Origin of the sequence: Streptomyces sp. NPDC020681 (genome assembly GCF_044334895.1) — a bacterium.
In the GTDB taxonomy this organism is placed as follows: domain Bacteria; phylum Actinomycetota; class Actinomycetes; order Streptomycetales; family Streptomycetaceae; genus Streptomyces.
Window position 1 is genome coordinate 285,759 of sequence record NZ_JBIRTX010000003.1, and the last position, 56,711, is coordinate 342,469.

Here is a 56,711-nt window from a genome sequence, read left to right on the forward strand (position 1 = left end):
CTCGTCGCGCCGGCGGGCCCGGCGTACGACCGTGACGCCGCCGAGGAGGAGAAGGGCCGAGACCGCGCCGATCATCGCCACGTCGGCGCCGGTGGCCGCGAGCGAGCCCTTGCCGCCGCCACCGCTCGAACCGCCGCTCACCTCGGTCGAGATGCCCTGCGAACCGCCGGCCGCGGCCGCGCCGTCCGTCGGCGACGCCGTGTCGGTCGGCGAGACGGAGTCCGTCGGCGACGCGGTGTCCGTGGGGATGGCGGTGTCCGTCGGGGACGCCGTGTCGGTCGGCGATGCGCTGTCCGTCGGCGACGCCGTGTCCGTGGGAGACGGGGTCGCGGAGGTGGAAGGGGTCGGGGAGCTCGGCGGGGTGCTGGGGCCCGCGGGGTCGGTGTTCCGGTACGTGGTGTTCGAGGTGAACCAGATGGGCGCGGTGAAGTCGCCGAGGCTGGTGCCGTTGAAGGCGGTACGGCAGGTCAGCGTGAAGTCGTAGCGGCCCTGGAGCGTGGTGAAGCCCGCCGTGCTCGCGTAGTTCCGCATCGTCTCGGAGAGCGGGACCACGATGCCGCCTTCCGGCGTCGAACCGTACGTGCCGATCGGCGAGTTGCCGACCACGTTCTGGCCGTCGGCCGGGAAGCCCGAGCCCTTCACCGAGACGATGACATTGGTGGCCGCCTCCGGGCACGCCTTCGACGTGGTCAGCGACATCCCGGTGGTGTCCGCGCCGGTGGCCGGGGTCACCTCCATCGTGCCGACGACCTCGGCGTGCGCGGCGGTCGCGGCGAGCAGGCCCACCGCGCCGGACGCCGCGAGCAGCGATCCGACGAGGACGGCGGCCGGGCGGGATATCAGGGTGCGGGGCTTGCGGTTGTTGGACACGGTTCTCTCCCTGGAGTGATGGAACAGGCTGATGGATCAGGAGGATTGGGCGGCGGCGCGGGCCCGGCGGCCGCGCACCCAGTGCGCGATGCCCGCGAGGAGTGCGAGCAGGCCGACGGCGAAACCGGCCACCGACCAGGCGACGAGCGAGGTGTTGGAGTCCTGGGCGGCAGCGGCGGGGGCGGGCGGCTGTGCGGCTGCCGCTCCCTGAGTGGGCGCGTTGGATGCCGCCCCTCCCCCGCTCGCGGCCGCCTCGTCGGGACCTGCGCCCGTACCGCCCCCCGACACGGTCGGCGGTACGGGCTGCTCTGCTGACCCCGGCGCCTGCGCGCCCGGGGCCGGTGCCGGTGCCTTCACGGTGGCGACCTGCGTACCGTCCCGGTACGCGTCGTTCGCGGTGAACCGCAGGGACCCGGTGAAGTCCCGCAGGCTCGTCAGGTCGAACGCGCCCTTGAGGCAGCTGACCGTGAAGGTGTAGGTGCCGCGGAGTGTGGTGAAGCCCGCCGTGCTCGCGTAGTCCCGCATCGTGTACGTCAGCGGGATGGTCAGGCCGCCGCCCGGGGCCTTCGGGTATGTGGTCAGCGGCGCGTTGCCGACGACGATCTGGCCGTCGCGCGGGAAGCCCGCTCCCTTGACGCGGGCGATGACGTTCGTCGTCTTCGCCGGGCAGGCCGCGGAAGCGGTGAGGGTGATGGGCTGCGTGGCGCTTCCCTTGCCGGGCAGGACACCGAGTCCCCCGGCCTCCGCGGCCTCCGCTTCGCCCGGCGTACCCACCACCGCGGCACCCGCCGCCAGCAGCATCGCCGCCAGGCCGACAGCCTGCTTCGACACCGCCGCGGCGCCCACGCGCATCTGCGCGTCGGCTCGTGGCGCCCGCCGCCGACGCCTGCGCACGATCCGCCATGTCAGGGCCGCGCAGGCGAGAAGCACCACAGCGAGCAGCACCCACGGCACCGCCCAGAAGTCCTGGACCAGGGTGACCCGTGGCAGCACCCGGTGCTTGATGTCGCCGCGTACCGGCTTCGGGTCGACCAGGACCGTCGTGGTGTCGCGCATCGCGGGCAGCACGCCCGTGGCCGTGGCCGTCACCTTCACGGCGTCGCCGGGCAGCAGTTCCGTGAGGTCGCGGACTCCGGAGACCTTCGCGCCACCGCCGAACAGGTCGCGCACGCGCACCACTTGGTGAGCGGCCAGCCGCACATTGCCCGTGTTGCGCACGGTGTACGTGATCGTCGCGGAGCCGGTGCCGAAGGGGTTGGCGGTGCCGTGGTAGCTGGTGTTCAGGTCCTCGACGGCGAGCCGGGCCTTGAGGTCACCGGCCACCCGCAGATAGATCCGGGCTCCCACGCGCTGGTCGACGGCGACCTTGCTGCCCTTCTTGTCGGTGCGTACGGCCGACAGCGAGGCGACGATGCCGCCGGTGTGATCACCGGGCGTCGCGCCCGCGGGGACGCTCAGAGTGAAGGGCACGATGACATGCGAACGGCCGGGCACGCTCAGCACGTTCTTGCCGAGCTTCACCCAGGAGCCCACGTCGGTGGACTTGTGCTTCGCCGCGAACAGGTCGAAGCCGCCGTCGGCGGTGGTGAACGCGTCGCCCGCGTACACCCGCAGCGTCAGCGGCTCCTTGGCGTAGTTGAAGACGGCGATGTGGTCCTTGACGACGGCCCCCGGGGTCGCTCCGTACGAGAAGTGCGGCCGCGCGTCGGCCTTCTTCGCGGAGGAGGGCTGGACGCCGAAGGTGGTACGTCCCTGTCCGCCGTCGGCCGGCCGGCCGGCCGGGGCCGGGGTGGCGGCCGACGCGGCTCCGGCCGTGGCCGGGAGTACGGCGAGGAGGCACGCGGCCAGGACGGCTGCGATGCGGCGGGCTGAGGTCGTGATCATGTCGGGTCGTCCTTCGGGCGCGGGACGGGCTGAGACACCCCGGAAAGGCTTGGGGCATGGGCCGGGACGGGCATCGCTGCCCGTCCCGGCCCTGGGGCGGATCTACCTGAGGGTGGGGCCGCCCCGTTGACCATCCGACCGGGTCAGATGGCCGTCAGGGTGAGCGTGGCGGTGTACGTGCCCGCCACCGTCGAGGTCGGCGCGTTGAGTGCCAGGTCGGCGCCGAAGTGGGCGGTGCCCAGGCCGGTGCCGTTGGCGAGGGAACGGGAGGACTTGAGTCCGGCCGTGCCCGCGTCCGTGGCCGCGGCACCGTTCGCTGCGGCGACGGCCGCACCGGCGGTGACGGTCTGCGACGCGCCCTTGTCGATGACCTTCGGCGTCCAGCCGAGGTTCTGACCGTTGATCAGGTGGGTGCCGCCGTCGGAGAAGTCGGTGACCTGACCGCTGACGGACCAGCCCGGGTTACCGGCGCGGGTGTCGGTGAGCGTGACCGGGTTGATCGCGCCCGTGGTGGAGAGCAGGTCGGCGTTGGCGTTGAGCACCGGCGACGGCAGGGTGACGTGCGGGTTGTCGACGCTGATAACCAGCGCACCGGCCTCGACGGTCGTGGTGATGTCCTGCGAGGCGGTGACGCCCTCGAAGGCACCGATCACATACGCGACCTGGCCGGAGGCGGAGGGAAGGAACGCGGCGGGGTTCGCCGGGACGAACGTCGCCGAGAAGGTGTGGTCGCCGGGGGCCAGGCTGCTGGTGGTGAAGGCGGCCTGACCGGCCGCGACCGGCACCGTGCCGAGCGTGGTGGTGGTGCCGCCCACGGTGTCCTGGAACTTCACGGAACCGGCCGCCGAGGCGGGCGCCACCGTGGCCGACATGCTGACCGGGCTGAACTGGGCAGCGTTGCCGGCCGGCGAGACGGCCAGCGCGGTCGTGGTCGCCGTCGCCGGGGCGGCGTTGACCGTGTACGCGACCGCGGTGGACGCGGACGCGTTGTAGGCGGTGCCCGACGGCGTGAAGTCGGCCGTCAGCGCGTGGTTGCCCGCGCCCAGGGTGCTGGTGGTGAGCTGCGCCTGGCCGCCGGAGACGTTCACCGGGCTGCCGAGCGCGGCGCCGTTGTCCTTGAACTGCACGGTGCCCGCGGCGCCGGCCGGGCCGACGGTCGCGGTCAGCGTGACCGGCGTGCCCTGGGTGGCCGGGCTGGCCGGGGACACCGCGAGGGAGGTGGTGGTGTCGATCTTCACGGCCGGGTCGGTGTTCTGGTACGCCGTGTTGGAGGTGAACCAGACCGCGCCCGGGAAGTCGCCGAGGCTGGTGCCGTTGAAGGCGGTGCGGCAGGTGACCTGGAAGGTGTACTTGCCGGTGAGGTTGGTGAACCCGGCGGTGTTGGCGTAGTCACGCATGGTCTGGGAGAGCGGGATGATGAGCCCGCCGTCCGGGGTCGACGCGTAGGTGTCGATCGGCGAGTTGCCGACCACGTTCTGGCCGCCGGCCGGGAAGCCCGAACCGGTCACCGAGACGATGACGTTGGTGGCGTTCGCCGGGCAGGGGCCCGACGTGGTCAGCGACATGCTGGAGGTGTCGGAGCCGGTCGCCGGAGTGACGGCCGCGGTTCCGATGTCGGCGGCGTGCGCCGAGGGGGCCAGGATCAGGCCGCCCGCCAGCAGGGCCACCAGGCTCGCGAGACCGCCCGCCAGGCTCCGCGAGAGAGTGTTCTTCCACACAGTCGTGCTCTCCTTCTTGGAAGGATGTCGAAAGAGCGATGAGTGACGCATGGGGGGTTGGGCGCTACAGGTGCTGCGCTACAGGTCCTTGAGGCGCTGTGGCTGAAGGAGCGGCGGCAGCGTCAGGGGGTCTGCTTGCTGGTGTCGCCGCAGTTCGGGTTGACCGCGAAGCCGTAGGTGTTGATCACGGCCGTCTGCTGGCAGACGAGGGAGTTCGAGCCGACGAAGACGGAGCTGTACGGCGCGGTCCCGATCTTGCTGGTCGGGACGACGTTGTAGACGTCGCGCTTCACACCGAAGTTGCTGTTCAGCGTGTTGGGCGCGAGGCCGTCGATGGTGCCGAGGATCGCGCGTCCGCGCAGGTCCGCGATGGTCTGCGTGGCCTGCGAGTTGTACTGCGCGATGGAGAACGGGACGATCGACTTGTCGTCGAGGACGCGGCCGTCGTGCTCCTGGACCGGCGCTCCGCTCTTGGTGTCCTTGATGCAGGGGTAGACGCCGGCGACCACGTCGGCGTCCGTGATGCCCATCTGGGACTCCCAGAAGCTACGGGTGCCCGAGCCCGCCTGCGGCAGGTAGACGGTGAGGCTGAAGTTCGGCGCGGTGCCCACATAGTTGGGGTCGCAGTGGTAGATCGCCTTCAGGTCGGCCAGCGACAGCTTGCGCGGGACGGTGCTGGTCGGCGTGATCGAGTAGCTGACCGCGTCCACGGCGAACGGGACATAGGTCAGGCCGGGGGCCGCCGCGGCCAGGTTGAGGCTGGAGGAGCGGGCGAAGTCCAGGCAGCCGTTGGCGGCCTGGAGGGAGTTCAGCAGCGCGGTGCGCCCGGCGCCCGATCCGTTCGGGCGGTTGATCGTGCAGCCCGGGGTGGTGGCGGGGTCCTTGGTGGTGATCTGCGCCGAGCCGGTGGCGTCGTACGAGCCGATGACCTTCTGGCCGCCGATGGTGATGGCTTGGGCCAGTCCGTTCATCACGTCCTGCGTGGTGTCGGAGCCGACACCGGACAGCTGACGGTAGGGCGGCGGGCCGGACGGGTCGGCGACGGCCTGGCTGGCGCAGACGGTGCCGGTGAGAAGACCGGTGATGCCGACGGCGGCGACGGCAATCTTTCTCTTGTTCACGTGCGTTACCTCTCGGATAGGCTTTCGCCGGGTGGTGCCCGGCGCGACGTTCGGACAGTTCGTTGGCGCGGACCTGTCGATGTGGCGATATCTCGATGTGTCGAGTCCGGGCATCACCTCCCTTCGTTGCGGGGCCTGCCGGCCCCGGCGCGCCAGGCGGCGAGCTGTGCCGACAACTGCGGCACCACCCTCGGAAGTACGGGGCCGCAGGCCGCGGCCGCGAGGCCGACGATCAGAGCGGTCAGGAGGGCGTAGCGCACAGCGCCGAGCGCCCAGGCCGGAGTGCGGATGGTGGGGCCGTCGGCCGCGGCGGGCGCGGCCGACGACGGCGAGCCGGACGGTGTGGCGGTCGCCGACGGGGACGCGCCCGACGTGCTGCCCGCCGGGCCCGACTGAGCACCCGCCGTTCCGCCGCCCCCGCCGCTCGCGTCACCTGCGCCGCCCGAGACCGTGCCGCCGCCCCCCGACGTGTCCGAACCCGAGCTCGTACCCGAGCCGGCGGTGGAGCCGCCCGGGTCGCCGCCGGGGCCGGGACCGGACGGCGAGGTGCCCGCCCGGGTCGCGATGGCGTCGGCAGCGGCGCGGGTCTGGGCGCGCACCTTCTGCGGCAGCGGCGCGTACCCCTCGGGGAGGGTGCCGGCGGCCACGCCGGGAGTCTGGCCGTTGCCCGCCGCGTACTTCAGGAGCGCCGCGTAGTCCTGGCCCTCCTTCTTGGTGAGCTTCTCGGGCACGGTCGCGGCATAGGTGAGGAGGGTGAGCGGGTAGGCGTTCCGGTCCTTGGTGGCCGGGTCGGGGCTCGCCACTCCGCCGACGCCGCTGGGCTTCATGGTGGCCTGGCCGGCGAGAAGGCCGGCGGTGTCGGGGCCGACGAAGCGTCCCGCCGCGTTCTGGAGTTTCGCCGTCACCAGGCCGTAACGGGCTGCCGTCGCCGTGTCGGTCACGGCGAGGACGGCGCGCTCGCCGGTGGTCTGCGGCGGGTTCTTCTTGTAGCCGGGCGGAATGGTCGTGTTGTCCCAGCTGGCCCGGGCGAGCGTGTCGCCACGGGCTGCCGCGCGGGCGGCGGCGTGCATGTCGGAGGCGTACGGGTGCTTGTCCTGGATGCACAGCGGGTGGTCCGGGTGGTCCTTGAACTGCTGGCAGAACGGGTCGCTCTTGGGGAAGTGGTTCAGCGGCAGTTCGATGTTGCGGTAGTGCGGATTGACCTTCATGCCGGAGAAAGCGGCGTCGCCGTACTTGCCCTGGTTGTCGGCCGTCCCGCTGAGGAACTCCCGGGCGGCCGGGTCCTGGCCCACCCAGCCCCACAGCTGCCACGCCGCGTCGGACAGCGCCTCGGACACCAGCGCGTCGCCGAGGTTGCCGCCGAAGTCCAGGTCCTTGTATGCGGGGTTGTGCTTCCGGAACTCGGGGTCGTGTCCCAGGTTGAACGGGTTGTTCTCGGTGCTCGGCGCGAAGCGCGAATTGCCGTCCTGGTACGACTCGGTGAGCAGCTTGGCGACCAGTCTCGGGGTCAGGTTGAGCCCGGTCAGCCGTGCTCCGTCGCGTGCCTTGACCTCTGCGGGCGCGTTGAAGCCGGACTGGCTCTCGATGAAGAAGCCGATGGTCAGCCCGGACAGCGCCACCGGCGCGTAGACGGGGCTCTGGCCCGGCGGCACTTGGTCCCCGGTGGCCGGGCGGCCGAGGAAGACCAGTCCGGGCGAGCCGGAGACCAGCTTCGCGCGGGCGGTGTCGTCGGTGACCTGTGCGTAGCCGTAGATCGTCTTGCCGCCGGTCTGGCACAGCGCGGGCTGCCAGCGGGAGATGGCCTCGGCGACGATCTCGTGGCCGAGCGTGCTGCGTTCGTCCGCGCCGATCGGGCAGAAGCGGCCCATCGGTTCGAAGCGCAGCGGCACGACCAGCCGGTGCTTCCAGTTGCTCGCGGTGAGCGGCGAGGACTGGAGCAGCCCGCTGGGCTGCGCGCGGTACGAGCCGCCGTCCACCTCGCTCTCGCCGCGCGGCACGACAACCAGCCAGCAGGGGCGGCCGGACGCCGGGGTCGAGGACCCGGCCGGGACCTCGCCGCAGCCCAGTCCCGGCGCTTCCAGCCCGGACTGGGCCTCGAAGTAGACCTCGCCCTTGCCGTCGGGGCCGCTGCGGGCGTACGGGACTTCGTTGGTGGTGTTCACGTCGTAGAACTCGTTCCAGTTCCCCTTCGTGATCACCTCCCCCGTCGCGGACTTGAACGGGACGTACGAGATGCCGGTGCCGGTCGCCGGCGGCAGCGGCTGCTCCGGGTCCTTCAGCCCGCCGTAGGTCAGCTGCCGGGTGTTGGTGTAAGCGCCGGCGGCCTGGCTGCCCGCGCCCGCGCCGAGCGCGGACGAGCCGCCGAACTGGCACTGCTCCGGGTCCGGCCCACTGGCCTTGTCGCCCCAGCACTGCATGACCTGGAGGTAGTTGGCCGCGTAGGAGGTGTCCGAGTCCGTGGGCGAGCCGCCCTGCCAGGAGACCTTGACCACCTGGTTGACCAGGTTCCGGGTCTGACTGACGGTCACCTTCAGGTTCCCGAACGGGCCGCGTCCGGAGACGGTCACCGCGGACCCGGAGCTCTGGTCGGCGGCGTCGGCCGGCCGGGTGGCCATGGTCACGGCGACGGCGGCGGACACCGCGGTGAGCAGGACGAGTGCGACGACGGTCGTCGTACGGAGGAACCGGCGGAGCGCCGCGATCATGACGCGCCCCGCTTCAGCCTTCTGTTCAGCAGCGGAGGTCCGACCGTCACGGCAACCAGCAGCACACCGGCCACCACCATCAGCGCGGTCCGCATGCCGCCCCCGATGCTCCGGGACGTGGTGACGGGCACGGCGAACGCGTCGACCCCGCCGTCGCCGCCCCCCGCGCCATTGGCGCCGATGACCTGGCCGGTGTCCGGGTCGATCGTGGTCCCGGGTCCGCCGGTCGCGGCACCGCCGGTTGCGCCGGCCGTGGCACCGCCCGCGCCCTTGCCGCCCGCACCTGATGACGAGCCGCCGGCCGCGGCACCGCCGCCGCCCGTCGTGCCCTGGCCTGATCCGGAGGAACCGCCCGTGGAACCGGAGCCGTTACCGTTTCCGCCGCCGCCTCCATTGATGGTGGTCGGGGCCTTCGCGCCGCCCGTGCCGGTGGAGCACTGCGTCGCACCCTTCTTGTCGCAGGCGGCCGGGTAAGGGGCGGTCTTGGCAAGGGTGTTGCTGCCGTCGCTGGAGAAGGTGGGGTTGCGGCAGTCCTTGATGTTGATCTTCTCGACGTCTACGCCGGGGATCCTGCGGACCTGCTTCAGCCCGGCCTGCACGAGGTTGATGGGCAGTGGCGAGTAGCCGAGGTTGTCGACGTGCTGCTGCCCCTGGCAGAGGAAGTAGTACGAGAACGCCCCGAGCGTCTTGCCCTTCTGGGCGTTGAAGTTCGACTCCAGTGCGGTGGGGATGACCATGTAGCTGTAGCTGGAGAGCGGATAGACGCGCGGATCACGGTCGTTGTAGACGTCGTCGAGGATCTGCGTGAGATAGCTCGGCGAGGAGGTGTTCTCGTTGATGCGCGCCTTGGTGAGGGCCACCGCCACGTTCTTGGCCGTCGGCTCGGTGTAGTACCCGGCCTTGTTGAGCACCTTGGCGACCGGGAAGCCGGTCGTGTACACGGCGTAGGAGTACTCGACGTAGGTGATCGTGCCGACGTTGCCCGCCTGGGCGACATAGCCGGACACTCCGTTGGAGCCCGCCTGTCCGATGAAACCGCTGCCCGGCGCGACCGGGTAGGTCGACGTCGGACCGCAGGGAGTGGTGGTCCGGCCGGCCCGGCGGCAGTACGCGTCCCACATCGAGCCGTACTGCTTGCTCATCCAGGTGGTGAACTGCGCGGTGGTGCCCGATCCGTCGGAACGCACCACGGGCACGACCCGCCGGGCGGGCAGCGCCGAGGCGAGCGCCGGGTTGTCGGCCTTGATCGCCGGGTCGTTCCACGTCTTGATCTGGCCGGTGAACATCTTGGCGATGACGTCTCCGGACAGCCGGAGGTTGGTCACCCGCTTGTTGCCGATCTTGAGGTTGTACATGAAGGAGGTGCCGCCGGCCACGATCGGCATGTAGGCGTACTTGCGGGACGGCGGCGGGTCGACGACGCCCGAGTCCTTGATGCCGTACGGGATTTCGGAGACGCCGTAGTCCACGGTGCCGTTGCGGAACTGGTTGCGGCCGTCGGAGGACCCGGTGCCGTTGTAGTTCACCGTCATGCCGTACTGCTTGACGTTGGCCCGCCACTGTTCGATGGCGTTCTGGCTCCAGGTGGATCCGGCGCCGGAGATCGGGACATACGTCGCCGCCTCTGCGGGCTCGGCGCCCGGAAGCGCGGCGCCGAACAGGAGGGCCGCCAGGAGGGCGAAGGCGGTCACGGCTCTGAGTCGGAAGCGTGCGGTGCGTGCCGGAGGCGATCCGGGCATGGCTGGTGACTCCTGGTCGGTTGGGTCGGTACGGGGCGGGTGGGAGCCGTGCGGCTCCGCGGGGCTCAGTCGGTGGAGCTGTCAGGGGCCCTGAACGCGGCGTCCTGCGCGGCCGGTTGCGGGGTGAGCCGCGCGCGCTTGCTCATGCGGGCGACGTCGCGGCGCGAGGCCGCCACCCGCCGGTGTTGCTGACTGCGCGTCAGCTCTCCGGGGCCGCGCCCGCCGACCACCCGGGCCACGATGAAGAGCAGCAGCACGAGCGCCATCAGCAGCGCCGCCGAGCCGAACCCGCGGGCGATCATGTTGGGTTGGGGGTCGCTCACCAGCTGGAAGGTGGCCAGCGGCAGCGAGACCTGTGGCTCGCTGAGCGGGTCGATGTTCAGGCCGGACGCATAGCCGGAGGTGAGCAGCACGGGCGAGGTCTCGCCGATGCCTCGCGCGGTGCCCAGGATCACGGCGGTGGTGAGGCCCGAGCGTGCGGTCGGAAGGATCACGGTCCACACCGTGCGCCACTGGCTTGCGCCCAGTGCGTACGACGCCTCGCGCAGCGAGCCCGGCACCAGCCGGATGACCACGTCGGAGGCGCGGATGATGATGGGCAGCATCATCACGCTGAGCGCCAGCGCGGCGGCGAAGCCGGACTTGTCGACGCCGAGGATGAGGATCACCGTGGCGTAGATGAACAGACCGGCGACGATCGACGGCAGCGCCGTCATCGCCTCGACGATGGTCCGTACGAACCGGGCGTACCTGCCCGGCACTTCGTTGAGGAACACCGCACAGGCCAGTCCGAGCGGCACGGTGATCGCCAGCGAGATGGCGATCTGCTGCAACGTGCCGACGATAGCGTGCACGACGCCGCCGGCGGTGAGCGGCTGCAGCGGGCCGGTGCTCGACATGTCCTCGGTGAAGAAGTTGGAGTGCACCAGGGACGACTTGCCGCGCCACAGGGTGTACACGACGACCATGACGAGCGCCGCCAGTACCAGCGTGGCGAGGCTCTGCCACAGCACGGCCGCGACCTTGTCCCGTACCGCGACGCTGTTCTGGTCGAAGGAGACCAGCACGGCGTAGCTGCCCAGGAAGATCAGATAGGCGACGACCACGAAGCCCAGGACCGTGTCGAACGGGGCGATCCAGGTGAACAGGAGCGCCGTCAGGGCCAGCGACGCCACGGCCGCACCCGCGAGCGCGAGCAGATCCGAGCCGTGCACCGACGAGGTGTTCCGGCGGACTTCCGGGCTCTGGTCCTGTTCTGCGGCGGCTTCTTCGGCCGGCCGTACGGTCCCGGCCGACTTGTCCTTGAGCCTGTCCTTGAGCCTGTCTTTGAGGAGGTCGGTCATCTCAGGCCTCCGTCCCGGCGCCCGAGCGGCTGCGGGCCGCGATCGAGGACGCGATGAAGTTGACGACGAGGGTCATCAGGAAGAGCGCGAGTCCGGCGGCCATCAGGGCCGACATGCCGAACTCGCTCGCGGAGCCGTAGCGCAGCGCGATCAGCGCCGACACGGAGTTGGCGCCGGTCTGCAGGATGTGCGGCTGGATGACGAAGACCGGCGAGATGATCATGTAGACGGCGATGGTCTCGCCCAGAGCCCGGCCCAGACCGAGCATGGTGCCGCCGATCACGCCGCCCCAGCCGAACGGCAGCACGACCGAGCGGATCATCCCCCACCGCGTCGCCCCCAGCGCGAACGCGCCCTCGCGCTCTCCGGGAGGCGCCTGCGAGAAGGTCTCGCGCATCACCGAGCAGGCGATCGGCGTGACCATCAGCGCCACGACGATGCCCGCGATGAAGGTCGACGACGTGTAGACGGTCGTCGTCTGCAGCGCGTCGTTCGGGTCGGCCCCGGTGACCTCGAAGATCGGGATCCAGGAGAAGTACGTGGCGATCCAGCGGGAGAGCCCGACCACCTGCCCTTGCAGGAAGAACGCTCCCCACAGCCCGTACACCACGCTCGGCACCGCGGCCATCAGGTCCACGAGGCTGATGAGCGTCCGCTTCAGGCGGCGCGGCGCGTACTCCGAGATGTACAGCGCGGTGCCCAGCGCCAGCGGCACCGCGATGCTGATGGCCACCAGGCCGATGAGGACGGTGCCGGTGAGCACGGCGGCGATGCCGAAGTGGCGCGCGTCCGGCTCCCACGCGGAGGTGGTGAGGAACGACCACTTGGCGACGCCGAGCGCCTGGGACGCGCGGTAGGTGAGGAAGACCCCGACCAGCAGCATGATGGCGAGCACGATGGCTCCGCTGCCACGGGCTCCGCCACGGAAGAGCCGGTCCGCGAGCTCCCCTCGGCTCTTCAGCGAGCGCGGCAGGTCCACAGGATCCGGGCCGGACCCGGACGGACCGCCGAGCCCCGGTATGACGACGGTCATCGGGTGCCCGTCCCGACCTGCATGCCGACGAGGCGGACCGCGTGTCCTTCCTCGTCCTGGTCCGCACGCTGCCCTGCCCGCGGCTCTGCACGCGTAGACCTCGGCTGCGCCGGACCGCGCAACAGCGCTCCGCGCATCCGCGGCCGGTGCGGAACCCCTTCGGCCAGCTGGGCCACCGGCACCGCGGCCAGGAACTGGCCGAGGTTGTACTGGCACTCCCGCTGGCGCAGATAGGGCCGCCCGGCGACCGCGACGACCTGCCCCTCGAGCTCGACGCGCCAGGTCCAACTGGCCGCCGCCTCCGGCATGGAGAGCAGCACACGCGCGTCCGCCACCTGCTCCCGGAGCCGGGCCACCGCGGCCTGGCACTCCGCGAGGCTGCCGAACGCCTCGGCGCTGCGCCCCAGTTCGCGGTTGTTCGGACCGACCAGACGCCACCCGACCGACTTCTCTTCACCCTCCGGTCTCTGCGGCGATACACGCACTACGTAAAGGAACCGCGGCCGAACCATCGAAACCACCCCCTCTCGCCTTCCGCCCGAGCTCTTTTCGCCACTGGCGGAAAGACCCACCCCAAGCGCACCTGACAGTCGCTGGTTGTGTGGGGGCTGTGAACACAGAGAGGTGAAGGCCGAACGGAGAGAAAGTGAATGGGAAGGTCCGGTGAACCCAAGGTAATCGTGATCACGTCTATGGTGACGCTGAGCCCTGAGTCGGGTCGCTGAACGGTCCGTTCTTGAGCTTGAGCAGGATCCGGGCCGGCTCCACAAGCCTCCCGGTGTCAGCTACTCCGTCAGCACCGGGTCCTCGCTGTCCCGTGCCGTACGGTCCGCCGCCGACGGCGCCTCAAAGGCGAGCCGGCGGTGGAAGCGGCGGAGGATCATGCGGGTCATGAACGGGTGGAAGTGGCGGACCACCGCGAAGTAGAGACGGCCGCGCCAGTTGTGGAATCTGACCACAGTGGTCAGCGTGACATCGGCGTCGGTGAGCAGGACCGAGCCGCGGAAGTCCAAGTGGCCGGCGTCCTCGCCGAGCAGCAGCTCGTCGTCGGAGACCGCGCGGACCTGGAACGGGAGGACACCGCGCCAGGCCTCCGGGTCGCGGGGCATTCCGGGGTCCAGCGGGAGGCGGTAGGCGTCCGCGTAGTCCGGGCTTTCGATGGCCTGGTGGGCCAATACCGCGGCGTCCGGTACGGGCGTCGCCGTCGGCCGGTCCCAGACCAGGCCGTGCATCAGTCGAGCCCGGCGGGACCAGCGGAACGGGCGCGCCAGGCCGGTGCGGGATGCCGATCGGGCGATGTTGTCGAGGAGTTCCTCGACCATCGTGTCGTGCAACGGGCGGATGGCCAGGCTCCAGGCCAGGGTCTGCATGAGGGTCTGCCGCTGTTCGAGGACATGGCGGACCCGGCAGCGGGAGTCCGGCAACGGCTCTATCTCCAGGCTGTGGAAGCCGTTGGACGGCGCCGGCGCGAAGTCGAAGCGGATGCTGCGGCCGGGTTCGTACGCGCCGATCGAGTAGCGGACGAAACCGTGGCCGCCGGCCGCGCCGACGCCGAGCGGTCCGTCGAAGCGGATCGGGGGCCAGACCGGGCTCGGGCTGAGGGGGTCTTCCGGCGACGACAGCCTGTCGAGGAGGGCGCCGACGACGTCGGCGGGGGCCTCGACGACGCGCTCATGGACGTTCCGTACCCTGCGCATCCCGCACCTCCATACGGTGGCGTATGTTCAACCGTACGGTAGCGTATGGACATGAAGCAAGCGGCAGCGGCAAAGCAGGGACGGAAGCGGCTGACGGCGCACGACTGGGCCGATGCCGCGCTCGCCGCCATGGGAGAACGCGGGATCGCCGCCGTCGCCGTCGAACCGCTGGCCGCGCGGCTCGGAACGACCAAAGGCAGCTTCTACTGGCACTTCGCCAACCGTGACGCGCTGATCGAGGCGGCGCTGAAACGCTGGGAGGAGGTCAGCACGGAGCAGATCATCACGGCGATGGAAGCCGAGCCGGATCCGGAACGCCGCCTCCGTCACCTCTTCGCGGCCGCGACCGCGTCCGGGGCGGAGGATCCGCTCGAGGTCTCGCTTCTGGCGACCGCCGGTCACCATCCTCAAGTCGCCGTCGTGGTACAGCGGGTGACGGAGCGCCGCCTCGGCTACGTGGCGCACCTCTTCGAAGAACTCGGCTTTCCGCCGGAGGAGGCACACCGACGAGGGCTGCTCGCGTACACGAGCTACTTGGGCCACACACAACTGAGCCAGGCGGTGCCGAAGGTGCTGCCGCAGGGGGTGGACCAGGAGGTGTATCTGGAGTCGGTGATGGACGAGTTGCTGCGACGGTAGACCGACTTACGCGGAAGCGCGCTTCTTCGGAGCGGCCTTCTTCGCCGCCGCCTTCTTCGCCGTGCTCTTGGCCGTGGTCTTCTTCGCCGCGGTCTTGGCCGTGGTCTTCGTCGCGGTTTTCGTCGCGGTTTTCGTCGCGGTCTTCGTGGCCGTCTTCTTCGCCGCCGTCTTCTTCGCCGCACCGGCCGTCGACGTCGACTTGGTCGCACCCGCCTTCGCCGAAGCCGTCTTCTTCGCCGCACCGGCGGTGGACTTCTTCCGCGACCCCTTGATCGGCGTCACCTGCGCCTCCTCACCCTCCTCGCCCCGCGCCTCCTTGGCCGCCCGCACGCTGCTCTCCAGCGCCGCCATCAGGTCGATGACCTGGCCGCCCGCCTCCGCCGGCACCGCCTCCGGCAGCACGCCGCCACCCTCGACCTTCGCGGTGATCATGGCCTCGACTGCGTCCCGGTAGTCGTCGTGCAGCGACTCCAGCTCGACCTCCCCGAGCGTGTCCATCAGCGCGTCGGCCAGGTCGAGTTCGGCGTCGCGGATCGTCACTTCGGTGTCCGGCGCCACGCTCTCCGGGGCCCTGATCTCGTCCGGCCAGAGCAGTCCGTGCATGGCGATCACATCGTCGACGACGCGCAGCATGCCCAGCCGCTCCCGCCCTCGCAGAGCGAACTTGGCGATCGCGACCTTCTGGCTGCGCTTGAGCGCCTCACGCAGCAGGGCGTACGGCTTGGCGGCCGGCACTCCATTGGCCGACAGGTAGTACGCCGCGTCCATCTGGAGCGGATCGATCGACGACTCCGGCACGAACGACACGATCTCGATCGTCTTCGCCGTCGGCAGCGGCAGCTGGGCGAGGTCCTCGTCCGTGATCGGGATGATCGATCCGTCCGCGTCCTCGTAGCCCTTGCCGATCTCCGCGGTCGTCACTTCCTTCTCCTCCAGCTCGCAGACCTTGCGGTAGCGGATCCGGCCGCCGTCCGCGACGTGGATCTGGCGGAAGGAGATGGAGTGGTTCTCGGTGGCGTTCACGAGCTTGATCGGGATGCTGACCAGGCCGAAGGAGATCGCGCCGTTCCAGATGGATCGCACCTTAGATCCCTTTCATCCGAAATTCCGGGATTCGTGGGATTCTCATCGTATGACGCCGATCACGGAGGTGGAGGGGCGGCGCCTGGCCCTGACCAATCTGGACAAGGTCCTCCACCCCGCCACCGGGACCACCAAGGGCGAGATCCTGCACTACTACGCCACCACGGCGGGTGCGATCCTCGCCCATATCCACAACCGTCCGGTGTCCTTCCTCAGATATCCGGACGGTCCCGACGGGCAGCTCTTCTTCACCAAGAATCCGCCGCCCGGTACGCCATCGTGGGTACGCACGGTCGAGGTCCCACGCTCCGAGGACAAACAGGCGCGCCAGGTCGTCGTCCAGGATCTCGCCTCGCTGGTCTGGGCGGCGAATCTGGTCGTCGAGTTCCATGTGCCGCAGTGGACCGCGGACGAGCCGAACATCGCCGACCGGATGGTCTTCGATCTCGACCCGGGCGCTCCGGCCACCGTCGTCGAGTGCTGCGAGGTCGCGCTGTGGCTGCGCGAGCGGCTCGCGGCGGACGGGCTGCACGCGTACGCCAAGACCTCGGGCTCCAAGGGCATGCATCTGCTCGTGCCGCTGGAGCCGACACCGTCCGAGCAGGTGTCGGAGTACGCCAAGAGCCTGGCCGTCGAGGGCGAGGCCGCGCTCCCCGGGCTTGTGCTGCACCGGATGACCCGTGCGCTGCGGCCCGGGAAGGTCTTCGTCGACCACAGCCAGAACGCCGCCAGGAAGACCACCGCCGCCCCGTACACGCTGCGTGCCCGCACCGAGCCGACCGTGTCGACGCCGGTGACCTGGGAGGAGGTCGAGGCGCGGCAGAATCTCGTGTTCCGGATCGGCGACATCGCGCCACGTCTTGAGCAGTACGGGGATCTGCTCGGCCCGCTCATCAATCTCAACCGCGCCAAGCCGCTGCCATGAGCGCACAGCAGCCCGACCCGTCAGGCCCGCACGCCGTGCTCCGGCCGCCGCTGAAGGTCGCGCTCGCCGAGTCGGTGAACGTGCTGCCGCGCGGTGCCGGGCTGGCGTACGAGCCGAAGTTCGACGGGCACCGGATGCTGCTCTTCCGGGTCGGCGAGGACGTGCTGCTCCAGGCGCGTTCCGGGCGGATCATCACCGCCGCGTTCCCCGATCTCGCCGAGGCGGGACGCCAGTTGCCCGACGGGACCGTGCTCGACGGCGAGGTGGTGGTCTGGACGGAGGGCCGTACGGACTTCGCCGCCGTCCAAAGACGCGCGGCCGCCACCCCGGGCCGGGCGCCCGCGCTCGCGCGCCGGCTGCCCGCCTCGTACGCCGCCTTCGATCTGCTCGCCGTCGGCAACGAGGATCTGCGCCGTCTGGCGTACGAGAAGCGGCGCCGGCGGCTGGTGGCGCTGCTCGGTGCGCTGGGCCCGCCGCTGCAGCCGGTGCCGATGACGCTGGACGCGGCCGAGGCGGCCACCTGGTACGAGACCCTGCCGTCGATCGGCGTCGAAGGCCTGGTGGTCAAACGGCTCGACCAGACGTACCACTCCGGCTCCCGCGCCTGGTTGAAGCTCCGGCACACCTCCACGCGGGACGCGGTGGTGGTCGGCTTCACCGGCGCGCGGACGCGGCCGGGCGCGCTGGTCCTCGTGCTGCCGGACGACGACACCCCCGTGGTGTCCAGCCCGCTGTCACCGGCGCCGCGCGCACAGGCCGCGACGGCCCTGGCGGGACGGGAGTCCGCGGGTGCCACCGGCACGGCCATGGCGGCCGGCCTGGGTGAGATCGCGTACCAGCCGGTGGAACCCGGGCTCGCGGCCGAGGTGGAACAGCGCACGACCCGGCACGCGACCACGGCCGTCCTGCGGCTCCGCCTCCCGGACGACCTCGACGCGGAGAGCGAGCCCTACGGAACCTAGGCCAGGCAGGTGGCGGAGAACGCCGACAGGGCGGCGTAGGCCGACGTCGTGTCGGAGTACGCCGCCCTCGGGCGGGACGAGCTGCGGGAGGCAGCCCGCGCGGTCACTTCGGGTCGCGGTTGAACACCGCCTTCGACCAGCGGTAGCCGAGCGCCGCCAGGGCCAGGCACCAGAGGATGGCGATCCACCAGTTGTTGCCGATCTCGCTGCCGAGCAGCAGGCCGCGCAAGGTCTCGATGGTCGGCGTGAACGGCTGGTACTCGGCGATCGGCTGGAACCAGCCCGGCATCGCGTTGACCGGGACGAAGGCGCTGGAGATGAGCGGCAGGAAGATCAGCGGCAGCGCGTTGTTGCTGGCCGCCTCGGCGTTCGGGCTGACCATGCCCATCCCGACCGCGATCCAGGTGAGCGCCAGGGCGAACAGCGCGAGCAGCCCGAACGCCGCGAGCCACTCCAGGGCCGTGGCGTCCGTGGAGCGGAAGCCGATGGCCACGCCGACGGCACCGACGAGAACCACGCTGATGATCGCCTGCAGCACGCTGCCGATGACGTGTCCGATGAGCACGGAACCGCGGTGGATCGCCATCGTGCGGAAGCGGGCGATGATGCCCTCGGTCATGTCGTTGGAGACGGACACCGCCGTGCCGACCAGCGTGCCGCCGATGGTCATCAGCAGGATGCCCGGGACGAGATAGGCGATGTAGTCGGAGCGGTCGGCGCCGCCGCCGCCGATGCCCGCGCTCATCACGTCGCCGAAGATGTAGACGAAGAGCAGCAGCAGGACGACCGGCGTGAGCAGCAGGTTCAGGGTGAGGGACGGGTAGCGCCGGGCGTGCAGGAGGTTGCGGCGCAGCATCGTGGACGAGTCGCGCACGGCGAACGTGGTGGAGCTCATCGGACTGTCTCCTTGGACTGGTTCGGCTGGGTGGGCACGTTGGAGGCGGTCAGGGCGAAGAACACGTCGTCGAGGTCGGGGGTGTGCACGGTCAGCTCGTCCGCCTCGATGCCGGCCGCGTCCAGCCAGTCGAGGATGGAGCGCAGCTCGCGCTGGCTGCCGTCGCTGGGGATCTGCAGCGCCAGGGCCTCGTCGTCCCGGGTGACCTCGCGCAGGGCGACGGCGGCGGACTGGTACGCGGACGGGTCGTCGAACCGGAGACGGATGTGCCCGCCCGGGATGAGCCGCTTCAGCTCCTCGGCGGTGCCTTCGGCGGCGATCTTGCCGTCGTTCAACACCGCGATGCGGTCGGCGAGTTCGTCGGCCTCCTCCAGGTACTGCGTCGTGAGGAAGACGGTGACGCCGTCGGAGACCAGCTCGCGGATGATCCCCCACATGTTGTGACGGGAACGCGGGTCCAGGCCGGTGGTCGGTTCGTCGAGGAAGATGATCCGCGGGTTGCCGACCAGCGTCATGGCGATGTCGAGGCGGCGCTTCATGCCGCCGGAGTAGGTGGAGGCGGGCTTCTTCGCCGCCTCCACCAGGTCGAAGCGCTCGAGGAGTTCGGCGGCGACCCGCCGCCCCTCGCGCTTCGACAGATGGTGCAGGTCCGCCATGAGGAGCATGTTCTCCTCGCCGGTGATCAGCCCGTCGACGGCGGAGAACTGCCCGGTGACACCGATCGCGGCACGCACCCCGTCCGGTGACGTGGCGACGTCGTGGCCCGCGACCTGGGCCTGCCCGCCGTCTGCGGTGATGAGCGTGGACAGGATCTTCACGGCGGTGGTCTTGCCGGCGCCGTTCGGGCCGAGCAGCGCGAACACGGACCCGGCCGGGATACGCAGATCGATGCCGTCGAGGACTGTCTTGTCGCCGTAGGACTTGCGCAGACCGACCGTGGAGACGGCGGCCGGTGACGGCGAACCGTCCACCCGACTGGACGTGGACATGACAGAGGAAGGCATGGAGCACTCCGTTCGAAGGCTGAAGTGGGTGGAAGATGGGGCCGGTTGAGAATGCGGCCGGTTGAGGATGCGGCGCTCAGGCCTTGGCGCGGCGGACGTCGATGTTGCCCCACCGGGTGCGGGCGCGGACCTCGACGGTGTCCTCGGTCTTCTCCGGAGTCTCGGACGTGGTGAGCGTGTTGCGCACCTGCCCGCGGCCGGAGCTGACGTCGAGCCAGGCGGCGGTGCCCTCGCGGACGCCGACCTCGATGGCGCCGTGGTTGGTCTCCAACTGGACGGTGCCACGGGCCACGTCGTACACGCGCAGAGTGCCGTGGGCGGTGGTGGCGGCGACCGAGGCCTCGGCGCGCCGGATCTCGATGTCGCCGTTGGCGCCGCTCACCCGCAGGTCACCGATCGCGGCGTCGACGGTCGTGGTGCCGTGCGAGTTCTTCAGGACGGCGGGGCCGTCGAGGAAGCCGACGCGCATGCTGCCGGAGCTGGTGGTGATCTCGGCCATGCCCTCGACCCGGTCCACGGTGATCGAGCCGTGCGACGCGGTCAGCCGCAGCGGGCCGGTCGTGTCGAAGCGGGCGTCGCCGGACGAGGTCTTCACGCGGACCTCGCCGAGCCGGCCCTCGCCGAGCACCTGGGTCCAGGCGCCGGTCATGTCGATGCGCGAGCCTGTGGGCAGCTCGACCGTCACGTCGACGACGCCGGAGCGGCCGAACAGACTGGACTTGGGCGTCCTGATGGTCAGTGCGCCGTTCGCGTACGTGACCTCGGTCTGCTCGGCCGCCCGTACGTCCAGGTCCTTCTTCGCGTCGCGGGGTCGCACCTCGACGATGGTGTCGAGCCGGTCGCCCGCGGTGAACTGAATGGAACCGGCCTCCACGTGCGCCGTGGCCGAGATCGGTTCGGGAGTGTCGAAAGTAGGCATGGCTGTCCCGTCCTCTTGGGTCTTCAGGTCGTCCCCGCTGGTGGGACGTGGTGTGGGTGAATGGAGCGGGCGGGGCGCGACTAGCGCACCCAGCCCGTGAAGCTCTGTCCGATGCTCTGGGCCTTCTCCGTGGCTCGCGGCCGGGCACCGCCGTCGACCGCGGCCGACACGGCGCGGACCAGCCACGCGTTGACCGACAGGCCCTCGCGGGTCGCGGCCTCCTCGGCGCGGGCCTTGAGGTGGGCCGGCAGACGCAGGTTGACGCGGGCGGTGCCGCCCTCGTCGCTGTCGGCCGGGGCCGGGGTCTTGAACGGCTCGACGGACGCGGCCGACTCCGCGGGGGTGTCGCCGTAGGTGGGCGGCAGCGTCACCACGAAGTCGGGGTCGAGCCCGCGCAGCCGTACGTCGACCGAGCCGGGGGCGAGTTCGCGAGTGATCTCGTCCATCGCGGCGGAGAGCACGTTGAGCATGGTCAGTCGGGTCGCCGACTCCAGGGGAGCGGTAAGCCTCTCGGCCAGTTCGCGGGCTTCGTCGCCGCCGGCTTCGGCGGCCACCGCGAGTTCGCGGCGGAGGGTGTCGACGTACGGGTTGAGGTCCATGACGCCATCATGGCACCACCGTGGCACCATGCGCAAGTCCGGATGGCCCCACGTGCGGGACTGACGCTAGCGCGACCACTCTGACCTGCGGAAACATAAAGGCAGCGACCTGAATGATGGTGGCGCCATGCGTGTTCATACGCTTCCGGGAGCGTGGAATGGCACCGGGCGGCACCGGATGGCACCATGTGGCGCCACGTGATGCCATCTGGTATCGAACCTAGGCCCGCAGCCACGTCCGGCGGTCGCGGGCCGTCGCGTACAGCGACTCGATGTCCGCGGGCTTGAGCACGCCCCCGAGCCGGACCAGCGCGCGCACCTCGCCCTCCTGCATGATCCGTACGTCCGGCGGCGACGGCAGCACGTCCAGCCGCGCCGCACCCACCACCGCGAGCACCGGCCGTACCGCCGTCGCCAAAGCCAGCGACGCCCGCTCGGCCCGCCGGCGGGTCAGCCGGAGCATCGGGACGGGCTCGCCGCGGCCCGCGCGTACGGCCGGGTCGGCAATGCGGATCCGCAGCCGGTGCGCTGGCAGCGTGTGCACGGCCAGCACGCCGCCGGGGCCGACCGCCAGATGGTCGATGCGGTCGGCGCCAGGCAGCGGCACCGAGTGGAGAATCCGCCAGCCCGCGGCATCCAGCCGGTCCAGCTCGCCGCCCAGCAACTGCTCCGCGTCGAGCTGCGCCAGGCGCGGATCCTGCCGGAAGCGGCGAGGAGTGGCCGGCTCCCGGTCGAGCAGCGCGAGCAGCGCCTCGCCGGGCCGGTTCGGCGCGAGGTCGTCGTCCGGATGCAGGGCGAGCCTGGCGAGGTCGGCGGGCGAGGGGACGGGCGGCGGTCCGACGGTGAAGTCACCGGTCACATAGGGCGCGAGGGCCGCGATGACGGCGGCGCGGTGGCGTTCGGAGACCAGGCTGATCCGGCCGCTCTCCCGGTCGTACCAGGCGACGCTGCGGCCGTCGGGCAGACTGACGTACAGCCGGTCCCGGCCTTCCCTTCGTGCCGGTGTGACGCGTAGTGCCGTCATGCCACCACCCCCCGACCATGGGACCAGCCCCGGGGGCTTGGGGGCAATAACCACGCGATGACGGTCGCGATGTCCCGGCTGTGGTGCACACTCTCCCCAAGCGCATCGTTCTTGGGAGGGGGCAGGCGTGTTCGGGGGAATCGACGAGGTCGACTGGGCGTCATTGGAGCATGCCTACGGGCCGGCGGACGACGTGCCGGACATGTTGTTCGGCCTGGCGTCGTCGGACCCCGCGGAGCGTGAGACGGCGCTCGACGGGATGTACGGAGCGGTGCATCACCAAGGCGATGTGTACGACTCGACGCTCGCCTGCATCCCCTTCCTCCTGGAGCTGGTGGCCGATCCCTCGGTGCAGGACCGCGGCGGCATCGTCGAGCTGCTGACCAGCATCGGCGGCATCGATCTCGACGGCGACGACGAACTGGACCCGGAGGACGAGGAGTTCGAGTACGCCGCCAACTACGCGATGGCGGCGTCCGCCGTGACCGCCGGGGCGGATGTCTTCCTGGCGCTCCTCGACGCGGAGGACCGCGGCGTACGGCTCGCGGTGCCGCTCGCGCTCGCCACCCTCCACGGCGAGCCGGAGCTGGTGCTGGAGCTGCTGCGCGAGCGGCTCGGTGCCGAGCAGGACGCCGAGGTGCGGTTCGCCTGTGTGGAGGCCGCGGGCCGGATAGCGCTGCGGCACGGCTGTCTTTCGGCCGAGGTGGTCCAGTGGCTGTCCCGGCTGACCCGGGTGTCGTACGACGCCGGGCTGCGGCTGGCCGCCCTGGCACAGCTCGCGCGCTGCGCGCCCGCCGAACTGCCCGCCGATGTCGTGCCGGACGTGACGGGTCTGCTGCGCGAGCTGCGGTCCGAGCCGGTCGCCGCGGCCCCGGCCGCGGACCGGCCCTCGACGCCGACGCTGCTCGGTCAGCTGCGCGAGCGCCGTGAGGCCGAGACGGTGGGCCGGCACGCGCCGTGGACGGCGGATCTGCTGCGTACGCTCCACTCCGGTCTCGGCGACCGGGTGGACGACCGGATAGCCCTGCTGGCGGACCAGTTGTGCAGCCCGGAGTGGAGCCAGCGGATCGACGCCGTACGGATGAGCAGCGGGCTGCTGCGGACCTGGCGCGGCGACTACGAAGAACTCGTCGGACTGATCGGCGAGCAGCTCGCCGATCCGGAGCCGCGGCTGGCCGACGCGGCGGCCGTCTCCCTCGGCGAGCTGTTCACGCTGGCCGCACCGGCGGCGGACGCGCTGGCGGACTTCGTGGCGGCCGATCCCGGATCCTGGGTGCAGGAGTGGGCGAGCGGGCCGCTCATGCTCGGCAGCGCGGTCGCGGCGCTGGCGCGCTCGGGCGACCGGCGCGCGGTGCCGGTGCTCGCGCGGACGCTGGAACTGCCCGAGGCTCCGCAGGACCTGGGGTACGCGCTGGATCATCTGGGCGCGGCGGCCGCGCCGCTCGCACCGGCGCTGCGCCGCCGCCTCGCCGAGGTCGAGCTGGACGACCGGCTGTACGACCTGGCCGGGCCGTTGCTGTACGGCCTGACGGCGCTGCGGGCCACCGACGCGATGCCCGAGGTGCTGCGGGTGCTGCGGGGCGCGCCCGAGTACCGCAGGGAGTGGGTCGTCGAACTGGTGCTGCGGGCGCTCACCGCCTTCGGGCCCGCGGCGCAGGAGGCCGTACCGGATCTGCGGACGCTGCTGGACTGCGCCCCGCACTCCGGGTCGTTCGCGGCGAAGACGGCAGCGGCTCTCTTTGCCATCGAGTCGGACGCGGACGCCGTGCTGCCGGTGCTGCGTACGGCGCTGGCGGCGGTCGACCCGGGAGCCCGGCGCTCGGCGGCGTCGGCGCTCGGCGCACTCGGCTCGGCGGCCGTCGAAGCGACTCCGGCGCTGATGAGTCTGCTGAGCGCGTCCGATCCATGGACCCGGGTGGACGCGGCGACCGCGCTGTGGCGGGTGACCGGCGATCCGGAGCGGGCCTGGCCGGTGCTGATGACGGCGTGGGAGGGGCTTCCGTTCACACGGGTGCCGACGGCCGAGCGGCTGGCGGAGCGTACCGGCGGCGCGAACGAGCCGGTGGCCGAGGGCGCCGAGCGGATCCTGTGCGCGGAGCTGGCGTCCGTACGCCGCCACAATGCGATCGACGGCGGGTACGGCAGCCATGACATCTTTACGGACGAGAAGCTGCTGGCCCTGTGCCGGCGGGCACTGAGCAGGGAGCGAACGGCATGATCATCTTCGGTACCAAGGGCTACCTCTTCCAGCTGGCGATACTGACGCTGGTGTGCGGTCACTGCGGCAACCCGGCCGCGCACACGCTCAGGAAGCGCGTCACCAAGTTCACGCTGTTCTTCGTGCCGCTGTTCCCGGTCTCGACCAAGTACGCGACGCAGTGCACGTTCTGCGGCGCGGAGCAGAAGGTGACTAAGGAGCAGGCGGACCAGCTGCTGGTGCAGGGCCAGCAGGGCGGTCAGACGTACGGGCAGGCCCAGCAGGGGCAGCAGCCGTACCAGCACTGACGGGCCGGTGGGGCATGGACGCGGACCCGGTGGACAAAAAGGGACTTCCGTACGAATAAGGTTGTCGGGACCACCCACCGGCACCTCACCTTCCTCAGGAGCACCGTGCGCCCCCGCCGACACCGACTGCTGTACGTCACGCTGCTGACGGCGGCGGCCGCCGCAGTGCTGTCCGGCTGCGGCGACGAGGGCGGGATCGAGAGCGCGGGCCCGACGCCCACGGCCATCGGGCCCGTACGGCTGTGGCCCGATCTCCCGGCCGTCACATCGCCGCCGTACGACTACGGCGAGACGGACACCAAGCTGCTCCCGGGCATCAAGGTGCCCGCCGGCGGCGTCCGCGCGCTCGACCCGGTCACAGTCGTACAGGCCGAGGCCGCCGCGCAGCCCGCGGAGGAGACGGGCACCGATGGCTACGGGTTCTACAAGGAGACCATCGCCAAGCTCCGCGCCTGCCAGGAGAAGCCGAAGGACTGCCCGGTCCTCGCGCCGTACTACCGCGATCTCACCGGCGACGGCCTGGACGAGCTGATCGTCGGCGTCCGGATGCCCGAGGAGCAGACGGCGGTGCGCGTCTACATGCCGGGCAAGAGCGGGCTGACGCGGATCATGTCCACCTCCGACCAGCTGGTGAACGTGGAACTGGCCGGCCAGGACCTGATCACCCGCTCGGTGTCGGCGGGCATCCCGGGCTACGAATACCGCACCGCCTGGTCCTGGGACGACCAGCAGCGGGCAATGCTGGCGACACGGGACGAGATCGTCCGGGTCAAGCCGTCCCGCTCCGCCGAGCCGGTGCCCGCGGCGGGCGCGCAATGAGACGGCCCGGCAACCTGAGACGGCTCCGCATGCCCCGCTGGGCCGCGACCCTCACCTGGAAGGCCGCGGTCTTCATCACGGTGATGTGCTGTGCGCTCGCCGCGCTGCTCGGCGCGCTGGTGCACACCTCGGTGACCCAGCGGACGGTGGACCAGGCCCGGGAGAAGGCCCTGACCCGGCTGACGGAGGTCACGCGGGCCTACGCGGCGGGCGAGCCGCTGCCGCGCTTCGGCGGTGTGGATCCGCCGGGCCTGCCCGAGTCGCTGCGCGCGCTCGCGGTGCGCGGCGAGCGCGGCACGATGGTCAACAGCTTCCAGGACCGCCCCACCATGTGGGCGGCGGGCCCCGCGGACGGCCGGGCGATAGCGGTACGCGTCGACTACACCCTGAGCGCGAACACGATCACCAATCTCGACCGGGCGATCGTCGGCTCCGCCGGTCTCGCGATCGGCGCGACGCTGCTGGTGGGCGCGTTCGCCGTCACCCGGGTCACCCGCAGACTCCATCTGACCGCGCAGGTCGCACGGCGCATCAGCGCGGGCGATCTCGACGCCCGGGTCAACGACCCGCGCACCAAGGACCCTTCGCGCCCCGAGGACGAGGTGGCGACCGTCTCCGGCGCGCTGGACACGATGGCCTCCTCGTTGCAGCGCAAGTTGCAGAGCGAGCAGCGCTTCACCGCGGATGTGGCGCACGAGCTGCGCACCCCGCTCACCGGGCTGACGGCCGCGGCCGAACTGCTCCCGGAAGGCCGCCCGGCCGAGCTGGTGCGGGACCGCGTGAAGACGATGCGCTCGCTGACCGAGGACCTGCTGGAGATCTCCCGTCTCGACGCCGGAAGCGAGACGGTCGACCTGGATGTGCACGAACTGGCGCATCTGGCCGAGCGGGTGGTGCGCGCGTCGGGCACGGCCACGGAGATCAGGGTCGTACGGAACACCACCGTCGAGACCGACAAGCGGCGGCTGGAGCGGGTGCTCGGCAATCTTCTCGCCAACGCGTACAGGCACGGCAAGGAGCCGGTGGTGCTGACGGTGGACGGTCCGGTGGTGACGGTCGCCGACGCCGGTCGCGGCTTTCCGCCGTATCTGCTTCAGGACGGTCCCGCGCGGTTCCGCACCGAGGGCACCAACAAGGGGCACGGCCTCGGACTGACCATCGCGGTCGGCCAGTCGGCGGTGATCGGCGCCGAGCTGTGCTTCGACAACGCGCCGGAGGGCGGCGCGGTGGCCCGGGTGACGCTGCCCGAGTATGTGCGGCTCGTCGCTCACGACCACGTCGGCTGACGCCTCGGACCACCCGGACGGCCCGATTTTCCGCCTGTCCGCCGATGGAGGGCCCGGGTCCGGGTCCGGGCCCACTTACGTTGCGTGGCATGAGCGCAACGACGGCGGACACTCCCCCGCCCGCCCCACGCCTCCCCAAGCGGCGGGGCGTGGAGTTCTCGCTCCTTGTCGGCGCCGTCCTCATCTGCGTCTACGGCTATGCCGCCGTCGGCCTCGCCAGAAACGACGCGGTGCCGCACGACGTCCTGCGCTACGGAGCTGGCCTCGGCGTCCTGGCGCTCCTGGCCCATCTCGCGGTCCGCTTCTGCGCCCCGTACGCCGACCCGCTGCTGCTGCCCATCGCGGTCCTGCTCAACGGCCTCGGACTGGTGCTGATCTACCGGCTCGACCTGGAGACCCCGTACGACGTGGCCGCGCCCACCCAGTTGGTCTGGTCGACGCTCGGCGTGGGGCTGTTCATCGTGGCCGTCGTCTTTCTCCGCGACCACCGGGTGCTGCAGCGGTACGGCTATGTCTCGGTCGCCGCGGCTCTCGCGCTGATGACGGTGCCGATCTTCTTTCCCGCCGTGAACGGCGCCAAGATCTGGATCCGGATCGGCGGACTCTCCTTCCAGCCCGGCGAGTTCGCCAAGATCCTGCTTGCCGTCTTCTTCGCCGCGTATCTCGCCGCCAACCACAACGCGCTCGCCTACACCGGACGCCGGATCTGGAAACTCCAGCTGCCGACCGGCCGGGTGCTCGGCCCCATCGTCGCGATCTGGCTGCTCAGCGTCGTCGTGCTGGTGCTCGAGCGGGATCTCGGCACCTCGCTGCTCTTCTTCGGGCTCTTTGTGATCATGCTGTATGTGGCGACCGGCCGGACCGGCTGGATCGCCGTCGGACTGCTGCTCGCGGCGGCCGGTGCGGTCGCGGTCGGCTGGCTGGAACCGCATGTGCACGGCCGGATCGAGCAGTGGCTCGATCCGTTCGCCACCATCGAGGCGGGCCAGGGCCCGAGCCAGGTCGCCCAGTCGCTGTTCGCGTTCGCCTCCGGCGGGATGCTCGGTGCGGGCCTCGGCCTCGGCCACTCCATCCTGATCGGGTTCGCCGCCAAGTCGGACTTCATCCTCGCCACCGCGGGCGAAGAGCTGGGCCTCGTCGGCCTGACCGGGATCTTTCTGCTGTACGCGCTGATGGTGGCCCGCGGTTACCGCGCCGGGCTCGCGCTGCGCGACTCGTTCGGCCGGCTGCTCGCGGTCGGCCTCGCCTCCGTCATCGCGCTCCAGGTCTTTGTGATCGCGGGCGGTGTGATGGGACTGATCCCGCTGACCGGCATGGCGATGCCGTTCCTGGCGCAGGGCGGCTCGTCCGTGGTCACCAACTGGATCATCGTGGCGCTGCTGATCCGGGTCAGCGACTCGGCGCGCGAACCGCGCCCCGACCCGGTGGAGCTGGAGATCCCGGCTCCGGTCCTGGAGGAGGAACGGTGATCCGTTACATCAGGCGTGCCGCCGCCCTCTGTCTGCTGCTCCTGGTCGCGCTGCTGGTCAACGCCGCCCGGCTACAGATCTTCGCGGCCACCGAGCTCGACGAGAACCCGGCCAACCGGCGCGTGGCGATCGGCCGTTACGAGGAGCCGCGCGGCAACATCCTGGTCGGCGGCAAACGGGTCACCGGCTCCAAGGACAGCGGCCAGCAGCTGCGCTACGAACGGACCTACCAGCAGGGCCCGTTGTACGCGCCGGTGACGGGCTACTCCTCGCAGACGTACGGCACCACGCTCCTGGAGAACGCCGAGGACGACATCCTCTCCGGCGCCGACCCGCTGCTGTCGCCGCTCCCGTTCTGGAACGACATCAGCCGCAAGCAGCGCCCCGGCGGCAATGTCGTCACCACCATCAGACCGGCGATGCAGCGCGCCGCCTTCGACGGTCTCGGCGGCAAGCGGGGCGCGGTCGCCGCGATCGAGCCGACGACGGGGAAGATCCTGGCGCTGGTCAGCAGCCCTTCGTACGACCCAGGCCTGCTCTCCGGCACCGGCCTCGGAGTCAAGACCCAGTGGGCCCGGCTCAATGCCTCGGGCACGCAGCCGATGCTCAACCGGGCCATCCGGCAGACCTATCCGCCGGGCTCCACCTTCAAGATCGTGACGGCGGCGGCGGCGCTGGACGCGGGCTTGGTGCGCGATGTCGACGCGCCGACCGGCACACCCGATCCGTATGTCCTGCCCGGCACGCGCACCACGCTGCCGAACGCGGCGGACGGCTGCGAGAACGCCTCGCTCGCGTATGCCATCCAGTGGTCCTGCAACACGGTGATGGCGAACCTGGGCGTGAAGCTCGGGATGGCCGGAATGCTGGACGCGGTGAACAAGTTCGGCTTCAACGACCGCCGGCTGCGGATTCCGTCCGGTGTCGCTCCGTCCAACTTCGACACCATGATGACGGTCGACCAGCTGGCGCTGTCCTCGATCGGCCAGTTCAACACGACGGCGACACCGCTCCAGATGGCGATGGTCTCGGCGGCGGTCGCCAACGACGGCGAGCTCAAGTACCCGTATCTGGTGGACCGGGTGACCACCTCCGGCGGCCGTACCGTCGCGCAGACCCACCAGCGGAGGTACCAGCGTGCGATGAACCCGTCGACGGCACAGCAGCTGCAACGGCTGATGGTCACGGTCGTGGAGGAGGGCACCGGATCGAAGGCGGCGATCGACGGAGCGACGGTCGGCGGCAAGACGGGCACGGCCCAGAACGGCCTCGGCAACTCCGGTACGCCGTACGCCTGGTTCATCTCCTGGGCCGCCGACCAGGTCGGGCAGCCGGCGGTCGCGGTGGCGGTGGTGGTCGAGGACGCGGAGGCGGTCCGAGGCCACATCAGCGGCGGCGGGGCGGCGGCGCCGATCGCGCGCGCGGTGATGGCCGCGGCGCTGCGGGACTGATCGCTGCGACAATGATCCGGTGGCGGTGGAAGTGGCACAGGCGCTGGACCGGATCGCCCGGCTGGACCCGGGTCTGAGCGCGTTCATCGAGGTGTGGGCCTCGCGGGCGCTCGCGCACGAGGCGGACCACGGACTCCCCCTGACGGGGCTGCCGTTCGCGGTGAAGGGCCGGTCCGGCATCCGTTCGTTCGCGGCCCTGCGGCTGATCGCGGCGGGCGCGGTCCCGGTCGGCTCGACGTCGGTGCCCGGCCCGGGCACGTACTGGCAGACCTGGGGTCTCGGCGCCCACGGCCCCACCGTCAACCCGTGGCGTGCGGACCGCACGCCGGGCGGCTCGTCGGCCGGCTCGGCGGTGGCGGTCGCGACGGGCATGGCCGGCCTCGCGACCGGCAGCGACGGGGCCGGTTCGGTGCGGATCCCGGCGGCGTGGTGCGGAGTCTTCGGCCTGAAGACGACGAACGGGCTGCTGCCGTCGCCGGACAGGACAGGCTTGGCGTCGGCGGGCGTCCTGACGCCGTCGGCGGCCGACGCGCGCGGGTACCTGAGCGCCGTTCTCGACGACTACGCGCCGACTCCTCCGGTGTTTCCTCTCCGGGCCCGCTGGTCACCGGACCTCGGCTTCGCGCATACGGACCCGGAGGTGGCGGCGGTCGCCTGTGCGGCGGCCGAACGGCTCGCGTCCGCCGGTGTCGTACGCCTGGACCGGCGGCCCTTCGAACTGCTCGACCCGCGGGAGGCCTGGCAGGCGGTCCGCGGCGGTGAGCCGTCGGCGGCGGACCGTGTGCGGACGGAGAACGACCGCCGCCTGGACGAACTCTTCGCCACGACCGACCTCCTGCTCACTCCCGCGACCCCCAACCGCCCGCACGGCCACAACGGCCCAGGCGAGCTCTACTCCACGTCCCTGACCTGGGCGTTCAACCTGAGCGGCCACCCGGCGGCAAGCCTGCCGGCCGGCTTCACCGGCGACGGCTGCCCGGTCGGCCTCCAACTGGTCGCGGCCCGCGGCGCGGACGTCTCGCTCCTCGAAATGTCGGTGGCGGCGGAGCGGCACCTGATTATCGTGCGCCCATGACCTACGAACTGGCACAGGTGAACATCGCCCGACTCAAATTCCCGCTGGACTCCCCGGAGTTGAAGGATTTCGTCGACGGTCTGGACCCGGTGAACGCCGTCGCGGACGCGGCGAACGGCTTTGTCTGGCGGCTGAAGGAGGAGAACGGAAATGCGACGGACCTGCGTGTCTTCGGCGACGACTGGCTGATGGTGAACATGTCGGTCTGGCGGGACACGAACGCGCTGACGGCGTTCATGTACCAGGGGCAGCACAGGGAACTGCTGGCCCGGCGCTACGAGTTCTTCGAGCGCATGGAGGAGGTCATGACGACGCTGTGGTGGGTGCGGTCGGGCCACCGGCCGACGGTCCGGGAGGCGGAAGAGCGCCTGCTCCACATCCGTGAGCACGGCCCGACGCCCGAGGCGTTCACGCTGCGGACGTCGTTCCCGCCGCCGGTCAGCACCGATTGAGCCTCAGTCGGGCAGCCGGCCGCCGTCCGCGATTGCCTGCTCGACCTCCGCCACCCGCGCCTGCTCCTCCGCCTCGAACCGCTCGCGGTCCAGCTGCTCCGCGATCTCCTCGTCCTGGGACATCAGGAGGTCGAGGTTGGCGTCGCCCATCTCGAAGACGCCCATGTCGAGATAGGCCTTCTGCAGCCGCTCGCCCCACAGTCCGATGTCCTTCACACACGGCACGATCCGGCTGAACAGCAGCTTCCGGAACAGTTGCAGGTACTCGGACTGTTCGGAGAGTTCGGCCGCCTCCTGCTTCGGGATGCCGAAGTTCTCCAGCACCTCGACGCCCTTCAGGCGGTCGCGCATCAGATAGCAGCCCTCGATCACGAACTCCTCGCGCTCACGCAGTTCCGCGTCGCTGAGCTGCCGGTAGTAGTCGCGCAGCGCCATCCGCCCGAACGCCACATGGCGGGCCTCGTCCTGCATGACGTACGCCAGGATCTGCTTGGGCAGCGGCTTGGTCGTGGTGTCCCGGATCATGCCGAAGGCGGCCAGCGCCAGGCCCTCGATCAGGACCTGCATGCCGAGGTAGGGCATGTCCCAGCGGGAGTCGCGCAGGGTGTCGCCGAGCAGGCCCTGGAGATTGTCGTTGATCGGGTAGAGCATGCCGATCTTGTCCTGAAGGAAGCGGGCGTAGATCTCGGCGTGCCGGGCCTCGTCCATGGTCTGGGTCGCCGAGTAGAACTTGGCGTCCAGGTCGGGGACCGATTCGACGATCCGCGCGGCGCAGACCATCGCGCCCTGCTCGCCGTGCAGGAACTGGCTGAACTGCCAGGAGGTGTAGTGCCGGCGCAGGTTGCCCTTGTCCTGGTCGGTCATCTTCGCCCAGTACGGGGTGCCGTAGAGCGTCAGCGCCTCGTCGGGCGTGCCCAGCGGGTTGTACGGGTCGACCTCGAGGTCCCAGTCGATGCGCGTGGCACCGTCCCACTGCTTGTCCTTGCCCTTCTGGTACAGGGCGAGAAGACGGTCACGACCGTCGTCGTATTCCCAGCTGAAGCGGGCCGCGCCGGTAGCCGGGACCTGCCACTGGAGGCTTTCAGGCGCGTTCGTGTAGCGGTCGTACGTCGACACCGGCGACTCCTTCGCCTCATATCCCCGCATACCCATATCCCTTGGAGCCAGGGCCACTTGGCAGGCTCACACGCTGGTAGACGAGGAGTCAACAAGTCGCACACAAGGGATTGACGAGCTTACTGACAGGGAGTCTCATAGCAGCCATGACGACAGTGACCGACCGCGATCTGCGGCTGCTCCATGACGCACTCGGCCCGCTCCGGGACCGCGAGCAGGTCGCCGCGCGCCTGCTCGAATCCTCCGCCAAGCACTCCTTCGACCCCGACAAGGAGCTCGACTGGGACTCGCCGTTCGAGGACGGCAAATGGTTCTGGCCGCCGGAGCTGGTCTCCCTCTACGACACCCCGCTGTGGCGGAAGATGTCCGAGGACCAGCGGATGGAACTGTCCCGGCACGAGTCCGCCTCGCTCGCCTCCCTCGGCATCTGGTTCGAGATCATCCTGATGCAGCTGCTCGTACGCCATATCTACGACAAGCCCGTGACCAGCAACCATGTGCGCTACGCGCTCACCGAGATCGCCGACGAATGCCGGCACTCGATGATGTTCGCCCGGCTGATCCAGAAGGGCGGATCACCGGCGTACCCGGTGCCGCGGGTCTACCACAATCTCGCTCGCGTCCTGAAGACCGTCTCCACCACGCCCGGTTCGTTCGCGGCGACGCTGCTCGGCGAGGAGATCCTCGACTGGATGCAGCGGCTCACCTTCCCGGACGAGCGCGTCCAGACCCTCGTCCGCGGCGTCACCCGCATCCACGTGGTGGAGGAGGCACGCCACGTCCGCTACGCCCGCGAGGAATTGCGCCGCCAGATGGTGACCGCGCCACGCTGGGAGCAGGAGTTCACCAGGATCAGCTGCGGAGAGGCGGCCCGCGTCTTCTCCGTCTGCTTCATCAACCCGCAGGTGTACACGAACGTCGGCCTCGACCGGCGCGAGGCCGTCGCCCAGGTCCGCGCGAGCGGCCACCGCCGTGAGGTGATGCAGTCGGGCGCGAAGCGGCTGACTGACTTCCTGGACGACATCGGAGTGCTGCGGGGACCCGGGCGCAGGCTGTGGAAGCGCTCCGGGCTGCTGGCCTGATCCGAAAAGCGGCGGGGGCACGCGAGCCCGGCACGATCGGCCGGACAGGGCCTAGGCTGCGAGTATGACCAGTCCCGCGCCGGCGACCCGTGCGTACCGACGGCTCAGCGTCGAAGAGCGCCGTACGCAGCTCCTTGCCGCGGCACTCACGCTCTTCGCGCACCAGCCGCCGGACGAGATCTCGCTCGACGACGTGGCGGAGGCGGCGGGCGTGTCCCGGCCGCTCGTCTACCGCTACTTCCCCGGCGGCAAACAGCAGTTGTACGAAACGGCGCTGCGCTCGGCCGCCGACGAACTCGAGCTGTGCTTCACCGAACCGCCGGCCGGGCCCGCGACCGACCGCATATCGCGGGTTCTCGACCGCTATCTCGTCTTCGTCGACGAGCACGACGCCGGGTTCAGCGCGCTGCTGCGCGGCGGCAGCGTGGCCGAGACGTCCCGGACGACCGCGATCGTCGACGAGGTGCGGCGGGCGGCGGCCGAACAGATCCTCGTCCACATGGGCGTGGACCGGCCCGGCCCGCGCCTGCGGATGATGGTGCGTACGTGGATCGCGGCGGTGGAGGCGGCGTCGCTGATCTGGCTGGACGAGGGCAAGCAGCCGCCGGCTGCGGAACTGCGCGACTGGCTGGTGGACCATCTGATCGCGCTGATGGCGGCGACCGCGGCGACGGACGAGGAGACCGCGGGAGTGGCACGGGACCTGATCGGCCTGGAGCGGCCGGCGGGGCCGGTCGCCACGCTCGCCGACCGGGTGGGCCAGGTGCTGGGCGAGGCGACCGACCGCTTGCGCTGACCCGGCCGGCTACAGGTACAGGTCGTGGCCGAGACCCGGGACCACCGGGATCTCCAGACGGCCCGTGGCCTCCGTCGTCGCGAAGGCCGTCGGGGCCAGCGGTTCGGACGCCACCAGCAGCGGGCCCACCAGGTCCGCCGGGACCGTCGCGTGCGGGAGCGCGGCCGCCAAGTGGGCCGCGGCCAGGGTCGCGACACCCAGTTCCGGCATCGTGCCCAGCTTCACCGCGAGGCCCGCCGACTCCGCGACCGCCGCGATCTGGCGCGCCCGGTACAGGCCGCCCACCTTGAGGATCTTGATGTTGAGGACGTCCGCGGCACCGCGCCGTACGATCTCCAGCGCGTCATGCAGCGACTGCATGCTCTCGTCGGCCATCACCCGCACACCGCCCCGGGCCTTCAGTGCCGCCATCCCGGCCAAGTCCCAGCGCGGCAGCGGCTGTTCGACGAGATCGAGACCGGCGTCGGCCAGCCTGGCGACGGTCCGGGCGGCCGTGCCCGGGTCGTAGCCCTCGTTCGCGTCGAGGCAGAGCTCGACGGTGTCCGGCACCGCGGACCGCACCAGTTGGACCAGCCGTACGTCGAGGTCCGGGTCCTCGCCGCCCTTGACCTTCACATGGGTGAAGCCGCGGGCCGCGTACGCCGTGGCCTCCTCCGCCATCTCCTCGACCGTGCCGAGGCCGACCACCCAGGCGGTCGGGACCTGCGGCCGTACGCAGCCGCCGAGCAGCAGATGCAGCGGCCAGCCCGCCGCCCGCGCCGCCAGGTCGTGCAGCGCGATGTCGAGCGCCGCCTTGGCGAGGTGCTGGCCGCGGATCGCGCTGTCCATGGCCGCGTGCGCCCCGGCGAGATCGCGTGGGTCCCGGCCGACGATCGCGGGCGCGACATGCTCGGTGACGGCCGCTTCGAGTCCGGCGAGGGTCTCGCCGGTGTACGCGGTCATCGGGGAGGCCTCACCGAAGCCGGAGTCGCCCTCGGCGGTGCGTACTTCGACGACGAGGCTGATCAGTTCCGGGCTCGTTCCGCTGCTGATGACGAAGGGGCGTCGGTAGGGGGCCCTGACGACGCGCGTGTGGACCGAGGCGATCTTCAAGCACGGCTCCTTCGAATTACGGCCCGGACCGTAAAGCGCGGGCTCGGCGGACTCAGCGGCGCACGGGACTCGGCGGGCTCAGAGGCGTACGCGGTACACGATCGGCGGCCGGCCGGTCTGGCCCTGCTGCCGGCTGCCCGTCGGCACCGCCACGCCCGCACGCTCCAGACGCTTGAGGATGCGGCGGGCGGTTCGCTGCTGTACGGAGAGGTGTTCGGCGACGAGGTGCGCGGTGATGCCCTCGTCCGGTTCGTCCGCGGCCAGTTCCCGGAGCCGGTCCAGGGTCTTCGGGTTCAGTCCGACGCGGCGGGCGAGCGTCGCCATGCCCTCCGGCCCGCGGACGACCGGTGGCGTGCGCTCCGCGTCGATGACGATGTCCACGTCGTCCGTCATGGAGACCACTCCGGCGACCGCGCCGACCGAGCGAGCCCGGTTGACCGCGCGTCTGGCCAGCGACTCCGCCTCCGCCGCGGTACGGCCGAGACCGAAGCCGACATGCGCGGCGCCGTGCCGCGCGGCCAGGTCGTCGAGGAACGGCAGCCTGGTGAACTCCTCGCTGACCTCCTCCAGGACGCCGCGCGTGGTGACGACCAGCCGCTGCCCGTCGGGCAGATTGGCGAGGCTGCCGCCCAGCACCCGCAGATCCGCCGCCAGTTCGCTGTCGGCCGCCGGCAGGTCGATGATGCCGAGCGCGACCTGGGCGTCACCGCTGTGCGCTCCGGCGGTGGCGAGCACCAGAGCCTGGAGCGTGGAGCGTATGGAGTGCCGCGAGGGAGCGAGCCGTACGGCGTGCATCTCGTGGTCGAGGAGGTGGAACGCCGAGCCGAGGCAGGTCAGCGCGACCCGGGTCTGCTTCTTGTCGCGCGCGGCCAGATGGAACTCCGCCAGGTCCTGCGAGGTCAGCCCCGGCCGGTACGGCAGCACGTGCACATGCTCGGTCGGCAGCTTGGCCTCGGTCAGCGTCTCCATGACCTCGCTGCGGCGCAGGGTGTCGATGGAGATCCGTGAGACGTCGTGGCCCAGCCGGAGCAGTTCCACCAGAGCGCGCAGCAGCGTCGCACCGCTGTACGGGACGTACATCGCGGGCCGGTCGAGGATGCCGGCGGCCGCGGCGATGGTGTGCGGCACGACGCCGGTGAACAGCAGGGCGTCCGCGTCGGCCTGCCCCCTGGTGACCATGTCGAGGGTCTCGTCCTCGTGCCGGTACGGCAGCGGCACGAGCCGGTCCGCGCCGGACGCGCCGCCGACCGCGACCACCTTGTGCACAAGGTCCTCGGGACCGATGACGCCGACTGTGAGAGCCATCGGCCGGTCTCCGTTCTTCTGGAGTGGTTCTGGGGTAGCTCTGGACGGGGCTGACGCCCGGGTTGACGTCCGGCAACCGCCGTCTTAATTTCGGCCCAGGCCATAACCGCATGCTTGCGGAGAGGATAGTGCCCCGATGCCCGAACGGGAAATGCCACTGCCGACAGTTCTCGGTCCGCGCGGCCGCACCTTCGGCGAGGAGGAACGGGCCGCGGTGCTGCGGGTGCTGGACTCCGCGGTGCTGTGCAGCTCCTTCGGCAGTGAAGCACGTTCCCTCGAAGCGGAGATGGCTCGTTTGTACTCCCGACGGGAGACGGTCGCCTGCAGTTCGGGAACGGCGGCGCTGCATCTGGCGGTCGCGGCGGCCGGGGTCGGGCCCGGCGACGAGGTGATCACCACCCCGATCTCGGACTTCGGAACGGTCGCACCGGTCATGGCGCAGGGTGCGCGCGTGGTGTTCGCGGACGTACGGCCCGATGACGGCAACCTCGATCCGGCGGCGGTCGAGGCGGCCGTCACCGAGCGCACCAAGGCCGTCATCGCCGTGCACCTCTTCGGCGCGGCCGCGGACATCGACGCGCTGCGCGCGATCTGCGACCGGCACTCACTCGTCCTCATCGAGGACTGCGCACAGGCCTGGCTCGGCGAGGACGCGGCGGGCCGGCTGCTCGGCACCGCCGGCGACATCGCCTGCTTCAGCCTGCAGCAGTACAAGCACATCACCGCGGGCGACGGCGGGCTCGCGATCACCGACGATCCGGCGCTGGCCCGCCACATGCGGCTGTTCATGGACAAGGGCTGGGACCGCAGCGAGGGCCGGATCCACCGCGAGATGGGCCTCAACTACCGGATGACCGAACTCACGGCGGCGGTGGCGCGGGCGCAGCTTGGCAAGGTGGCGGGGGTGGTGACACGGCGGCGGGAGCGGGCGCGGCAGCTGATCGAAGCGCTCGACGGGCTGGCCGGCGTCACCGCGCCCCAGGCGCTCCCGGGCCACGCGTGGTGGGTGTTCCCGCTGCTCGTCGACGACAACGCGCGCTGGGCGAAGGACCTGGAGATCGAGGGCGTCCCCGCGATGCCCGGCTATCTGGAACGTCCGCTGTACGCGAACCCCGCGCTGCCGGGGTATCCGCCGGGCCTGTGTCCGCAGGCGGAGCGGCTGATCGGCCGTACGCTGCTGGCGCTGCCGTGGAACGAGGCGTACGACGAGGGCGACGTCGAGCACATCGCGCGCGCGATCCGATCGGTGCACAAGCGGATGGGGAATCGGTGAGCGAGTACGACTGGCTGCGGGTCACGCCCGAGGAGCACATCGGCTGGGACGTGGACGTGCTGTACGGGCCCTGGCCCCGGCACCACGCCGACGTCCCGCTCGCCGAGGTCAGGGCCCGTCTCGCCCGTTCTCCCGTCGCGCACGCCCTGGCGATGTCGACCCGTGGCGCGCTGTTCGACGACGCGGCGGGCAATGTCCGTACGGTCAAGGACCTCGCCGACTGTCCCGAGCTGCTGCCCGTGGGCACCGTGGATCTGCGGGACGCACTCGCCGCGGAGGAGCGGCTGGAGGCGCTGGACGCGGAAGGTGTGCGGTTTCTGCGGCTGTTCACCGAGGAGCAGGACGTCGAGCCGGACTTCCCCGGCTACCGCCATGTGGTCGAACAGGCCCTCGCGCGGGGTCTGGTGATCCTGCACGACGGTGATCCGCGGCGCTACGGCCCGGTGCTCGCGGGCCGTGGCGCCGAGGTCGTCTTCCTCGACGTGCACTCGTACGTGCTGGCCGACTTCCTGCTGCTGGCGCGGCAGGAACCGGGCTTCCGGGCCACCACGCGGCTGCTCTCCGCGCCAGACGCGATCGAACGGGTCGTGGAGACGGCGGGGGCACGCCATCTGGTCTTCGGTTCGCGCACGCCGTTCATGGACATCTCGCCGCAGACGCTGCGGCTGCGCTACGCGGACATCGGGCAGGCGGAGCGCGCCGCGATCGCGGGCGGGAACGTCGAGGAGCTGCTGGGCTGATGCCGATCATCGACGTGCACGCGCACGTGGGGCCGTGGCCGTTCCACATGGACAACGGAGACGCCGCGTACAACCTGCGGCTGATGGACCGGTACGGCATCGACCTGCAGCTGGTCTCGGCGGCCGAGGCGGTCGTGTACGACGCGGTGGCCGGCAACGCGGCGCTGCGGGACGTGCTGGCCTGGCATCCGCGGCTGCTCGGCTACGCCGTGGTCAACCCGAACCGCATCGAGGAGAGCGCGGAGGATCTGCGGCGGTGCCTTGCCACCGGGCGGTTCGTGGGCGCGAAGATCCACACGACGTATCCGGGCCGGCTGATCGGCTCGCACGAGATGTCCGAGGCCTTCGACGTGGTGGCGGAGGCGGGTGTGCCGCTGCTCCTGCACGCCTGGGGCCCGGAGGTCGCGCTCCTGCCGGAACTGCTGGCCTCGCGCCCGGGTCTGCGGATCATCGTGGGCCACGCGGGCGGCGACGCCTGGCGCGAGGCGGCAGGCGCGGCTGCCGAGTGCGACCGCCTGTACCTGGAGCACTGCCGGACGGTGACGGACGCGGGCCGTATCGCCTACGCGCGGGAGTCGGGGGTCCCGGTGGAACGCCTGCTGTTCGGCACGGACTCGACGCTGATCGACCCGTGCTGGTCGCTGGGTGTGATCCGGGACGCGGGCTTCTCGGCGGACGAGCTGGAGCGGGTGCTGTGGCGGAACGCGGTGGACCTGTTCGGCCTGACGGAGCCGTTCCCTCCGCGCCGCGCCTTCCCATAGCCGAGGGCTGCGCCCCCAGTCCCCGTTCGGCCTCCGGCCCGCGGGACGTGCTTCGCCGTCCGGGCGAGCGGGATCCGGGGCTGAGCCGGGCAACGGCCGGTGTTCAGCACTTGCGGTCAACCGCGCCCGCAGGGCAGGGCGCGGAGGCGCGGGGTTTTGGGGCGGAAGTCCGGCAACCCGGTTCAGCCCCGCGCCCGCAGGCGCTGGGGAATGAGGCCGTGAGGTCCGGGGGCCAAGCCACCAAGTGGCAACAGCCGGAGGCCGTGCCGGAGGGTCCGAGGGCGGGAGCCCTAGTCCTCCTCCTTCGCGAGGGTCTCCAGGCACCGCACAACCGCCTCGCGCTCACCGGCCGGCAGCTCCGGGCCGTACGGGTCGTGGGCCGCCGATTCCGGGAGCAGGCCCTCCCACACCGCCGCCCACAGCATCCGCTGGACATAGCCCTCGATCGGCTCCAGGAACGTCGATTCGGCGAAGCGGTCCAGGCGGGCCGACGCCCGCACAAAGGCGGCCGTGTCGCCGGAGTGCCAGGCCGCAAGGACCGAGGACGTCAGGCCCACCCGCGCCGCCGCGATGCCGACCAGGGCCGTGTCCGCTCCCCACATCAGGGACGGGCCGAACATCCGGTCCTCGCCCGTCACGATCAGTTTTCCGCTGCCCTCCGCCGCGCGGATCGCGTCCTGGCAGGCCATCGCCCGGTCCAGCGTGGCCAGTTTGACCCCGGCCGCGGACGGCAGCGCGAGCAGCCGGCGGATCAGCGACGGCGGATACGGATAGCCGCCCGCCTCCCCGTGCAGGAAGAAGCCGAGGACGGGGAGCCCGCTCGCCTCGGCCACCCGCTCGTGCAGCCGTACCGCCTCGCGCTCGCCCTCCGGGCGGGCGGCGAACTGCGCCAGCGGATAGACCATCACCGCGTCCGCGCCGAGGCCCGCCGCGTGGACCGCCATCGCGACCGTCGCGTCCCAGGCCTCCCGCAAGTTGCTCGCGCGAGCCGATCGTGGCACCCCCACGCCTGCCACGATCGGCCCATCGACCGCCTCCCGCCAGATGCGCAGCACCTGTTCCCGGTCGGGTTCGGAGAGATGGAGACCGCGGCCGGTGTGCGCCCATACGGCGACGCCGCCGATCCGCTCGGCCGCGATCCGCTCCGCGTAGCCGCGCAGCGCGCCGAGATCCACGACTCCCCGGGGATCCATGGGCGTGGCCACGGCGGGCAGTACGGTGCCGCGCAGCCTGTGCACCAGGTTCTCCGTCGCAGACATGGGCGCTCTCTCCCGTCTGTTGCGGTCGTTGGCGACACGCTAGCCTTTACGGCCCGGACCGTAAAGGAATGGCCAGCGAGAAAGGCCAGCAAGAATGCCCCAGCGCTCCATGCGTCTCGGCCTGTACGTCAATCTCTTCGCGGACAAGGCCGACCGGCCACGGCTCACCGACGCGGTGGAGCAGGTCCGGATGGCCGAACAGGCCGGTTTCGACTGGGTGGTGCTCGGCGAGCGCCATGTGCACCGCCCCGGCTATCACGAGGCCGTCACCTCTCTGGCCTATCTCGCCGCGCACACCGAGCGGATCGGGCTCGCCACGGCCGGGCTGATCGCTCCCGTCTACCACCCGGTGTGGCTGGCCGAGACGCTCGCGCACATCGACGTGCTGTCCGGCGGCCGGCTGACGGCGGGCTTCGTGCTGGGCTACCGGCCCGAGGAGTTCGCGCTGTTCGGCACGGAGCCGCGGGAGCGCGTGTCGCGGTTCGAGGAGTGCCTGGAACTGGTCACCAGGCTGTGGACCGAGGACGAGGTGACCCACGACGGCCGCTGGACCTCTCTCGACAACGCGTTCGTCTCGCCGCGGCCCGTGCAGTCCCCGCGTCCGCGGATCTGGAACGGCGGCCGTGTCCCGGCGGCTCTGGAGCGTACGGCCAGGATGTGCGACGGCTGGACGACGTCCTTCAACGAGACGGACGAGGAACTGCCCGAGAAGATCGCGCAGTACCTCGCGTACCCGCGCGGCAAAGCGAGCCTCGGCGCCGAGGTCATCGTCTGTCGCGAGGGCTATGCCGCCGCCACCTCCCAGGAGGCCCGCGGCGCTCTGGAGGCCCCGCTGCGCGATCTGTACGACGCGTACGGCAGCTGGAAGCGCACCTCGATGGATGCCGCGCGCTATGCGCAGGAGTGGGACGACATCGAGGCGCGCTCGGTGATCGGTTCGGTCGACCAGTGCGTGCAGCGGCTCGGGCAGTACGGCGAGATGGGCGCCGACGGTGTGGTGCTGCGGGTCCAGCCGCCGGGCATGCCGCAGGCCGACGCGCTGAGTGCGATCGAGACCTTCGGTACGCAAGTGCTCCCGCAGCTCACCGAGCGAACGGGTGTCTTCTGAAGGCTCGTTGGACCTCCAGCGCCGCGCGGGCGATGTCCCCCATCGCCGCGTCGTCCGCCATCAGCATCGGCTGCCGCACCCACACCACCGACCCCTCGGCCGCCTCGGCGACCGGGCACGGACCACCCTCGGTGTAAGGCTCGCGCGACAGCGAGCGGTAGCCGGCGTCCAGCGGAACGCCCTCGGCGGACATCGCGCGCAGGAACGCCGCCTTGGGATGCCCGGCGAAGGCCACCGGGTCGTACCGGAGCATGGCCAGGTGCCAGGTGTGCCGGGTGGTGCCCGCCGGAGGCCCGATCGGCTCCAGACCCTCGACCTCCTCCAGCGCCCGGTACAGCGTCGCGGCCCTGGCAGCCCGGTGCTCCGTCTGGGCTCCCAGCAACGGAAGCTGCGGGTGGAGCAGGGCCGCCTGGAACTCCGTCATCCGCAGATTCCAGCCGACCTCCGGGTGTTCGTACCAGCCGCCGTCCCGGCGGCGTCCGACGTTGTGCAGCGACCACAGCCGCTCGTACGTCTCCGGGTCGTCCGTGACGACGATGCCGCCCTCCCCCGCGGTCATCGCCTTGCTGGACTGGAAGCTGAAGCAGCCCGCGTCGCCGAGGCTGCCCGCGGCGCGTCCGTGGCGGCGGGCTCCGTGCGCCTGGGCCGCGTCCTCCACCACCGGGATGCCCAGTGACTTCAGCGCCTCGGTGTCGGCGGGCGCTCCCGCCAGATGCACCGGCATGACGGCCCTGGTCCGTGGGCCCATGAGCCGCCGGGCGGCCTCCGGGTCCAGGTGCAGGGTGTCGGGCAGCACATCGGCGACGACGGGCCGGGCTCCGGCCAGGACGACCGCGGTGGCGCTGGCCGCGAACGTGTAGGCGGGCACGATCACTTCGTCGTCCGGCCCGACGCCGAGCGCGCGCAGCGCGAGGAAGAGCGCCACCGTGCCGTTGGCCGTGCACACGCCGTGCGCGGCGCCGACGCTCCGTGCGAAGGCCGCCGCGAAGGACTCGGTCTCACTGCCCGCGGTCGCGCCCCACCGTCCGCCGTCCAGCACGCGCAGCAGCCGTTCGCGCTGCTCGTCGGTGGCCGGCGGCGGCCACTGCGGCCAGCCCTCGGTGCGTACGGGCGGCGTCATGTCAGACCCTTCGGCCCTTCCAGACCCTTCAAGCCCTTCAGGCCCTTCAACAGGCGGTCCATGGTGCCGCCGAGGATCTGCGTCCGGTCGGTCTCGGTCAGATCCGCGAGCAGCACGCGGCCGAGGCCGATCCGCAGATCGAGAAAGACGGCGTCGGAGCCGAAGGCGATGCGCTCGGCCCCCACTTCCGCCACCAGTCGGACGAGATGGCGCCCGGTCATCCGCGACCCGCAGGTCTCCAGCACCAGGTTCGGGCAGCGGGCGGCGGCTTCGGCGGCGGGTGCGAAGCCGCTGGTCCACAGGCCGGAGTGGCCCATGAGGATGGGCAGTTCGGGGTGGCGGGGCGCGACGGCGGCGAAGCGGACGGGATCCGACCAGGCGGAGGCGTGCTGGCTGTGCGCAAGCACGAGACGCCCGCGGTCCGCGGCGATGTCGAAGGCCGGGGCGTACGCGGGGTGGTCGAGGGCCAGTTCATGGACTTCGGGATGGAGCTTGACGCCGATCACGCCCGGCGCGTCCAGCAGGTCCCGGAGCCGGGCCGGGGCCTCGGGGTCGTGCGGGTTGTGGACGGCATAGCCGAGGAGGCGTCCGGGATGCCGCTGGAGGTCGTCGAGCAGGAGGGCGTTTCCTGCGCGGGCGTCGGGGCCGACGGCGAGCAGGTGCGAGACGCAGGAGACGTGCACTCCGCAGCGGTCCATGACGCGGACGAGGCTGTCGGCGGAGCCGTCCGTGACCGCGAACGCGGGCCACCGTCCGAGATGGCCGTGCGCGTCGATGACGGTCACGGCCGACCGTCCGCGCCGAGCAGTCGCAGCGCGTTGCCGCCCGCGATCAGTGCGATGTCGGCGTCCGGCAGTTCGAGCCTGTCGAGCTGATGGCGCGGTCCCGCGTCGTCGGTGACCGGCGCGCCGGTGCCGAACAGAACACGCCGGGCGCCGTACCGTCCTGCGAACCACTCGACCTGCAGATGACCGGCGAGCGTCGAGGTGTCCACGTACAACTCCTCGTGTACGTCCATGAGTTCGGCGAGTTCGCGAAGCGAGCGGTAGCCGGTGCCGGTGAGCACGATCCGCAGCGACGGCTGCGCGCCGGCCAGTTGGTGCACCTCGGCGGCGCTCACGGAGTCCCAGCCGAGGAGGACCGTGGTGCGGGTGCGGGCCAGTTCGGCGGCGAGCGCGAGCGCGTGCGGGCCGGTCGGCGACCAGCTGTGCTCGCGCGGGCACAGCCGCACCAGACCGGAGTCGCCGAATCCCACTGTGCCGAGCGGGCCGGGGATCAGGACGGGTACGGGCAGCAGCCTCGGGCCCTGTGCCTGCGTCAGCGACGCGTTGCCGTCGCGCGGATCTCCGTACACGGCATGCGTGTGCACCACGCACGCGGTGTCGATGCGCAGCCGGTCCAGTTCGCCGACGAGCCCGGCCGGATCGCGGCTCGCCACCTCGTCGTAGGGCAGCGGGCCGAGCATCCGGTTGAGGTCGACGACGGTCATCATCTGCGGCCGGTCATGTCTTCAGGCCGCTGGTGGCGATCGAGTCGGTCAGATACCGCTGCAACAGCCCGAAGACCAGCAGACACGGCACGACGGTGATGGTGGCTCCGGCCATGATCTGGTTGACGGCCACGTTCTCGCCCTCCAGTGTGGCCAGTCCGACGGTGAGCGTGCGCATCTCGGAGGACTGGCCGATGACGAGGGGCCACAGGAAGTCGTTCCAGTGCCAGAGGAAGACGAAGACGCCGAGCGTGGCGAGGATCGGCCGGATCAGCGGGATGACGATGGTGGTGTAGATGCGCCACTCGGACGCGCCGTCGATCTTCGCTGCCTCGAAGAGCTCGTCGGGCAGCTGGTGGATGAACTGCCGCATCAGGAACACGGCCTGGGAGTTGGCGAGCGTCGGCACGATCATTCCCCAGTAGGTGTCCACGCCGCCCATCTCCGACACGAGGATGTAGTACGGAATGAGCGTGGCCTGGAACGGCACCATCAGCGTTGCCAGGAACGACCAGAACAGGATCTCGCGTCCCGGGAACCGCTTCTTCGCGAAGGCGTATCCGGCCATCGACGAGAACAGCAGGATGAGCAGGACCGAGACCACCGAGTAGATCAGCGAGTTGAGGGCCCAGCGGGTGATGTCCGCGCTGCCGAGGACGTCGGAGAAGTTCTCCCAGGTGGCGCGAGTGACATTGAAGGCGCCGGGCAGCGTCTGGCCGCCGGGCGGTGCGAAGGCGACCAGCACCATCACCACGAACGGTGTGACGGTGACGAGCGCCACCAGAACGAGCATTACGGGCAGTCGCAGCCGCGCCATCAGTCCGCCTCTCTGCCGATGAGCCTGCGCTGGATCAGCGAGAAGACGAGGACGACAAGGAAGAGGACCAGGCCGATCGCGCTGGCGTAACCGAAGTCGAAGAACTTGAAGCCGGTGTCGTAGAGCAGATAGACGAGCGAGTAGCTGGAGCGCACGGGACCGCCCGCCGTCATCACATACATCGCGTCGAAGACCTGGAAGGAGCCGATGGCCTCGATGACGAGGACGAAGAAGAGCACCGGCCGCAGCAGCGGCAGCGTCACCCAGCGGAACCGCTGCCAGCCGTTCGCGCCGTCGATGGTGGCGGCCTCGATGACATGCTTCGGGATGGACTGGAGTCCGGCCAGCAGGATCAGCATGGAGTAGCCGAAGCCCTTCCACGCGGAGGTGACCGCGATCGACGGCAGGACGAGGTCCTCGTTGCCGAGGAAGTCGACGGGACCCAGCGAGATCACGCCGAGCGTGGCGTTGAGCAGCCCGTCCTGGACCTCGTAGATCCACTTCCAGATGACGGCGGCCAGCACGATGCTGGTGACGTACGGCAGGAAGAAGACGCCGCGGAAGAAGCCGCGCATCCAGACCGTGCGGTGCAGCAGGAGGGCCGTGCCGAGCGAGAGCAGCACGGTCATCGGCACGAAGAACGCCGTGTAGAGCGCGGTGACGCCCAGGCTGGACCAGAACAGGTCGTCGTCCATCAGCCGCGAGTAGTTGTCCCCGCCGATGAACTGCCATTCGCCGTTGAGCCGGTAGTCGGTGAGCGACAGAAACGCCGCGCCGAGGGTCGGCCCGAACCGGAAGACGATGAAAAGCAGCAGCATCGGGCCCACGAACAGCAGCCCGATGCGTGCCTCGCGCCGTCGTACGGTCCTGCTGTACGCGCTCCGCCGGACCGGCGCCGGGCCCAGAGGCCCGGCCGCCGGCGCTTTGCTCGACTCGGTATCGGTCGAGATCTTGCTCAACGCTGCCGTGCCAGAAGGTCGTCGGCCTGCTTGGCCGCCGCGTCGAGGGCTTCCTTCGGGCTCTTCTTGCCGGTGAGCGCGGCCTGGATCTCCGGCGCGATCAGCGACATCAGCTGGCGGGCCGCGGGGTTGGGCTCACCTGGATAGGCCTGCGCGAGGGCCGCCTGGAACTCCTTGGAGTACGGGCCGTCACCGGGGACCGTGACATCGGTGCGCGGCGAGAGGAATCCGCTGGCCTTGCCCATCGACTGCAACTGCGCCGGCTGCGTCATGAACGCCAGGAACTTCTCGGCTCCCGACACATTGCCGGACTTGGCGTTGATGCCGAGTCCGCCGGGGATGCCGAAGGCGATCTGCTTGGCACCGGTGAGCGGGGTGCCGACGAGCACGTTCTCCTGGCCCCAGGCCTGGGCGGCCACGGAGGCGTCGGCCGGTGTGTTGGAGAAGCCCATGGCCGCCTGCTGCTTGCCGAGTGCCTGGTCGGCCACGACGTTGGCGTTGGTCAGCGCGGACTTCGGGATGCCGCCGGACTTGTAGAGGTCGGTGATGAAGGTGAGCGCCTCGACGCCTTCGGGTCCGTTGAAGGCGACCTTCTTGCCGTCGTCGGCGAAGACCTTGCCGCCGGCCTGCCAGAGCAGCGGATAGAAGTTCAGGTTCTGTGTCGCTTCGTTGCCCGCCGAGTAGTCGAGGACCGACGCGCCCGCCTGCTTGAGCTTCGGAGCCGCGGCCCTGATCTCGTCCCAGGTGGCAGGCGGCTTGCTGATGCCCGCTTTGGCCAGCAGTTTCTTGTTGTACAGCGTGGTGGTGACGGTGTGGTAGATCGGCGCCGCGTAGACCTTGCCGTCCTGCTTCATGGCGTCGAGGGCGGCGGGCAGGAACTTGTCCTCGGTGCCCTTGAGCGCGCCGTCGACCGGGCGGATGGCGCCGTTGCTCAGATACTGCGGGATCTGGTCGGGCCCGAGGAGCACGACGTCAGGGCCCTTGCCGCCGCTGAGCGCGGTGGCGAGCTTCTCGTCGCGGTTCTCCCAGGGCTGCTGCTCGACGGTGAGCTGCACCCCGGTCTCCGACTTCTCGAAGTCCTTCTCGATCTGCGACCAGTAGGCCGCGTTGGCCTTGGGGTCGGCGATCACCGGGTACATCCACACGGTGACTTTCTTCGACCCCGAACTGCTGTCGCCGCCGCAGCCGGTGAGCAGGGCGGTGAGGGTGAACAGCGCGAGAGGTGCGGCGGCGCGTTTGAAGCCTGTCTTCATGGGGGCCTCCGGAAGGCCTGAGAAGGGAGCCAGAGCCCGGCTAGTTTCGGCCTGGGCCGAAACTAGCCGGGCAGGATTTGGCATGTCAATGCCTCAGCTGCGGGGATCCACCACGAACAGCTCGGCGACACGGTTGAAGTACAGCTTTCCGTCCTGATGGCCGGTCAGCCGCCGGTGCGGATAAGCCACGATGAGCACCGGATCGCGATGCGGCGCGAGCGGATCGACCCGGTAGATGAGCCCGCCGTCGACGCTCACGAACAGCTTCGAACGTGAGACCACGATGGACCCGCCGGTGCTCCTGGTGCCCAGTTCGAAGGTGTGCACGATCGCGTGCGTCTGCCGGTCGACCGCGAACAGCGTGTGCCCGGCGAGACCCCACAGTCTGCGGTCGGGGCCGATGGCAAGGGCGCTGACGGTCCCTTCGGTGCTGACCGGCTCGATCTCCCAGAGCTTCTCGCGGCGGTTCACGTCCCAGGCGAAGACCGCGCCGGCCTTGCGCGTGGGCGGTGTGGTGCTGAGTCCGCCGGTGACGCTGGCGCCGCCGTAGACCACTCCTTCGTACGCGGCCAGTGCGAACAGGCTCTCGTCCTGCGAGATGTTGCGGGTGAACTCCCAGTTGCCGGAGACCGGGTCGTAGACGGCAACGCCGCCGCCGAGCCGGTCGCCCGCCGGGACCGTGCCGACCGCGATCTTGCCGTCGACCTCGGCGAGGCATTTGCTGCGCGCCTGGAGCTGCGGCCCGAGGTTGAAGACGAGCTCCGGGTTGGGCGGAGTGCCGGGCGGGCCGCCCGGGGAGTATTCGGGGCTGTTCCAGGGCTGGTCCGGCCGGTAGCGGTAGAGCCGTGACTCCGGGTAGACGCCGAGCCAGACCGTGCCGTCCGCTGCCTGCAGAATCGACTCGATCTGCGCGAAGCGGTGGAACGCGGAGACGCCGGTGTCGGTACGGACCGTGCCCAGACCGCCGTTGAGGAACCCGCCCGCGTAGACGGTCTTCCGGCCGCCCCCGCCCAGCGCCAGGATCTCGATCGGCTCCTTGCGGACCTTGGTGTCCAGGATCGCGGACGCCCCGGTGGCCGGGTTGTAGCGGAACATCTCGCCGCGCCAGAGCGTGCCGACGACACTGCGGCCCGGATAGTCCGCGAGGCCCAGCTCCGCCCAGCCGATGGAACGGGTGTTCTGCACCTTGCCGGTGAAGGTGAGTCCGGTGGCGGTGAGCTGTTTGGTCGCCGGGTCGTAGCGGCGCAGCTCACTGCGCTGTATGAGGTAGATGCCACCGCCGGAGTCGGGCGGCGAGATCTTCAGGCCGTGCGCGTCCGGGATCTCGTCGGTCCAGGTGCGGGTCGCGAGGTCGTAGACGAACAGCGGCCCGGGCAGGTCGGAGCCGATGCGCGCGTACAGGCGGCCGCCGTAGGCGTCGAGGTCGTAGACGGCCTTGCCCTCGATGGTGCCGAGGCCGGGGGGCGCGGGCAGTTCGGTGATCGAGCCGGTCGCCGGGTCGAGCTCGGCGATGTGCGCGGCGGCGTACGAGCCGGAGTAGACCTTGCCACCCGCACAGGCCAGGCTCCGAACGTACGTCTGACCGGCGACGACCTGTCCGAAGTCGGTGTACGCCCTGGTCTCGGGGTCGAACCGGAACACCTTGCCGCCGGGGAACGTGCCGCCCCAGATCTTGCCGTCGGCGTCGGAGGTCAGCGACCAGATGAAGGTCTGCCCGGCGAGCGGCAGGCCGAGGTCTTCGGCGACGTCCCCGGCGCCCGGCTTCCAGCGGTAGAGATGCGCGTTGCCGTACGTTCCCGCGTACACGCCGTCGGGTGCGGCGGTGACGGCCCAGGAGCCGTCGGCCCCCGGCAGCGGCGCGCTGACCAGCTGGTTGCCGGTGGCCGGGTCGATGGCGTTCAGATACGCGGGCTTGCCCGTCGAGACGTTCCACATGGCCGGCTTGCCGTCGGGTCGCGGAGCGACCACGCCACCCAGGAGCAGAACGTCGGCGAGCGGAACACCCAGGGATACGGGAACGCGCATCAGCGCCTCCTCGGCGGACGCGGAACTCGGGGCTGCTAAGGACAGTACAGAGGTGGAGAGTGCTGCGGTCGAGCCGGCGAGAAACGCTCGTCGCGTCGTCACAGGGGGTAACACCTCCGAAAGAAACGGGAGTTACGGCACTAGCCGAAAGTGATACGCCACGGTCCTTGGGCCGTCAACGGCGCGGACCGAGCGGGTCCCTGACAACACTCGTACGGGTCCACGTACGGTGGGCCGCCCGGTCCCGGTGGGCCGCCGCTCGGCCGCGGCGGGCCTGAGTGAGACTGGCTCCCGTGAGAAGCGAGAACACCTCCTTTGAGGGCGGGCCACTGGACGGGCGCGTACTGCCGGTCCTGACCGGGCCGACCGGGCATCCGCCGAAGTGGTACGAGATCCCCGTGCCGAACGACGACGGCACGCCGCCGACGGTGCACACCTACCGGCGCGTGCCGTCGGGGTACACCAAGCGGCTCGGTCTGCTGCGCGGCTGGAAGTACGAGTACGCGCCGGAGGGGAAGGAGCGGCGCGAGCTGAAGTGGCCCTGGTCGAAGCCGAACGGCGCGCCATAAGATCGCCGGGACCTTAGGGGGAAGCTCGCATATGGAGCCGCTGCAGCAGGATGATCCGCGTCGGATCGGGCCGTACGGCGCGTTGGCGCGTCTCGGGGAGTCGGCGAGCAGCGTCCGGTATCTCGCGCTCGACGCCGACGGTTCGCTGACCGCCGTCTCGCGGGCGCGGCCCGAACTGGCGGCCGTGCCGGCGTTCCGGCGGCGCTACCAGTCCGAGGCACGGACGGCGGAACGGCTGGCCGGAGGCTGGGTGCCGGAGCCGCTCGGATCCCGGACGGACGGCGACGAGCTGTGGACGGCGAGCGCGTACGTCCCGGCGCTGACGCTGCGTGAGGCGGTCGCCCTCGCCGGCCCGTTGCCGGAACGCACGGTCCGGATACTGGGCGCGGCGCTCGCGGAAACGCTGTCCCGGGTGCACGCCACGGGAGCGGTCCTGCACGGCCTGGCCCCGGACACGGTCCTGCTGGCGGCCGACGGCCCGCGGCTCACCGCGTTCGGAGCGCTGGGCGCCGCGGCGGGCGCGGTGGCAGGTCCTGGCGGACTCTCCGTCCAGCTCGGCTATCTGACCCCGGAACAGGCGACGGGCGCGGACCCGGGACCGGCGTCCGACATCTTCGTCCTGGGGCTGCTCCTCTCGTACGCGTCCACGGGCACGACCCCGCTCCCGGACGCGGACCGCATCGCGCACGGAGAACCCGAACTCGCGGGAGTCCCCGACGAGTTGCGCCCCTTGATCGCCTCATGCCTCTCGAAGCCGCCGGAGTCCCGCCCACCGGCGGGAACGGTGGCGGCGGACCTGGCGCTCGAGGGTGCGTCGGCGCTGGCACGGGACGGCTGGCTGCCGGGTGTCCTGACGGAGGCGATCGAGGGACAGGCGGGAGCTGCGGAAACGTTGCGGACGGCAGGAGCGTGGACGCCTGCGGCACCGGTCGCGGCACCCGCGCCCAGCGGCTACGCGGCCGCGCCGCCCGCGCCGCACGGCCCCACCGGAGCGATCGTGCCGCAGCAGGCGGGTTCCGGCCGTGGCTCGGTGGCCGCGGGGCATGCGGGCGGCGGCTCCGCCGCAGCCGTCGCACCGGCGTTCGGCGGCGGGCAGGGTCACGGCCCCGCCGGACCGTTCGCGCCCGCCGCCGCTGCTCCGCAAACGGCGGGCCACGGCGGTGGGTGGCAGGGCGATCGGCCCACGGCCGCTCTCGGCGTGCGGCAGGTGCCCGCGAGTGCCGACGGGACCTCTCGGCGCGCGGTGCTCGTGGGCGTGGTCGCCGGGGCCGCCGGGGTCGTGCTCGGCGGAGGCGGCGTGTACGCCCTCGGTGGCGAGGAGGACGCGCCCAAGGCAAAGCCCACGACACCCGTCCGGCGCGCTCGGGTCGCCGGGATGGCGCCCGAGCCCGTGTGGCGGTACGAGCATGCCGGGGCGGCGCCCAACGCCACCGTCTGCGGCGGCGGCAGCGTCCTCGTGCTGACCGCGCCCGAGCACACCACCGGCGTGGATCTGCGCACCGGCCGGCAGTTGTGGCAGCTCAAGGACGCCGCATCGGTCACCCGCGCCGTACCCGTCGACAACGAGCTCTGTCTCGTCGACTCGACGGCAGAGCTTGTGTGGATCTCGGCGCGCGACGGGAAGATCCGGCACCGGGTCGCGAAGACCGCGCTGGCCGGGCCCGGCGAGACGCTGACCCTCGGCGGCCTGTCCGGCTCCGACTCAAGCACGCTCTGGATGACCGGCCACATCAGGAAGGGCAAGGCCCTCACCGCGCACTTCTTCGCGTACGACCTCGCCGCCCGCAGCTGGCTGTGGCGTACGCCCGTGCCAGGCGGCCTTGCCCCGCGCATCCCCCGCTACGACCTGATCGCCGTCCGCCCCGGCGACATCGTCGTGCGCCAGGACGCCGCCTCGCTCACCGCCGCGCAGCGCAAGACCGCCAAGGGCGCGTCCACGCTGCTGGTGTTCGACCGGAAGACGGGCCGGCGGCGGCAGGCCTTCGCGCTGCCGGGCGTCCTGCCCGCGGCCGCGATCGCCGGCGACGCGACGGACAAGGTCTTCGCCGCGGTGGCGGGCGAGCTGCAGGCGTTCAGCAGCCGTACCGGCGTGCGGCAGTGGCGGATGGCCGGGGCGCGGCCCGCGGCCGGTGAGACCGGGGTCTTCCCGTTCGGCAAGGGCGTCCTGCGCGGCCCGATGCTGTACGTCGCCAACCGCCATCAGGAGGTGTGCGCGGTCGACACCGCGACCGGCCGCTCCCTGTGGCGGCGTTCCACCGAGGCTCCGGTCTGGAACGCCGTCCCCGGCACGGCGCTCAGCGCGAGCGGCCAAACCGTGCTCGCGGGCGACGGCGCGCAGCTGACCGCGTTCGCCGCGCGCGACGGCAAGCGGCTGTGGAAGTTCCAGGAGGCCGGTGCGAAGGACGTGCCGGGCGGGGCGCGTTATGTGCCGCTGCCCGGCGGCAGCGGCAAGAGTCTCGTGGTCCAGCGCGAGGGGACGTTCTACGCGCTGGACGTGGAGTGACACGCCGCACCGCGTTCGTACTCCGCCTCGACGAGTGACCGCGTTGCGCTGAACCGACCACTCGTATCGCGCTCCGGCCGCCTTGCTCGCACGATCGGCTGTGGGGCGGACGGCCCTCCCCGCAGCCGGAGGTGATGGCGTGTCAGGCAGGTTGCTCCGCACGGTGGCCACGGCGGTGCTGGCCACGACGTTCGCGGCGGTACCGGCGGCCGCCGACCCCGTCACGGAGAAGCCGACCGTCTCCGAGCTGCTGACCGACCTTCAGACCCTGTACCGGCAGGCCGCGGCGGCGGGCGAGACGTACAACGCCACCGAGGTGCAGCTGAAGACCCAGCGCACCGAGACCGCTCGCCTCGGCCGTGAGCTCGCCAAGGCCCGCAACGCGCTCGCCGACAGCCACGGCGACGCGGGACGGCTGGCCCGCGAGCAGTACCAGGGCCGCTCCGAGCTCTCGTCGTATCTGCGGCTGCTGCTGGCCCGCGACCCTCAGCACGCGCTGGACGAGGACCATCTGATGGAGCGTGCGGCCGCGGACCGGCTGGCCACGATGAGCAGGCTGGCGAACGGCGCCCAGCGCGCGGCCACGCTGGCGGCCGCGTCCCGCAAGGCACTCGACCGGGAGCAGACCCTCGCCACCCGGCAGCGCCAGGCCCGCGACACGGCGGCCGCGCGGCTGAAGGACGTCGAGAAGATGCTCGCCTCGCTCTCCCCCGACGAGATCGCCGAACTCGCCGCGCTCGAAGCGTCCGGCACCGCCGAGGCCCAGGAGAAGCTGATGGCCTCCGGCGTGCTCGGCGGCGAGCGGACGCCGACCGAGCAGGGCGAGCGGGCGCTGACGTATGCCGCCGGCCAGATCGGCAAGCCGTACGTGTGGGGCGCGGAGGGCCCGGAGTCGTACGACTGCTCCGGCCTGACCTCGCAGGCGTGGGCGGACGCGGGCCTGGAGATCCCACGGACCAGCCAGGAGCAGTGGGCGGAACTCCCGAAGGTCCCGCTGCGCTCGCTGCGCCCCGGCGATCTGGTGATCTACTTCCCCGAGGCCACGCATGTGGCGATCTATCTGGGCGACGGAATGGTGATCCAGGCGCCGCGCCCGGGGACGTCGGTGAAGGTCTCTCCGATCGCCGCGAATCCCCTGCTGGGCGCGGTCCGTCCGGATCCGGAGGGTGAGCCGTTGCCGGCGTACACCCCGCCGCCGCTGCCCGAAGGAGCCACGGCGGGGCAGGACACCGGCTACTCGGAGTCCGAGGCTCCGGAGGAGGCCGACGCGACCTCCGACAGATAATCTTCCGCGAGCTCCGGGTCGTAGAAGAAGTTCTCGAAGTCCGACGGGTCGTTGAAGCCGTTCGCGATCCGGCCCGCCACCGGCGGGAGCATCATGCCCGAGCCGATCAGCTTCAGGACGTGCTCCGGCGGTACGCCGAGCATCGCGTTCGTCCACTTGGTGACGTGCTGCGCCGTGTTCCAGTAGCCGTCGAAAGCGGACTGCATCCACTCCTCGTCGAACGGCTTGTCCCCGTGCTCCACGATCGAGGTCAGATACGACGCCGCGCACTTCGCCGCCGAGTTGGAGCCCTGTCCGGTGATCGGGTCGTTGGCGACGACCACGTCCGCGACGCCGAGCACCAGTCCCCCGCCCGGCAGCCGGCCGATCGGCTTGCGCACGGTCGGGGCGTAGCGCCCGGCCAGCGTGCCGTTGGCGTCCGTGAGTTCGACCTTGGTGGCGCGGGCGTACTCCCAGGGCGTGTACTTCTCCATCAGCTCGAGCGTCAGGGACAGATGCTCGGCCGGGTCCTTGACGCCCTGGAAGACGTCGAGAGGGCCGCCGGGTATGCCCTCCCAGAAGAGGATGTCCGCGCGGCCGGTGGTGGTGAGCGTCGGCATGACGAAGAGCTCGCCGACGCCGGGCACGAGGTTGCAGCGGACCGCGTCGTAGTCGGGGTGCTCGGGACGCGGGCCGAGGCCGTGCACATACGCGACGGCGAGCGCGCGCTGCGGTGCGTCGTACGGGGAGCGCGCGGCGTCGCGGGCGAACATCGAGACCAGTTCGCCCTTGCCCGCCGAGACCAGCACCAGGTCGTACGTACGCGAGAAGTAGTCCAGGTCGGAGACGGCTGCGCCGTGGATGACGAGCTGTCCGCCGCGCTGGGCGAAGGTCTCCATCCAGCCGGCCATCTTCACGCGCTGGTCGACGGACTGGGCGTAGCCGTCGAGCCTGGCCACCCAGTCGACGGCGCGGGACGCGTCGGGCGCGGTGACCGAGACGCCGAGGCCCTCGATGCGCGGGGCCTGGGACTCCCAGAAGTTGACGCCCAGATCGCGCTCGTGCTGGAGCGCGGTGTGGAACATGCACTGCGTGGACATGACCCGGCCGGACCGGATCTCGTCGGCCGTGCGGTTGGACATCAGGGTGACCTCGTAGCCCTGTGACTGAAGTCCGAGAGCGAGCTGGAGGCCGGACTGGCCGGCTCCGACGATGAGTATCTTCCGCATGGCGGGTGTTCTCCGTTGCTGTTCCGGGGTGCTGTTCCGGGGGTTGCTATTCCGGGGTGGCTTCGAGCGCGTGGGCGACCAGTGCGAGCAGCGACTCGATCACCGTGATCCGCTTGCGCGCGTCCATGATCACCACAGGTACGTGCGGCGGCACCGTCAGGGCCTCCCGTACGTCATCGGCCTCGAACAGCTCCGAACCCTCGAAGTGGTTGACGGCGACGATGTACGGCAGCCCGCTGCTCTCGAAGTAGTCGAGCGCCGGGAAGCAGTCCGACAGCCGGCGCGTGTCGGCCAGCACCATCGCGCCTATCGCGCCGCGCACCAGGTCGTCCCACATGAACCAGAAGCGCTGCTGCCCCGGCGTGCCGAAGACGTACAGCACCAGATCCTCGTCGAGCGTGATCCGGCCGAAGTCCATGGCCACGGTGGTGGTGAGCTTCTCCGGCGTCGCGGTGAGATCGTCGGTCTCCTCGCTCGCCTGAGTCATCAACGCCTCGGTCTGCAGCGGCGTGATCTCCGAGACCGCGCCGACCAGGGTCGTCTTGCCGACGCCGAAACCGCCCGCGACCACGACCTTGGTGGCGGTGGGGGCACGGGTGTGGTCGAGCTGCCAGGACTGCAGGCCCTCGTCGGTCGGGTGCACCGCGGCGGGCCCGGGTTCGGGCTCCGGCTCGGGACGGGGCCGGGCGAGCAGCGTGTCAGAGTCGGCGGAGTCCACTCAGCACCCTTTCGAGCAGCGCGCGTTCCGGCCGTCCCGGGCCGTGCCCGGTGCCGTACACACGGATTCTTCCCTGGTCGGCGAGGTCGCTCAGCAGCACCCGGACGACGCCCAGCGGCATCTTCAGCAGCGCCGAGATCTCGGCGACGGTACGCATCCGGCGGCACAGCTCGACGATGGCCTGCAGCTCGGGCATGACGCGCGAGGAGAGGTCGCCCTTCGGCAGCTCCTTGCGGTCGGCCGGTGCTTCGAGCGCGGCCACGAACGTCTCGACGAGCAGCACATGGCCGAAGCGCGTGCGGCCGCCGGTGAGCGAGTACGGGCGGACCCGGGCCGGGCGGCGGCTCTCGCCGCGCACCGGCAGCCGGCGGACAGGTTCAGCGGCGGACGTCACTCGGAGCCCTCCAACGATTTGCGCAGCTCGCTGCGGAGTTCGGGGGTCAGCACATGTCCGGCGCGGCCGACGAACAGACCCATGTGGTAGGCGACGACGGACATGTCGCAGTCGGCGGCGGCGTGCACGCCGAGCAGTGAACCGTCGCTGACCGACATGACGAAGACGCTGCCTTCCTCCATCGCGACCATGGTCTGCTTGACGCCGCCGCCGTCCATCAGCCTGGCCGCGCCGAGCGTGAGGCTGCCGAGGCCGGAGACGATGGTCGCGAGGTCCGCTGCGGCGCCTCTGGGGCCCTCCGGGCGGGCGGCAGAGGTGGCGGCGGCGTTCTGCGCGGCGTCGGAGGAGAGCAGCAGCAGTCCGTCGGACGAGACGACGGCGACCGAGCGGACGCCTGGCACCTCCTCCACGAGATTGCTCAGCAACCAGTGCAGATTGCGGGCTTCACTGCTCAGGCCGAACGTCCCGGTCGCAGTCAACTGCGTGCCTCCTCGACTGTGTCCCCCGCTTCTTCGGTTGTTGTACGTGTCGTGGCTCGTGCCGGCTCTTCCTCGGCCCCGGAGTTCTCCGCGATCTCAGCGGCGGCGGCCCGGCGGCCCTCCGCGGCGGCCTGCTGGAAACC

Annotated in this window: 52 protein-coding genes (2 of these 52 cut by a window edge); 20 read left to right on the plus strand and 32 right to left on the minus strand. The window is 71.0% G+C overall.

The genetic code is table 11. The features are described 5' to 3' along the window. From ACH4YL_RS08410 to ACH4YL_RS08455, 10 genes are all read right to left on the minus strand, one after another. A protein-coding gene (locus ACH4YL_RS08410; protein ID WP_398506048.1) for a hypothetical protein crosses the window boundary here: on the minus strand, positions 1-870 show its 5' portion. The gene continues 36 nt to the left of window position 1, outside the view; the window shows 870 of its 906 coding nt (coding positions 1-870); the start codon lies at positions 868-870; the stop codon falls past the left edge of the window. Between the two features lie 36 nt (positions 871-906). Continuing rightward, positions 907-2,754: a WxL protein peptidoglycan domain-containing protein gene (locus ACH4YL_RS08415; protein ID WP_398506050.1), complete on the minus strand. Its 1,848-nt coding sequence runs from the start codon at positions 2,752-2,754 to the stop codon at positions 907-909. 143 nt (positions 2,755-2,897) lie between these two features. Continuing rightward, positions 2,898-4,472, minus strand: a complete 1,575-nt coding sequence (locus tag ACH4YL_RS08420; RefSeq protein ID WP_398506052.1) for an Ig-like domain-containing protein — start codon at positions 4,470-4,472, stop codon at positions 2,898-2,900. Between the two features lie 122 nt (positions 4,473-4,594). Continuing rightward, a complete protein-coding gene (locus tag ACH4YL_RS08425; protein WP_398506053.1) occupies positions 4,595-5,593 on the minus strand; it encodes a hypothetical protein in 999 nt (332 codons plus the stop codon). 113 nt (positions 5,594-5,706) lie between these two features. After that, the gene (locus ACH4YL_RS08430) at positions 5,707-8,298 is read right to left on the minus strand and encodes a hypothetical protein (RefSeq protein WP_398506055.1); all 2,592 of its coding nucleotides are present in this window, start codon (positions 8,296-8,298) and stop codon (positions 5,707-5,709) included. Continuing rightward, complete coding sequence (pstS, locus tag ACH4YL_RS08435; RefSeq protein ID WP_398506057.1) at positions 8,295-9,989, minus strand: phosphate ABC transporter substrate-binding protein PstS; 1,695 nt, start codon at positions 9,987-9,989, stop codon at positions 8,295-8,297. The genes ACH4YL_RS08430 and pstS overlap by 4 nt, the downstream gene beginning before the upstream one ends. Positions 9,990-10,102: 113 nt before the next feature. After that, a complete protein-coding gene (pstA, locus tag ACH4YL_RS08440) occupies positions 10,103-11,380 on the minus strand; it encodes a phosphate ABC transporter permease PstA (RefSeq protein ID WP_398506059.1) in 1,278 nt (425 codons plus the stop codon). Position 11,381: 1 nt separating this feature from the next. Further along, complete coding sequence (gene pstC, locus ACH4YL_RS08445; RefSeq protein ID WP_398506061.1) at positions 11,382-12,413, minus strand: phosphate ABC transporter permease subunit PstC; 1,032 nt, start codon at positions 12,411-12,413, stop codon at positions 11,382-11,384. Continuing rightward, positions 12,410-12,898, minus strand: coding sequence for a hypothetical protein (locus ACH4YL_RS08450; protein WP_398506063.1), 489 nt, complete (start codon positions 12,896-12,898; stop codon positions 12,410-12,412). The genes pstC and ACH4YL_RS08450 overlap by 4 nt, the downstream gene beginning before the upstream one ends. A gap of 300 nt (positions 12,899-13,198) precedes the next feature. Beyond that, complete coding sequence (locus ACH4YL_RS08455) at positions 13,199-14,110, minus strand: DUF2867 domain-containing protein (protein WP_398506065.1); 912 nt, start codon at positions 14,108-14,110, stop codon at positions 13,199-13,201. 51 nt (positions 14,111-14,161) lie between these two features. Between ACH4YL_RS08455 and ACH4YL_RS08460 the strand changes: the two genes are divergently transcribed. Beyond that, complete coding sequence (locus tag ACH4YL_RS08460) at positions 14,162-14,749, plus strand: TetR/AcrR family transcriptional regulator (RefSeq protein ID WP_398506067.1); 588 nt, start codon at positions 14,162-14,164, stop codon at positions 14,747-14,749. A 6-nt stretch (positions 14,750-14,755) separates the two neighbouring features. On the opposite strand, the gene ACH4YL_RS08465 is transcribed toward ACH4YL_RS08460, so the two are convergent. Further along, a complete protein-coding gene (locus tag ACH4YL_RS08465; RefSeq protein WP_398506068.1) occupies positions 14,756-15,832 on the minus strand; it encodes a Ku protein in 1,077 nt (358 codons plus the stop codon). Positions 15,833-15,881: 49 nt separating this feature from the next. On the opposite strand from ACH4YL_RS08465, the gene ligD reads away from it, so the two are divergent. Together ligD and ACH4YL_RS08475 are read left to right on the plus strand one after the other, a co-directional pair. Further along, entirely contained in the window at positions 15,882-16,757 is an 876-nt protein-coding gene (ligD, locus tag ACH4YL_RS08470; protein WP_398506070.1) for a non-homologous end-joining DNA ligase, read from the plus strand. After that, positions 16,754-17,719: an ATP-dependent DNA ligase gene (locus ACH4YL_RS08475; RefSeq protein ID WP_398506072.1), complete on the plus strand. Its 966-nt coding sequence runs from the start codon at positions 16,754-16,756 to the stop codon at positions 17,717-17,719. Before ligD ends, ACH4YL_RS08475 begins: the two co-directional genes overlap by 4 nt. Before the next feature lie 103 nt (positions 17,720-17,822). Here ACH4YL_RS08475 and ACH4YL_RS08480 read toward each other — a convergent pair whose 3' ends face one another. The 5 genes from ACH4YL_RS08480 to ACH4YL_RS08500 form a co-directional block, all read right to left on the minus strand. Then, positions 17,823-18,614, minus strand: a complete 792-nt coding sequence (locus tag ACH4YL_RS08480) for an ABC transporter permease (protein WP_398506074.1) — start codon at positions 18,612-18,614, stop codon at positions 17,823-17,825. Next, positions 18,611-19,618, minus strand: a complete 1,008-nt coding sequence (locus ACH4YL_RS08485) for an ATP-binding cassette domain-containing protein (RefSeq protein ID WP_398506076.1) — start codon at positions 19,616-19,618, stop codon at positions 18,611-18,613. Before ACH4YL_RS08485 ends, ACH4YL_RS08480 begins: the two co-directional genes overlap by 4 nt. A gap of 76 nt (positions 19,619-19,694) precedes the next feature. Next, positions 19,695-20,537, minus strand: coding sequence for a DUF4097 family beta strand repeat-containing protein (locus ACH4YL_RS08490; RefSeq protein ID WP_398506077.1), 843 nt, complete (start codon positions 20,535-20,537; stop codon positions 19,695-19,697). 80 nt (positions 20,538-20,617) lie between these two features. Further along, positions 20,618-21,136: a toxin-antitoxin system HicB family antitoxin gene (locus ACH4YL_RS08495; RefSeq protein WP_398506078.1), complete on the minus strand. Its 519-nt coding sequence runs from the start codon at positions 21,134-21,136 to the stop codon at positions 20,618-20,620. 220 nt (positions 21,137-21,356) lie between these two features. After that, positions 21,357-22,160: a nuclease-related domain-containing protein gene (locus ACH4YL_RS08500; protein WP_398506080.1), complete on the minus strand. Its 804-nt coding sequence runs from the start codon at positions 22,158-22,160 to the stop codon at positions 21,357-21,359. A gap of 127 nt (positions 22,161-22,287) precedes the next feature. On the opposite strand from ACH4YL_RS08500, the gene ACH4YL_RS08505 reads away from it, so the two are divergent. The 8 genes from ACH4YL_RS08505 (at position 22,288) to ACH4YL_RS08540 (ending at position 31,217) form a co-directional block, all read left to right on the plus strand. Further along, a complete protein-coding gene (locus ACH4YL_RS08505) occupies positions 22,288-24,378 on the plus strand; it encodes a PBS lyase (protein ID WP_398506082.1) in 2,091 nt (696 codons plus the stop codon). Next, positions 24,375-24,665, plus strand: a complete 291-nt coding sequence (locus ACH4YL_RS08510; RefSeq protein ID WP_398506084.1) for a zinc-ribbon domain-containing protein — start codon at positions 24,375-24,377, stop codon at positions 24,663-24,665. Before ACH4YL_RS08505 ends, ACH4YL_RS08510 begins: the two co-directional genes overlap by 4 nt. Positions 24,666-24,770: 105 nt before the next feature. Further along, complete coding sequence (locus tag ACH4YL_RS08515; RefSeq protein WP_398506086.1) at positions 24,771-25,484, plus strand: hypothetical protein; 714 nt, start codon at positions 24,771-24,773, stop codon at positions 25,482-25,484. Positions 25,485-25,513: 29 nt separating this feature from the next. Further along, complete coding sequence (locus ACH4YL_RS08520; protein ID WP_398506087.1) at positions 25,514-26,770, plus strand: histidine kinase dimerization/phospho-acceptor domain-containing protein; 1,257 nt, start codon at positions 25,514-25,516, stop codon at positions 26,768-26,770. 89 nt (positions 26,771-26,859) lie between these two features. Then, positions 26,860-28,239 (plus strand): FtsW/RodA/SpoVE family cell cycle protein, encoded by a 1,380-nt coding sequence (locus ACH4YL_RS08525; protein ID WP_398506089.1) that lies wholly within the window; start codon positions 26,860-26,862, stop codon positions 28,237-28,239. Next, on the plus strand, positions 28,236-29,690 hold the full coding sequence (locus ACH4YL_RS08530) for a penicillin-binding transpeptidase domain-containing protein (RefSeq protein ID WP_398506091.1): 1,455 nt from the start codon (positions 28,236-28,238) through the stop codon (positions 29,688-29,690). Before ACH4YL_RS08525 ends, ACH4YL_RS08530 begins: the two co-directional genes overlap by 4 nt. Before the next feature lie 25 nt (positions 29,691-29,715). Then, the gene (locus tag ACH4YL_RS08535) at positions 29,716-30,765 is read left to right on the plus strand and encodes an amidase (protein ID WP_398506627.1); all 1,050 of its coding nucleotides are present in this window, start codon (positions 29,716-29,718) and stop codon (positions 30,763-30,765) included. Continuing rightward, the gene (locus ACH4YL_RS08540; protein WP_398506093.1) at positions 30,762-31,217 is read left to right on the plus strand and encodes a DUF3291 domain-containing protein; all 456 of its coding nucleotides are present in this window, start codon (positions 30,762-30,764) and stop codon (positions 31,215-31,217) included. Before ACH4YL_RS08535 ends, ACH4YL_RS08540 begins: the two co-directional genes overlap by 4 nt. Positions 31,218-31,220: 3 nt before the next feature. Here ACH4YL_RS08540 and ACH4YL_RS08545 read toward each other — a convergent pair whose 3' ends face one another. Beyond that, positions 31,221-32,333 (minus strand): ferritin-like domain-containing protein, encoded by a 1,113-nt coding sequence (locus ACH4YL_RS08545; protein ID WP_398506629.1) that lies wholly within the window; start codon positions 32,331-32,333, stop codon positions 31,221-31,223. A 146-nt stretch (positions 32,334-32,479) separates the two neighbouring features. On the opposite strand from ACH4YL_RS08545, the gene ACH4YL_RS08550 reads away from it, so the two are divergent. After that, positions 32,480-33,415: a diiron oxygenase gene (locus ACH4YL_RS08550; RefSeq protein WP_398506095.1), complete on the plus strand. Its 936-nt coding sequence runs from the start codon at positions 32,480-32,482 to the stop codon at positions 33,413-33,415. Positions 33,416-33,479: 64 nt separating this feature from the next. After that, positions 33,480-34,211, plus strand: coding sequence for a TetR/AcrR family transcriptional regulator (locus ACH4YL_RS08555; protein ID WP_398506097.1), 732 nt, complete (start codon positions 33,480-33,482; stop codon positions 34,209-34,211). A 9-nt stretch (positions 34,212-34,220) separates the two neighbouring features. On the opposite strand, the gene ACH4YL_RS08560 is transcribed toward ACH4YL_RS08555, so the two are convergent. Continuing rightward, positions 34,221-35,303: a mandelate racemase/muconate lactonizing enzyme family protein gene (locus ACH4YL_RS08560; protein ID WP_398506099.1), complete on the minus strand. Its 1,083-nt coding sequence runs from the start codon at positions 35,301-35,303 to the stop codon at positions 34,221-34,223. A 78-nt stretch (positions 35,304-35,381) separates the two neighbouring features. After that, complete coding sequence (locus ACH4YL_RS08565; RefSeq protein WP_398506100.1) at positions 35,382-36,608, minus strand: hypothetical protein; 1,227 nt, start codon at positions 36,606-36,608, stop codon at positions 35,382-35,384. A gap of 136 nt (positions 36,609-36,744) precedes the next feature. Here ACH4YL_RS08565 and ACH4YL_RS08570 point away from each other — a divergent pair, with 136 nt between their 5' ends. Genes ACH4YL_RS08570 through ACH4YL_RS08580 form a run of 3 tightly spaced genes read left to right on the plus strand, consistent with a single transcriptional unit; the run spans position 36,745 to position 39,382 of the window. Next, positions 36,745-37,881 (plus strand): DegT/DnrJ/EryC1/StrS family aminotransferase, encoded by a 1,137-nt coding sequence (locus ACH4YL_RS08570; protein WP_398506101.1) that lies wholly within the window; start codon positions 36,745-36,747, stop codon positions 37,879-37,881. Further along, on the plus strand, positions 37,878-38,621 hold the full coding sequence (locus tag ACH4YL_RS08575; RefSeq protein WP_398506102.1) for an amidohydrolase family protein: 744 nt from the start codon (positions 37,878-37,880) through the stop codon (positions 38,619-38,621). Before ACH4YL_RS08570 ends, ACH4YL_RS08575 begins: the two co-directional genes overlap by 4 nt. Further along, positions 38,621-39,382, plus strand: a complete 762-nt coding sequence (locus ACH4YL_RS08580) for an amidohydrolase family protein (RefSeq protein ID WP_398506103.1) — start codon at positions 38,621-38,623, stop codon at positions 39,380-39,382. The genes ACH4YL_RS08575 and ACH4YL_RS08580 overlap by 1 nt, the downstream gene beginning before the upstream one ends. Before the next feature lie 290 nt (positions 39,383-39,672). Here ACH4YL_RS08580 and ACH4YL_RS08585 read toward each other — a convergent pair whose 3' ends face one another. Then, positions 39,673-40,641: a dihydrodipicolinate synthase family protein gene (locus ACH4YL_RS08585; RefSeq protein ID WP_398506105.1), complete on the minus strand. Its 969-nt coding sequence runs from the start codon at positions 40,639-40,641 to the stop codon at positions 39,673-39,675. A 94-nt stretch (positions 40,642-40,735) separates the two neighbouring features. Here ACH4YL_RS08585 and ACH4YL_RS08590 point away from each other — a divergent pair, with 94 nt between their 5' ends. Continuing rightward, complete coding sequence (locus ACH4YL_RS08590; protein WP_398506106.1) at positions 40,736-41,749, plus strand: LLM class flavin-dependent oxidoreductase; 1,014 nt, start codon at positions 40,736-40,738, stop codon at positions 41,747-41,749. Here the strand turns inward: ACH4YL_RS08590 and ACH4YL_RS08595 are convergent. From ACH4YL_RS08595 to ACH4YL_RS08625, 7 genes are all read right to left on the minus strand, one after another. Beyond that, on the minus strand, positions 41,724-42,869 hold the full coding sequence (locus tag ACH4YL_RS08595) for a DegT/DnrJ/EryC1/StrS family aminotransferase (protein WP_398506108.1): 1,146 nt from the start codon (positions 42,867-42,869) through the stop codon (positions 41,724-41,726). The genes ACH4YL_RS08590 and ACH4YL_RS08595 overlap by 26 nt on opposite strands. Further along, on the minus strand, positions 42,866-43,654 hold the full coding sequence (locus ACH4YL_RS08600; RefSeq protein ID WP_398506109.1) for an amidohydrolase family protein: 789 nt from the start codon (positions 43,652-43,654) through the stop codon (positions 42,866-42,868). Before ACH4YL_RS08600 ends, ACH4YL_RS08595 begins: the two co-directional genes overlap by 4 nt. Continuing rightward, a complete protein-coding gene (locus ACH4YL_RS08605; RefSeq protein ID WP_398506111.1) occupies positions 43,651-44,361 on the minus strand; it encodes an amidohydrolase family protein in 711 nt (236 codons plus the stop codon). The genes ACH4YL_RS08600 and ACH4YL_RS08605 overlap by 4 nt, the downstream gene beginning before the upstream one ends. 10 nt (positions 44,362-44,371) lie before the next feature. Then, positions 44,372-45,175, minus strand: coding sequence for a carbohydrate ABC transporter permease (locus ACH4YL_RS08610; RefSeq protein ID WP_398506113.1), 804 nt, complete (start codon positions 45,173-45,175; stop codon positions 44,372-44,374). Next, positions 45,175-46,134 (minus strand): carbohydrate ABC transporter permease, encoded by a 960-nt coding sequence (locus ACH4YL_RS08615; RefSeq protein ID WP_398506114.1) that lies wholly within the window; start codon positions 46,132-46,134, stop codon positions 45,175-45,177. The genes ACH4YL_RS08610 and ACH4YL_RS08615 overlap by 1 nt, the downstream gene beginning before the upstream one ends. Then, positions 46,131-47,387: an ABC transporter substrate-binding protein gene (locus ACH4YL_RS08620; RefSeq protein WP_398506116.1), complete on the minus strand. Its 1,257-nt coding sequence runs from the start codon at positions 47,385-47,387 to the stop codon at positions 46,131-46,133. The genes ACH4YL_RS08615 and ACH4YL_RS08620 overlap by 4 nt, the downstream gene beginning before the upstream one ends. 93 nt (positions 47,388-47,480) lie before the next feature. Further along, complete coding sequence (locus tag ACH4YL_RS08625) at positions 47,481-49,412, minus strand: hypothetical protein (RefSeq protein WP_398506118.1); 1,932 nt, start codon at positions 49,410-49,412, stop codon at positions 47,481-47,483. A 293-nt stretch (positions 49,413-49,705) separates the two neighbouring features. Between ACH4YL_RS08625 and ACH4YL_RS08630 the strand changes: the two genes are divergently transcribed. The 3 genes from ACH4YL_RS08630 (at position 49,706) to ACH4YL_RS08640 (ending at position 53,769) form a co-directional block, all read left to right on the plus strand. Next, a complete protein-coding gene (locus ACH4YL_RS08630) occupies positions 49,706-49,981 on the plus strand; it encodes a hypothetical protein (RefSeq protein WP_398506120.1) in 276 nt (91 codons plus the stop codon). Positions 49,982-50,012: 31 nt separating this feature from the next. Next, complete coding sequence (locus ACH4YL_RS08635) at positions 50,013-52,484, plus strand: PQQ-binding-like beta-propeller repeat protein (protein ID WP_398506122.1); 2,472 nt, start codon at positions 50,013-50,015, stop codon at positions 52,482-52,484. A gap of 139 nt (positions 52,485-52,623) precedes the next feature. Next, on the plus strand, positions 52,624-53,769 hold the full coding sequence (locus ACH4YL_RS08640) for a C40 family peptidase (protein ID WP_398506123.1): 1,146 nt from the start codon (positions 52,624-52,626) through the stop codon (positions 53,767-53,769). Here ACH4YL_RS08640 and ACH4YL_RS08645 read toward each other — a convergent pair. The 5 genes in view from ACH4YL_RS08645 to ACH4YL_RS08665 are tightly spaced (at most 46 nt apart) and all read right to left on the minus strand, a layout consistent with a single transcriptional unit that may run on beyond the window. Then, positions 53,718-54,977 (minus strand): styrene monooxygenase/indole monooxygenase family protein, encoded by a 1,260-nt coding sequence (locus ACH4YL_RS08645; protein WP_398506125.1) that lies wholly within the window; start codon positions 54,975-54,977, stop codon positions 53,718-53,720. The two genes, ACH4YL_RS08640 and ACH4YL_RS08645, sit on opposite strands and share 52 nt — an antisense overlap. Positions 54,978-55,023: 46 nt before the next feature. Further along, a complete protein-coding gene (locus tag ACH4YL_RS08650; RefSeq protein ID WP_398506127.1) occupies positions 55,024-55,695 on the minus strand; it encodes a GTP-binding protein in 672 nt (223 codons plus the stop codon). Then, entirely contained in the window at positions 55,676-56,089 is a 414-nt protein-coding gene (locus tag ACH4YL_RS08655; protein ID WP_398506128.1) for a DUF742 domain-containing protein, read from the minus strand. The genes ACH4YL_RS08650 and ACH4YL_RS08655 overlap by 20 nt, the downstream gene beginning before the upstream one ends. Further along, positions 56,086-56,568, minus strand: a complete 483-nt coding sequence (locus ACH4YL_RS08660) for a roadblock/LC7 domain-containing protein (protein ID WP_398506129.1) — start codon at positions 56,566-56,568, stop codon at positions 56,086-56,088. Before ACH4YL_RS08660 ends, ACH4YL_RS08655 begins: the two co-directional genes overlap by 4 nt. After that, positions 56,565-56,711: the 3' portion of a nitrate- and nitrite sensing domain-containing protein gene (locus tag ACH4YL_RS08665; RefSeq protein WP_398506131.1), read on the minus strand. The gene runs 2,607 nt beyond the window's last position; the window shows 147 of its 2,754 coding nt (coding positions 2,608-2,754); its start codon lies beyond the right edge, outside the window; its stop codon occupies positions 56,565-56,567. The genes ACH4YL_RS08660 and ACH4YL_RS08665 overlap by 4 nt, the downstream gene beginning before the upstream one ends.

Excerpts from the sequence above, each read along its gene's own strand:
- ACH4YL_RS08415 (WP_398506050.1), bottom strand. The coding sequence starts at position 2,754 with ATGATCACGACCTCAGCCCGCCGCATCGCAGCCGTCCTGGCCGCGTGC.
- ACH4YL_RS08430 (WP_398506055.1), bottom strand. The coding sequence starts at position 8,298 with ATGATCGCGGCGCTCCGCCGGTTCCTCCGTACGACGACCGTCGTCGCA.
- pstA (WP_398506059.1), bottom strand. The coding sequence starts at position 11,380 with ATGACCGACCTCCTCAAAGACAGGCTCAAGGACAGGCTCAAGGACAAG.
- pstC (WP_398506061.1), bottom strand. The coding sequence starts at position 12,413 with ATGACCGTCGTCATACCGGGGCTCGGCGGTCCGTCCGGGTCCGGCCCG.
- ACH4YL_RS08455 (WP_398506065.1), bottom strand. The coding sequence starts at position 14,110 with ATGCGCAGGGTACGGAACGTCCATGAGCGCGTCGTCGAGGCCCCCGCC.
- ACH4YL_RS08460 (WP_398506067.1), top strand. The coding sequence starts at position 14,162 with ATGAAGCAAGCGGCAGCGGCAAAGCAGGGACGGAAGCGGCTGACGGCG.
- ligD (WP_398506070.1), top strand. The coding sequence starts at position 15,882 with ATGACGCCGATCACGGAGGTGGAGGGGCGGCGCCTGGCCCTGACCAAT.
- ACH4YL_RS08475 (WP_398506072.1), top strand. The coding sequence starts at position 16,754 with ATGAGCGCACAGCAGCCCGACCCGTCAGGCCCGCACGCCGTGCTCCGG.
- ACH4YL_RS08480 (WP_398506074.1), bottom strand. The coding sequence starts at position 18,614 with ATGAGCTCCACCACGTTCGCCGTGCGCGACTCGTCCACGATGCTGCGC.
- ACH4YL_RS08485 (WP_398506076.1), bottom strand. The coding sequence starts at position 19,618 with ATGCCTTCCTCTGTCATGTCCACGTCCAGTCGGGTGGACGGTTCGCCG.
- ACH4YL_RS08490 (WP_398506077.1), bottom strand. The coding sequence starts at position 20,537 with ATGCCTACTTTCGACACTCCCGAACCGATCTCGGCCACGGCGCACGTG.
- ACH4YL_RS08495 (WP_398506078.1), bottom strand. The coding sequence starts at position 21,136 with ATGGACCTCAACCCGTACGTCGACACCCTCCGCCGCGAACTCGCGGTG.
- ACH4YL_RS08500 (WP_398506080.1), bottom strand. The coding sequence starts at position 22,160 with ATGACGGCACTACGCGTCACACCGGCACGAAGGGAAGGCCGGGACCGG.
- ACH4YL_RS08510 (WP_398506084.1), top strand. The coding sequence starts at position 24,375 with ATGATCATCTTCGGTACCAAGGGCTACCTCTTCCAGCTGGCGATACTG.
- ACH4YL_RS08520 (WP_398506087.1), top strand. The coding sequence starts at position 25,514 with ATGCCCCGCTGGGCCGCGACCCTCACCTGGAAGGCCGCGGTCTTCATC.
- ACH4YL_RS08525 (WP_398506089.1), top strand. The coding sequence starts at position 26,860 with ATGAGCGCAACGACGGCGGACACTCCCCCGCCCGCCCCACGCCTCCCC.
- ACH4YL_RS08540 (WP_398506093.1), top strand. The coding sequence starts at position 30,762 with ATGACCTACGAACTGGCACAGGTGAACATCGCCCGACTCAAATTCCCG.
- ACH4YL_RS08550 (WP_398506095.1), top strand. The coding sequence starts at position 32,480 with ATGACGACAGTGACCGACCGCGATCTGCGGCTGCTCCATGACGCACTC.
- ACH4YL_RS08555 (WP_398506097.1), top strand. The coding sequence starts at position 33,480 with ATGACCAGTCCCGCGCCGGCGACCCGTGCGTACCGACGGCTCAGCGTC.
- ACH4YL_RS08565 (WP_398506100.1), bottom strand. The coding sequence starts at position 36,608 with ATGGCTCTCACAGTCGGCGTCATCGGTCCCGAGGACCTTGTGCACAAG.
- ACH4YL_RS08570 (WP_398506101.1), top strand. The coding sequence starts at position 36,745 with ATGCCCGAACGGGAAATGCCACTGCCGACAGTTCTCGGTCCGCGCGGC.
- ACH4YL_RS08580 (WP_398506103.1), top strand. The coding sequence starts at position 38,621 with ATGCCGATCATCGACGTGCACGCGCACGTGGGGCCGTGGCCGTTCCAC.
- ACH4YL_RS08585 (WP_398506105.1), bottom strand. The coding sequence starts at position 40,641 with ATGTCTGCGACGGAGAACCTGGTGCACAGGCTGCGCGGCACCGTACTG.
- ACH4YL_RS08590 (WP_398506106.1), top strand. The coding sequence starts at position 40,736 with ATGCCCCAGCGCTCCATGCGTCTCGGCCTGTACGTCAATCTCTTCGCG.
- ACH4YL_RS08595 (WP_398506108.1), bottom strand. The coding sequence starts at position 42,869 with ATGACGCCGCCCGTACGCACCGAGGGCTGGCCGCAGTGGCCGCCGCCG.
- ACH4YL_RS08605 (WP_398506111.1), bottom strand. The coding sequence starts at position 44,361 with ATGATGACCGTCGTCGACCTCAACCGGATGCTCGGCCCGCTGCCCTAC.
- ACH4YL_RS08610 (WP_398506113.1), bottom strand. The coding sequence starts at position 45,175 with ATGGCGCGGCTGCGACTGCCCGTAATGCTCGTTCTGGTGGCGCTCGTC.
- ACH4YL_RS08620 (WP_398506116.1), bottom strand. The coding sequence starts at position 47,387 with ATGAAGACAGGCTTCAAACGCGCCGCCGCACCTCTCGCGCTGTTCACC.
- ACH4YL_RS08625 (WP_398506118.1), bottom strand. The coding sequence starts at position 49,412 with ATGCGCGTTCCCGTATCCCTGGGTGTTCCGCTCGCCGACGTTCTGCTC.
- ACH4YL_RS08635 (WP_398506122.1), top strand. The coding sequence starts at position 50,013 with ATGGAGCCGCTGCAGCAGGATGATCCGCGTCGGATCGGGCCGTACGGC.
- ACH4YL_RS08645 (WP_398506125.1), bottom strand. The coding sequence starts at position 54,977 with ATGCGGAAGATACTCATCGTCGGAGCCGGCCAGTCCGGCCTCCAGCTC.